The following is a 57,671-nucleotide window of genomic DNA, read 5'->3' on the forward strand; positions in this document are numbered from 1 at the left end:
GCCGGCGGCCGCCCCGGCGGCCACGGCCGCGAGCGCGCTCGCCGGGCGCGGGACGGGGAGCGCGGCCGCCAGGACCGACGCGCCGACCGCGGCAGCACCGGCGCCGGTGGTCGCGGCGGCGGCCGCTCCGGCGGCCGCAGCGGCCACCCACCCGCTCACCTGCCCGGCGATGAGCAGCCCGGTGACCGCCCCTCCCAGGCCGTCGACCACGCGGGGGCGCAGGTCGCGCCGCAGCATCTGGTGGGTGAAGGCGCCGAGCACGGCCACGGCGAGCACGGCGGGCAGCGCGCGCAGCGGCTCGCGGTCGTGGTCGAGGAGGGCGGTGGCGGTGGTCGCGACCACCGCCAGGACGCCGGTGGCGCCCACCACCGCGGCGCTGCCGCGGGGGCTGGGCAGCAGCAGCAGCCCGGGCCACCCCAGCGCCAGGGCGACGGCCACGAGCACGGCCGCCGCGGCGGCGGGCGCGGTGCCCGCCAGACCGGCCAGCGCCAGCAGGCCCGCCAGGCCCGCGGCGACGAGCGCCGAGCGGGCGGACGGGGTGGCTCGACGCGGTGGTGTCACCCCGGGATGGTCTCGCACAGGACCAGATGGGCCGGACCGTGGCGGTGGAGCGCTCCCGTCACCTATCGTTCACCTCGTCGTAGCGACGTCGCACCGGCGCGGCGTCCCGTCGCGCTGGTGGGACCCGTCCCGGACCCGGAGGACGCCGTGGCCCAGCTCCTGCTGCTGACGAACGCGCTCGCCCCATCCGCCGAGGTGCTGCCCGCCCTCGGCCTGCTGGCCCACTCGGTGCGGGTGCTCCCCGCCGAGCCCGCGGCGCTCGTGGACGCCCCACCGGCGGACGCCGTGCTGGTCGACGCCCGGCGCGAGCTCGTGGCGGCCCGGTCGCTCGCGCGGCTGCTGCGCACGACCGGCGTGAGCTGCCCGCTGTTCCTGGTGCTCACCGAGGGCGGTCTCGCCGCGGTCGCCGCCGACTGGGGCGCCGACGACGTGCTGCTCGACACCGCCGGGCCGGCGGAGGTCGAGGCGCGGCTGCGCCTGGCCGTGGGCCGCGCCGCGCTCGCCGAGGCCGGCGACGACGCGCCGGAGGAGATCCGCGCCGGCGACGTCGTCATCGACGAGTCCACCTACACCGCGAAGGTGCGGGGCCGGTCGCTGGACCTCACCTACAAGGAGTTCGAGCTCCTCAAGTACCTCGCGCAGCACCCTGGCCGGGTCTTCAGCCGCGCCCAGCTGCTGCAGGAGGTCTGGGGCTACGACTACTTCGGCGGCACCCGCACCGTGGACGTCCACGTGCGGCGCCTGCGCGCCAAGCTCGGGCCGGAGCACGAGCAGCTCATCGGCACCGTCCGCAACGTCGGCTACCGCTTCGTCCCGGCCAGCAGGGAGCGCCGCGAGCTCGACCTGCGCTCGGACGCTGCGGTGACGGACGACGAGGCGGTCGCCGAGCACTGACGGCCCCGCCGGCCGTCCGCCGGGGCGCAGGCCACCGGGCCGACCGCGCAGCAGCCCCCTAGCCTGCGGTGGTGCCCGACGCCGTCCGTGCCGCCGGGGTCCTGCCCCCGCGTGCGCTCCCCGCCCTGTCCGCTGCAGAGGTCGCCGCCGTCGAGGCGCTCGTGGCCCGGGCCGCGGCCGTCGACGGGGGACACCCGCTGTCCGAGGCGTCGCTGCTCGCGCTGCGCGAGCCGGGACCCGCGGCCCAGCACGTGCTCGTGGACCTCGCCGGCAGCGGCGGCAGCGCCGGCCAGGACGGTCCCCCCGTCGTCGTCGGCTACGCCCAGCTGCCGGCCGACGGCGGCGCGGAGCTGCTGGTGGACCCGCAGGTCCGCCGCCGCGGGGTGGGGACGGCGCTGGCGGAGCAGCTGGAGCACCTCGCCCGCGGCGCCGAGCTGGCCGTGTGGGCGCACGGCGGATCGCCGGCGGCCGCAGCCCTGGCCCGGAGCAGGGGCTACGGACCGGTGCGGGAGCTGCAGCACCGCAGGCGTCCGCTGGGCCCCGCGTCGCCGCTGCCGCCGCTGGAGCTGCCGGACGACGTGGCGCTGCGCGCCTTCGAGGTGGGCCGCGACGAGGAGGCCTGGCTCGACCTCAACGCGCGCGCCTTCGCCTCCCACCCCGAGCAGGGCCGCTGGACCGCTGCCGACCTGGCCGCGCGGCAGGCGGAGCCGTGGTTCGACCCGGCGGGCCTGCTGCTCGCCGTCGAGTCGCAGCACGGCCGGCTGCTGGCGTCGCACTGGACCAAGGTGGAGGGCCTTGCCGGGGAGGTCTACGTGGTGGCGGTCGACCCCGCCGCCCAGGGCCGGGGCCTGGGCCGGGCGGTGGTCCTCGCCGGGCTGCACCACCTCGACACCTCGGGCTGCACCTCGGTCGAGCTCTACGTGGAGGCGGACAACGCAGCGGCGGTGCGGCTGTACGAGCGCCTCGGCTTCGACCTCGACACGTCCGACGTGCTGTACCGGCAGGGCGCGCCGCTGCCGGAGGCGGACTGAGAGGATGGTGCGATGGCGAGCACGACGAGCGATCAGCCCGTGACCGGGCTCGCGCCCTCACCCGCGGCGGCGGCGGTGGGCGACGGCGCGGAGCCCCACCCGGCGGCCGGGGCGGCCGTCGACCTCGAGGAGGCGCTCACCGAGCACCTCGCCGCCGAGGACGACGAGGTCGAGGAGCGCACGGGCGCCGTCGAGGAGGTCGTCGAGTCCGACGAGCCGGAGCCGCTCCCCGCGGACCGCTTCGGCGACCGGGAGCTCAGCTGGCTGGCCTTCAACCAGCGCGTCCTCGAGCTCGCCGAGGACCCCTCCGTCCCCCTGCTCGAGCGCACCCGCTTCCTCGCGATCTTCGCCAGCAACCTCGACGAGTTCTTCATGGTGCGCGTGGCCGGCCTCAAGCGCCGCATCGCCACCGGCCTGGCCGTGACCGCGGCGAGCGGGCTGGAGCCGCGCGAGGTGCTCGCCGCGGTCAGCGAGCGCGCGCACGAGCTGGTGGAGCGCCACGCCCGCACCTTCACCGAGCAGGTGCGGCCGGCGCTGGCCGAGGAGGGCATCCGGATCGTCGGCTGGGACGAGCTGGAGCCGTCCGAGCAGGACCGGCTGCACGAGTTCTTCCGCGACTCGGTCTTCCCGGTGCTGACGCCGCTCGCCGTCGACCCGGCGCACCCCTTCCCCTACATCTCGGGCCTCTCGCTCAACCTCGCCGTGGTGGTGCGCAACCCGAACACGGAGAAGGAGCACTTCGCCCGGGTCAAGGTCCCGCCGCTCCTGCCGCGCCTGGTGCGGGTGGAGCAGGGCAAGGCCCTCTCGGCGGGGCGGACGGCGCGGTTCGTTCCGCTCGAGGTGGTCATCTCCCAGCACCTCGACCAGCTCTTCCCGGGCATGGACGTGGTGGCCCACCACACCTTCCGCGTCACCCGCAACGAGGACCTGGAGGTGGAGGAGGACGACGCCGAGAACCTCCTGCAGGCCCTCGAGAAGGAGCTCCTGCGCCGCCGCTTCGGCCCGCCGGTGCGCCTGGAGCTCACCGCCGAGACCGACGACCACGTGCGCGAGCTGCTCGTGCGCGAGCTGGGCGTGGAGGAGGCCGAGACCTACGTCCTGCCCGGCCCGCTGGACCTGCGCGGCTTGAACGCCGTCGCCGACCTCGAGCGCCACGAGCTGAGCTACCCGACGTTCGTGCCCAAGACGCACCGGCACCTCACGGACGGCCGCGAGTCGAGCCAGCCCCGGAGCATCTTCGCCGCGGTGCGCTCGCGCGACGTGCTGCTGCACCACCCGTACGACTCGTTCTCGACGTCGGTGCAGGCGTTCCTGGAGCAGGCCGCGGCCGACCCGAAGGTCCTGGCCATCAAGCAGACGCTGTACCGCACCTCGGGCGACTCGCCCATCGTCGACGCGCTGATCGACGCCGCCGACGCCGGCAAGCAGGTGCTCGCGCTGGTGGAGATCAAGGCGCGCTTCGACGAGCAGAACAACATCACGTGGGCCCGCAAGCTCGAGCAGGCCGGCGTGCACGTGGTCTACGGCATCGTGGGGCTCAAGACGCACTCCAAGCTGTGCCTCGTGGTGCGCCAGGAGGGCGACCGGCTCCGGCGCTACTGCCACGTCGGCACCGGCAACTACAACCCCAAGACGGCGCGCCTCTACGAGGACCTCGGCCTGCTGACGTGCGACGACGAGGTGGGCGAGGACCTCACCAAGCTCTTCAACCAGCTGTCGGGCTACGCGCCGCGCACGCGCTACTCGCGCCTGCTCGTGGCGCCGCGCTCGCTGCGCCGCGGCCTGGTGCAGCGGATCGAGCGGGAGGCCGAGCACCACCGGGCGGGCCGCCCGGCCCACATCCGCATCAAGGTCAACTCCATGGTGGACGAGGCCGTCATCGACGCCCTCTACCGCGCGTCGCAGGCCGGGGTGCCGGTCGACGTCGTCGTCCGCGGGATCTGCGCCCTGCGCCCGGGCGTGCCGGGGCTGTCCGAGACCATCCGCGTGCGGTCGGTCCTCGGGCGCTTCCTCGAGCACAGCCGGATCTTCGCCTTCGAGGCCGGCGGCGACGCCGAGGTGTACATCGGCAGCGCCGACATGATGCACCGCAACCTCGACCGGCGCGTGGAGGCGCTGGTGCGCATCCGCGACGTGGAGCACCAGCGCGCCCTGGTCGACCTCGTCGACCTCGCCGCCGACGCCGGGACGGCCAGCTGGCACCTCGGCCCGGAGGGCACCTGGGAGCGCGCAGCGGTCGACGACGCCGGCGAGCCCCTGCTCGACCTGCAGGAGTTCCTCATCGCCGCGCGCTCAAACCGCCGCGCCCGCCGGCGCTGAGGGCCGTCGTGGGCCCCCACGCCGCGGCGGCCGAGCCCGAGCCGCCCGAGCGACGCGAGAACACGCCGGCGTCGGTGCAGTCCGCGCACCCGCACACCCGGCCACCCGCCCGGTCCCCCCACGGCGCCCCCGGGGCGCAGGGGGCGCAGGAGCACCGCGACGGCCACGAGCAGGTGGCCGGGCAGCCCCTGCCCCTCGTGCGCGCCGCGGGGGCGCTGTGCTGGCACCGCGCCCCCGACGGCGGCCTGAGGCTGCTCGTCGTGCACCGGCCGCGCTACCGCGACTGGTCGTGGCCCAAGGGCAAGCTGGAGGGCGCGGAGCCGCCGCCGGCCGCCGCGGTCCGCGAGGTCGCCGAGGAGACGGGCCTGGACGTGCGCCTGGGACGGGCGCTGCCGAGCGCCCGGTACGCCCTCGGCGCCGACGCCACCAAGGAGGTCTCCTACTGGGCCGCCCACGTGGACGGCGCCAAGCACCCCCTGCCCCCGAGGCCCGCGGAGGTCGACCGGACGGAGTGGGTGACGCCCGAGGAGGCCGACGCCCGGCTGACCCGTCGCGGCGACCGCGTGCAGCTGAGGGCGCTGCTGGCCGCCGACCGCGCCGGGGCGCTCGACACGTGGCCGCTCGTGGTGGTCCGCCACGGCCACGCCCACCCCAAGACGGCGTGGGGACGCAGCGACGACGAGCGACCGCTCGCCGCGCCCGGTCGGCGCCAGGCCGAGCGGCTCCCCGAGCTGCTCACGGCGTGGCAGCCCAAGCGCGTGGTCTCCAGCCCCTGGCGTCGCTGCACCGACACCGTGGAGCCCTACCTCCAGGCCAGCGGCGCCAAGCTCAAGACGCGCGGCAGGCTCACCGAGGACGCCCACCGCCGCGACCCCGGCCGGGCGGCCAAGCTGGTCCGCAAGCTCCTGGGCAAGGGACGGCCCGTCATGCTGTGCACCCACCGACCGGTGCTGTCGACGGTGTTCGGCGAGCTGGCCGAGCACGCCGCCGACGACGTGAGCGCGCTCCTGCCCCAGCACGACCCCTACCTCGGTCCCGGAGAGGTGCTCGTCGCGCACGTCTCGAGGAGCTCCGGGCTGGTGGTCGCGGTGGAGCGGCACCTGGTCCCCGCCGGGTAGGCCGTCGGCGGGGCGCACCCACCCGGACGGCGGTGCAGGCCGTCCGGGAGGCGTCAGGGACCCACGCGGGGGCGTCAGGGCTCCGTCAGGACGGGAGCCTCCCCACCCCGCGCGGTGGCTGGATCGTCCCCGTGCCTGATCTCGCCTTCGTCGCGCTGACCGTGGTGGTCTTCGCCGTCCTGGCCCTGCTCGTCAGCGGCCTCGAGCGGCTGGGGGGCCAGCGGTGAGCGCCGTGAGCCTCGTCCTGCTGCTCCTCGTGCTCGCCCTGGCCGGCTACCTGCTGACCGCGCTCCTGGACCCGGAGCGCTTCTGATGCCGGTCCTGTCCGACGGCGCAGCCGGTGCGCTGACCATCGCCGTCCTCGTCGCCGCCCTCGCCGTGGTCCACGCCCCCCTGGGGGACCACATGGCCCGCGTCTTCACCTCCACCCGCCACCTGGCGGTCGAGCGCGTCCTGTACCGCGTGGCCGGCATCGACCCCGACGCCGAGCAGCGCTGGCCCGTGTACGCCCGCGCGGTCCTCGGGTTCTCCTTCGTCTCGGTGCTCTTCCTCTACGCCTTCCAGCGCCTGCAGGCCTGGCTGCCGCTGTCCCTCGGCTTCCCCGGGGTGGCCCCCGCCACCGCCTGGAACACCGCGATCAGCTTCGTCACCAACACGAACTGGCAGTCGTACTCCGGCGAGACGACGATGGGCCACCTCGTGCAGGCCGCGGGCCTCGCGGTGCAGAACTTCACCTCGGCCGCCGTGGGCATGGCGGTGGCCGTGGCGCTGGTGCGCGGGTTCACGCGGAACCGCACCGAGCGGATCGGCAGCTTCTGGGTCGACCTCGTCCGGACCTGCGTGCGGATCCTCCTGCCGCTGTCCGTCGTCGCCGCCGTCGTCATGCTCCTCGGCGGCGTGGTGCAGGACCTCTCGGGCCCGACGGCCATCACCACGATCGCCGGCGGCGCGCAGACGATCACCGGCGGGCCGGTCGCCTCGCAGGAGGCCATCAAGGAGCTGGGCACCAACGGCGGCGGCTTCTTCAACGCCAACTCCGCGCACCCCTTCGAGGGGCCGACGGCGTGGGTGAGCCTGTTCCAGGTCTTCCTCATGCTGGCCATCCCCTTCTCCCTGCCCCGCACCTTCGGCCGCCTCGTCGGGGACAAGCGGCACGGGCTGGCCGTCCTCGGGGTGATGGGCGCCCTGTGGCTGGCCTCGGTGGCGCTGACGGTGTGGGCCGAGGTCACCGGCGCCGGGGCGGCCCCGCAGGCGGCGGGCGCCGCGATGGAGGGCAAGGAGGTCCGCTTCGGGGAGGTGCTGTCCGGCCTCTTCGGAGCGTCCACCACCGCCACCTCGACGGGCGCCGTGAACAGCTTCCACGACTCCTTCACCGCCGCCGGCGGCGGCGTGACGGTCCTCAACATGATGCTCGGCGAGGTCTCCCCCGGCGGCACCGGCTCGGGCCTGTACGGCCTGCTGCTCCTGGCCGTCATCGCCGTCTTCCTCGCCGGCCTCATGGTGGGCCGCACCCCGGAGCTGCTCGGCAAGAAGATCGGCCGCGGCGAGGTCACGCTGGTCGCCCTGTACGTCCTCGCGACGCCGACCCTGCTGCTCGTCGGCGCGGCCCTCACCGCGGGGATCCCCTCCCTGCGCGACGCGTCCCTGCAGGACTCCGGCGCCCACGGCCTGTCCGAGGTGCTCTACGCCTACGCCTCGGCGTCCAACAACAACGGGTCGGCCTTCGCCGGGTTCGGCGCCGCCACCGACTACCAGAACACCGCCCTGGGCCTGTGCATGGTCTTCGGCCGGTTCGTGCCGGTGCTCCTCGTCATCGCCCTGGCGGGCCGGCTCGCTGCCCAGGCGCCGGTCCCCGTCACCGCGGGCACCCTGCCCACCCACACCCCCCTGTTCGCGAGCCTGGTCACCGTCGTCGTCATCGTCGTCGCCGGGCTGACCTACTTCCCCGCGCTCGCCCTCGCACCGATCGCTGAGGCCCTCTCATGAGCACCCCCGTCCTCGACCGCACCTCCGCCTCCCACGGCCAGCAGGACGACGACAGGGGCGCCCGCCCCGCCGCCGGCGCCTTCGACGCGCGGTCGCTGGTCTCCTCCCTGCCGGCGGCGCTGCGCAAGCTGGACCCGCGCCACCAGGTGAAGAGCCCGGTGATGTTCGTCGTGTGGATCGGCTCGGCGCTGACCACCGTGTACGCGGTCGTCGACCCGAGCCTGTTCACGTGGCTGGTGGCGCTGTGGCTGTGGGCCACGGTCGTCTTCGCCGGGCTCGCGGAGGCGGTGGCGGAGGGCCGCGGCAAGGCCCAGGCCGACACGCTGCGCCGCACCCGCACCGAGACGGCCGCCCGCAGGCTCCTCGACAGGTCCACCGGCCAGGAGGAGGCGGTGGCCGCGACGGACCTGCGCCGCGGCGACCTCGTCGTCGTCGAGGCGGGGGAGGTCATCCCCGGTGACGGCGACGTCGTCGAGGGCGTGGCCTCGGTGGACGAGTCAGCCATCACCGGCGAGTCCGCGCCGGTCATCCGCGAGGCCGGCGGAGACCGCTCGGCCGTCACCGGCGGCACCCGCGTGCTGTCCGACCGGGTGGTCGTGCGGATCACCGCCGAGCCCGGCAGCACCTTCATCGACCGGATGATCGCGCTGGTCGAGGGCTCGGCCCGGCAGAAGACCCCCAACGAGATCGCCCTCGACCTCCTGCTGAGCTCCCTGACGCTGGTCTTCCTGCTGGCGGTGGTGACGCTGCAGCCGCTGGCGGCCTACTCCGGCCAGGCCCAGAGCATCCCGGTGCTGGTGGCGCTGCTGGTCTGCCTCATCCCCACCACCATCGGGGCGCTGCTGTCCGCCATCGGCATCGCCGGCATGGACCGCCTCGTGCAGCGCAACGTGCTGGCGATGTCGGGCCGCGCGGTCGAGGCGGCCGGTGACGTCGGCGTCCTCCTGCTCGACAAGACCGGCACCATCACGTTCGGCAACCGGCGCGCCACCGCCCTGGTCCACCTGGACGGCGTGGAGCCGGGAGCCCTGGCCGAGGCCGCGCGCCTGTCGAGCCTGGCCGACGAGACCCCCGAGGGCCGCTCGGTGGTCGAGCTCGTCGACGCCTCAGGTGGGGCTGCGGGAGGAGCCGCAGAGGCGCACCCGGGCGCGGAGTACGTCGAGTTCACCGCCCAGACCCGCATGAGCGGCGTCGACCTGCCCGGCGCCGACGGGGTGAGGCTGCTGCGCAAGGGCGCCGCGAGCGCGGTCACCGCCTGGGTCCGCGAGGGGGGTGGTGAGGTCCCGGCCGAGCTGTCCGCGGTGGTCGACGGGATCTCGCAGTCCGGCGGCACGCCGCTCGTCGTCGCCGAGCGCGTCGGTGGCGCCCCGGCGCGCGTCCTGGGGGTGGTCCACCTCAAGGACGTCGTCAAGCCCGGCATGGCCGCCCGCTTCGCGCAGCTGCGCGAGATGGGCATCCGCACGGTGATGGTCACCGGTGACAACCGGCTCACGGCGCAGGCGATCGCGGCCGAGGCGGGTGTCGACGACGTCCTCGCCGAGGCCACCCCGGAGGACAAGCTGGCGCTCATCAAGCGCGAGCAGGCCGGCGGGCGGCTCGTGGCGATGACCGGTGACGGCACCAACGACGCCCCCGCGCTGGCGCAGGCCGACGTGGGCGTGGCGATGGGCTCCGGCACGTCGGCCGCCAAGGAGGCCGGCAACATGATCGACCTCGACTCCGACCCCACCAAGCTCATCGAGGTGGTGGCGATCGGCAAGCAGCTGCTCATCACCCGCGGCGCGCTGACCACGTTCTCCATCGCCAACGACGTCGCGAAGTACTTCGCGATCATCCCGGCGATGTTCGCGGGCATCTACCCCGCGCTCGACCGCCTCAACGTCATGCACCTGTCCAGCCCGCAGTCCGCGATCCTCTCCGCGGTCGTCTTCAACGCCCTCGTCATCGTGGCGCTCATCCCGCTGGCGCTGCGCGGCGTGCGCTACCGACCCTCCAGCGCGAGCGCGCTGCTGCGGCGCAACGTCCTGGTCTACGGGCTCGGCGGGGTGGTGGTGCCGTTCCTCGGCATCAAGGCCGTCGACCTGCTCGTCTCGATCCTCCCCGGCTTCTGAGGAGTCCCCCGTGTCCCGCGTGCAAGACCTCACCCGCCAGTCCGCCGCCGGCCTGCGCCTGCTGGTGGCCCTCACCCTCCTGCTGGGGGTGCTCTACCCCGCCGTGGTCCTCGGCGCGGCCCAGCTCGTCCCGGGCCGCGCGGGCGGCTCGATGATCACCCTCGACGGGCGTCCCGCCGGCTCGGCGCTCATCGGGCAGCAGTTCGGCTCCCCCGACGACCCCGCCTCCCAGCTCCCCTGGTTCCAGCCCCGCCCCTCCGCGGCCGGCGACGGCTACGACCCGCAGGCCTCCGGCGCGTCCAACCTGGGCCCGAACAGCCCCGAGCTGGTGGCGACCGTCGAGGAGCGGCGCGCCGCGGTGGCCGCCCGCGAGGGCGTGGACCCCGCCGCCGTCCCCGCCGACGCCGTGACCGCCTCCGCCTCGGGCCTGGACCCGGACGTCTCCCCCGCCTACGCGCAGCTCCAGGTGGCGCGCGTCGCCCGCGAGCGCGGGCTGCCCGTGGCGCAGGTCGAGCAGCTGGTCGCGCAGAGCACCCGCGGACGCGACCTCGGGTTCGTCGGGGAACCGACCGTCGACGTCGTGACCCTCAACGCAGCGCTCGCCCGTCTGGGCGGCGCGCAGGGGTGAGGCAGCCGGCGGGACGGGGGTCGCGGAGGAGGATGACGGCGTGAAGCGGGGGAGGTTGCGCGTCTACCTGGGCGCCGCGCCCGGCGTCGGCAAGACCGTGGCGATGCTCGGCGAGGGCCGCCGGCGCGCGGAGCGCGGGCAGGACGTGGTGGTCGCCGTCGTCGAGACCCACGGCCGCGCCCACACCGCCGCCGCGCTGGACGGCCTGGAGGTGGTGCCCCGCCAGCGGCTCGCGCACCCCGCCTCCCCCGGCACGGTGCTCGAGGAGATGGACGTCGACGCGGTGCTGGCGCGCTCCCCGAGCCACGCCCTGGTGGACGAGCTGGCGCACACCAACGCGCCGGGGTCGCGCAACGCCAAGCGGTGGCAGGACGTCGAGGAGCTGCTCGCCGCGGGCGTCGACGTCACCACCACCGTCAACGTGCAGCACCTCGAGTCGCTGAACGACGTCGTCGCGCAGATCACCGGGGTGCGCCAGCGCGAGACGGTCCCCGACGACGTGGTGCGCGCCGCGGACGCCATCGAGCTGGTGGACATGAGCCCGCAGGCGCTGCGGCGGCGGCTGGCGCACGGCAACGTCTACGCCGCCGAGCGGGTCGACGCGGCCCTGGCCAACTACTTCCGGGTGGGCAACCTCACCGCGCTGCGGGAGCTGGCGCTGCTGTGGACGGCGGACCGGGTGGACGCCGCGCTGGCCAGCTACCGCGCCGAGCAGGGCATCGCCGAGCCGTGGGGCGCCCGCGAGCGCGTGGTGGTGGCCCTCACGGGTGGTCCCGAGGGCGACGCCCTGGTGCGCCGCGCGGCGCGCATCACCCAGCGGGCCGCCGGCGGTGAGCTGCTGGCGCTGCACGTCTCGCGCTCGGACGGGCTGACGGGCGCCGCGCCGGACGCCCTGGCGCGCCAGCGGCTGCTGGCCGAGAGCCTGGGCGGCAGCTGGCACTCGGTGGTGGGCGAGGACGTCGCCACCGCCATCCTCGACTTCGCCCGCGGCGTCAACGCCACGCACGTGGTGGTGGGGGCGAGCCGCCGCAGCCGGCTGGCCGCGGCGCTGGCACCGGGCGTCGGCCAGCGGGTCATCGACGGCTCCGGGGACATCGACGTGCACGTGGTCACCCACGCCGCGGCGCGCCAGGGGCACCGGGCGCGCCGGGGCCCGGCGCTGCCGGTGCGGCGCCGGCTGGCCGGGTGGGGGCTGGCGCTGGTGGCGCCGCTGGCGCTGACGGCGCTGCTGCACCTGACCCGCGCGCGCCACGAGCTGCCCAGCGAGCTGCTGCTCTTCCTCGCCCTCGTGGTGGGGGTCGCGCTGGTGGGTGGCATGCGGCCCGCGGTGCTCGCGGCGGTGCTCTCGGGGCTGCTCGCCAACTGGTACTTCACCCCGCCCTACGGCACCCTCGCGATCTCCTCACCGGCCAACGCGGTGGCGCTGTTCGTGCTGGTCAGCGTCGGCGCGGCCGTGGCGGCGGTGGTCGACTCCGCAGCCCGGCGGGCGCGCGAGGCGGCCCGGGCGCGCGCCGAGGCCGACGTGCTGGCCACGCTCGCCGGCAGCGTGCTCCGCGGCGCCGAGGCCGTCCCGGCGCTGCTGGAGCGGCTGGTGGAGACCTTCGGCCTGGCGGGCGCCGCGCTGCTGGAGCGCACGCAGGACGCTCCGGGCACGGCCCACGACGTGTGGCGGGTGGTCGCCTCGCAGGGGTGCCCGCCGCCGTCGTCGCCGGAGGCCGCGGACGCGGCGCTGCCCGTGGACGAGCACCTCAGCATCGCCGTCACCAGCGACGGGGCCGGCCGGCCGCTGTCGGCCTCGGACCTGCGCGTGCTCACCGCGGTGGCGGCGCAGGCGGGCTCGCTGCTGGAGCGCGACCGGCTGCGCGAGACCGCCCGCGCCGCCCGGCGCGAGGAGGAGCGCACGGCGACCCGCACCGCGCTGCTCGCTGCGGTCTCCCACGACCTGCGCACGCCGCTGGCCAGTGTGAAGGCCTCCGCGTCCACGCTGCGGGCGCTCGGGGCCGAGCTGGACGACGACGACCGCGAGGTGCTGCTGGCCGACGTGGAGGCCTCCGCCGACCGGCTGCAGGCCCTCGTCGACAACCTCCTGGACATGAGCCGGCTCGACGCCGGAGCGGTGAGGGCGCGGCGGGAGGCGGTGGCCCTCGACGAGGTGGTCCCCCGCGCGCTGGCCGGGCTGACCCCGGAGCAGGCGCGCTCGGTGGTGCTCGACGTCCCCGAGGACCTCCCGCTGGTCGACGCCGACGCCGGGCTGCTGGAGCGGGCCCTGGGCAACGTGGTGGAGAACGCCCTGCGCCACGCCGTGCCGCACGCCCCCGACAGCCCGGTGGAGGTCACCGCCGGCGTGGTGGACGACGGCGGACGCCGCGTGGTGGTGCGCGTGGTGGACCGGGGCCCGGGCATCCCCGACGACCGCAAGGCCGCGGCCTTCTCGGCGTTCCAGCGCCTGGGCGACGCGCCCGCCGGCCAGGGCGTGGGCCTGGGGCTGGCGGTGGCGCGCGGGCTGGTGCAGGCCAGCGGCGGCACCGTGGAGGCCGACGACACCCCCGGCGGAGGGCTGACCGTGGTCTTCTCCCTGCCGGCGGCCGCCGGCCCTGCGCCGCCGGACCCCGGGCCGTCGGGCGGCCAGCCGTCGGAGAGGCTGCTCGCGTGACGCGCGTGCTGGTGGTGGAGGACGAGCCGGCCCTCGGGCGGGCGCTGGCGATCACCCTGCGCGCCAAGCGGTACGACGTCGACGTCGCGCACACCGGCGCGGCGGCGCTGGACGCGGCCGCCACGCGGCGGCCCGACGTCGTCGTCCTCGACCTCGGGCTCCCCGACCTCGACGGCCTGGACGTGCTGCGGGCGCTGCGCGGCTGGAGCGCGGTGCCGGTGGTGGTGCTGTCGGCGCGGCACGACAGCTCCGAGAAGGTCGAGGCGCTCGACGCCGGCGCTGACGACTACGTGACCAAGCCGTTCGCCGTGGACGAGCTGCTCGCCCGCCTGCGCGCCGCGGTGCGCCGCGGCGAGGCCGCCGGGCCGGTGCCCGACCCGGTGGTGCAGACGGCCCGCTTCACGGTGGACCTGCCGCGGCGCCGCGTGCTGCTGCGCCCTCCCCACCAGGACGACGGCGAGGTGGACGCGGAGCCGGGCGGCGAGCAGGTGCGGCTCACGCCGACGGAGTGGCAGCTGCTGGCGGAGCTGGCCCGCTCGGTGGGCCGCGTGGTGGGCCGGCGCGAGCTCCTGGTGGCGCTGCGGGGCCCGCACCTGGGCTCGGAGGCCGCGGAGACGCACTACCTGCGGGTGTACGTGGCCCAGCTGCGGCGCAAGCTGGAGGCCGATCCCTCGGCACCGCGGCACCTCATCACCGAGCCGGGGGTCGGCTACCGCCTGGTCCCCTGAGCCGCCGGGCGGGTGGTGGCCCAGCGGTGCGCGCGGCTCAGGGGTGCTCGGGGTGCTCGGGGTGCTCGGGGTCCTCGGGGTGCTGGGCGAGCGGCCAGCCGCCGGCGGCGAGGCGCGCGCAGACGCGGGCGACGTCCTCGGGCGCCGCCTGGTCGAGGGTGGCGCTGCCGATGAGCCGCTCGACGTCGGCGGTCGTGATGTCGTCCCCGTGACGGGCGGCCGCGGCGAGCTCGGCCGCGATGCGCCGCACCTCGGTGTCGGTGAGCCCGCGCCGCAGCAGGCCGAGCAGGGCCACGTAGTCGCCCTGGGGGACGCCGGCGGGGTAGCCGGCCCGGAGCCAGCCGAGCACCCGGGCGGTGACGCCGGCGCGAGGCGCCTGGCTCACTTGTCGACGAGGACCGGGTAGACGTGCTCGAAGCTCACGGCCTTGCCGAAGCCGGAGGCCACGATGAGCCCGATGCCCGCCAGCGCCACGAGGACCACGGCGGCGTAGACGAGCGCGCTCACCACCCGCCCCGTCGGGCTGGGGACGCCGTCACCGGCGGGGCCGCGGCCGAGGGCGGAGGCGCGGACGCCGAGCGCGAAGAGCGCGGGCAGTCCGGCGCCCAGGACCAGGGCGGCGAGGGCGACCTGCCCGAGGGCTGCGGCCTCGAGCTGCCAGACGTGCGACACGGGTGCTCCTGAGGGGCTCTCGACGGGACTCGGACGGGCTCGGACGGGCGGGTCAGGCCGAGACCTGGGCGCGGGACGGCTGCTCGGCGCGGCCGGCGTCGTCGTCGTCTGCGGACCAGTCGTCGTTGACGTTGCCGGCGTTGACGGGTGTCCGCAGCGAGCGGCGGTACATGGTGACCGAGGCCGCGAGGAGCAGCACCACCACGGCAGCCGCGCCGACCAGGCCACCGCCCAGCAGGACGGCCAGGCCGCAGAGGAGGCCGCCGACGAGCGCGGCCGCGGGGATGGTGATGACCCAGGCCACCACCATGCGGCCGGCCACGCGCCAGCGGACCGTCGCGCCGGGACGGCCCAGGCCGGACCCGAGCACCGAGCCCGTGGTGACGTGCGTGGTGGACAGCGGCAGGCCGAGGTGGCTCGAGACGAGGATGACCGCGGCCGAGGAGCTCTGCGCCGCCATGCCCTGGGCGGGCTCGATCTCCACCAGCCCCTTGCCGAGCGTGCGGATGATCCGCCAGCCGCCCAGGTAGGTGCCCAGCGCGATGGTGACGGCGCACGCCGCCTTGACCCAGAACGGGATGTTCTCGGTGTCGGTCCAGTGGCCGGTCGCGATGAGGCCGAGGGTGATGACGCCCATCGTCTTCTGCGCGTCGTTGGTCCCGTGCGCCAGGGAGACCAGGGACGCCGACCCGATCTGGCCCCAGCGGAAGCCCCGCTCGGTAGAGCGCTCGGCCAGCCCGCGGACGGCGCGCAGCACCAGCCAGGTGGCCAGGGCCGCGACGCCGACGGCGATGAGCGGTGAGACCAGGGCCGGGACGACCACCTTGGGGAGGAGCCCGTCGATCTTCTCGCCGTTCCCGGCCCAGTTGACCCCGCTCCAGCCCAGCCCGGCGATGGTCGCGCCGAGCAGGCCGCCGAACAGCGCGTGGCTGGAGCTGGAGGGCAGGCCCAGCAGCCAGGTGAGCAGGTTCCAGACGATGGCGCCCGCCAGGCCCGCCAGCACGATGACCAGCAGCGCCGTGCCGCCGTCCCCCGTCAGGGCGGCCACGGGCGAGCCGTCGCTGTTCTGGATCTTCACCACGGCGTTGGTCACCGTGAGCGCCACCTCCACCGACAGGAAGGCGCCCACGAGGTTGAGCACCCCGGCCAGCGCGACGGCGGTGTGGGGCTTCAGGGCGCCGGTGGCGATGGAGGTCGCCATGGCGTTCGCCGTGTCGTGGAAGCCGTTCGTGAAGTCGAACGAGAGGGCTACCACGACCAGCAGCACCAGGATGACGGTGGCGGTGGTCACGAGCGACCAGCGTCATGCACGTCCCGGCGAGTTACCAGACCGTTTCGCCCACGGCGTGGAGCGTTCACCCAGTGTTCACCGCGGCGGGCACGCGTCAGTGGTAAGGGATCACGCCAGGCGACGGGAGCGCACCCGCGCCGCCGCTCGCCGGAACGGGTGGCGTCGCCCCGCCGGGCGGCGCGGGCCACCCGCCGTTCACCCGCCGTTCGCCGCCGGTCCGGCGCACAGCGGTACCACCGGGGCGTGACCCAGGCGACCTCCAGCACCCCGGCAGACCAGGACGCCCCGAGGGGCGCCCGGCCCCCCGGCGGGGCGACCATCGAGGAGATGGACGACACCGACCTCGAGGAAGCGCCCCCGGGCCCCCTCGGCACGCACCTCGACGGCCTCCGGGTGGAGGTGGACGCCGAGGGCGAGCCGGTGCTGCTGCGCCCCGACGGCTCCGAGGTGGACACGTGGCGAGAGGGGTACCCCTACCCGAGCCGCATGACGAGGCGCGAGTACGAGACCTCCAAGCGGCTGCTGCAGATCGAGCTGCTGAAGATGCAGCGCTGGCTGGTCGACCGCGGCGAGAAGCTCGTGGTGCTCTTCGAGGGCCGCGACGCCGCCGGCAAGGGCGGCACCATCAAGCGCTTCACCGAGCACCTGAACCCGCGGGGCACGCACGTGGTGGCCCTCGAGAAGCCCACGGAGCGCGAGCGGACCCAGTGGTACTTCCAGCGCTACGTGGAGCGGCTCCCCGCGGGCGGGGAGATCGCCCTGTTCGACAGGTCCTGGTACAACCGCGCCGGCGTCGAGCGGGTGATGGGCTTCTGCACCCGGGAGGAGTACGAGCAGTTCTACCGCCAGGCCCCCGAGCTGGAGCGGATGCTCGTGCGCTCCGGCATCACCCTGGTCAAGTTCTGGTTCTCGGTCTCGCAGGCCGAGCAGCGCACGCGGTTCGCCATCCGCCAGATCGACCCGGTGCGCCAGTGGAAGCTGTCACCGATGGACCTGGCCTCCCTGGACCGGTGGGACGACTACACGGCCGCCAAGGAGGCGATGTTCCTGGCCACCGACACGGACGACGCGCCGTGGACCGTGGTGAAGAGCAACGACAAGAAGCGCGCACGGCTCGAGGCGATGCGCCACGTCCTGCGCCAGCTGGACTACGACGGCAAGGACGTCGAGCTGGTCGGTGAGGCCGACCCGCTCGTCCTGGGACCGGCGCGCGACCTCTTCGAGACCGGGGAGACGGCCCCGGAGGGTGCGCAACCCGTCACTCAGCGCTGATCGGGGGTCTCCGGAGGGAGCGCTGTTGCTCCCTCCGGGGCGGCGCGCCGGCGTGACCAGATCGTGACGGTGCCGCTGACCAGCGTGTTCGCCCGCCGTTCACCTGGGTCGGGCCGCCCCTTCACCTCGCGACCGTAACTTCCGAGCCGCCAGATCGCGCCAGCGTGCAGCCACGAGCCAGCAGCGGCGCATCCCCCGCCTTCGAGAGGTACCTCACGTGAAGCGCAGCACCCTCGGTCGCGCCGCTGTCCCCGCGGCCATCGTGCTCTCCCTCGGCCTGTCGTCGTGCGCCGCCAACGAGCCGCCGGCCGGCGGGGGCGGCGAGAGCTCCTCCAGCGGCTCGTCCTCCGCCGCGGCGCTGACCGGCACGCTGAACGGCGCGGGCTCCTCCGCCCAGCAGGCCGCCCAGCAGGCGTGGCAGGTGGGCATCCAGACGTCCGCCCCGGACCTGACGGTCAACTACGACCCGCAGGGCTCCGGCGCCGGCCGCACCCAGTTCCTCTCCGGTGCCGTGCAGTTCGCCGGGTCCGACGCCTACCTCAAGGCCGACGAGCTGACCGAGGCCCAGCAGCGCTGCAACGGCGGCACCGCGATCGACATCCCGAACTACGTCTCCCCGATCGCCATCGCCTACAACCTCGAGGGCGTCGAGGACCTGAAGCTCAGCCCGCAGGTCATCGCGCAGATCTTCGACGGCAAGATCACCACCTGGAACGACCCGGCGATCGCCGAGCTCAACGCGGGCGTGAGCCTGCCGGCCACCGCCATCAACCCGGTGCACCGCGCCGACGAGTCGGGCACCACCGCCAACTTCACCGACTACCTGTCCAAGGCGTCGGGCGGCGCGTGGAGCTACGAGCCCGGCCAGGAGTGGCCGGCCCAGGGCGGCGAGGCCGCGCAGGGCACCTCCGGCGTCGTGGCCGCCATCGGTGCCACCGCCGGCTCGATCGGCTACGCCGACGAGTCCCAGGCCAAGGACCTCGGGCACGTGCAGGTCCAGGTCGGCGACGCCTTCGTGGGCCCGACCGCCGAGGCCGCGGCCGCCGCGCTCGACGAGGCCACCCCCGCCTCCGGCCGTCCCCAGGGCGACATCGCCCTGGACGTGAACCGCACGCCCACCAACACCTCCGCCTACCCGGTGATCCTGGTCAGCTACCTGATCGGCTGCACCAGCTACGCGGACGCCGCTGACGCCGCCAACGTCAAGGGCTACTTCACCTACGTGACCAGCGAGGAGGGCCAGCAGGCCGCCGCGGACGCGGCGGGCTCCGCCCCGATCTCCGACTCGCTGCGCCAGCAGATCACCACCTCGCTCGAGCTCATCAAGTAAGTCCGAGCTGGCGNNCTGGCGCCGGCGCCGCACTCGCGCCAGGCTCGGGCCGCGCCGCCTCCCCACCCCGCGACGACGCCCCGCCCAGGAAGGCACCTCGTGACCGCCACCACCACCCCGCCGCGGGAAGCGGCTCCGCAGCAGCGGGTCAAGCAGCGCCCGGGTGACAGGGTCTTCAAGGGCCTGGCCACCGGCGCCGGCCTGACGATCCTCGTGATCCTCGCCGGCGTCGCCGCGTTCCTCGTCTACCAGGCGGCCCCGGCCCTGACGGCGTCCTCCCAGGACATCGCCGGCGGCCGCGGCTTCTGGCCGCTCGCCGGGGAGCTCGTCTTCGGCACGCTGCTCGCCTCGGCGCTGGCGCTCCTCATCGGTGCGCCGCTGGGGGTGGGCATCGCCCTGTTCATCACGCACTACGCCCCGCGGAAGCTGGCCGCGCCGCTCGCGTACCTGATCGACCTGCTCGCCGCGATCCCGAGCATCGTCTACGGCCTGTGGGGCGTCTTCGTCTTCGCGCCGGCGCTCGTGCCGGTCTACGCCTGGCTGGGCACCAACCTCGGCTGGTTCCCGCTCTTCGCCGGGCCCGTCTCCTCCGGCCGCACGATGCTCACGGCGGGTCTCGTGCTGGCGGTGATGATCCTCCCGGTGATCACCGCCCTGTCCCGCGAGGTGTTCCGCCAGACCCCGACCCTGCAGCAGGAGGCCGCGCTCGCGCTCGGCGCCACCCGCTGGGAGATGGTCAAGTACGCCGTCATCCCCTACGGCAAGTCGGGCGTGGTAGCCGCCTCGATGCTGGGCCTGGGCCGCGCCCTGGGCGAGACGATGGCCGTGGCCGCGGTGCTGTCGGTGGCCGGTGGCGTCACGTTCAACCTCATCAGCACGCAGAACCCGGGCACCATCGCCGCGAACATCGCGCTGAACTTCCCGGAGTCGAGCGGCCTGGCCGTCAACACCCTGGTGGCGACCGGACTGGTCCTCTTCGTCATCACCTTCCTCGTCAACTTCGCGGCCCGCGCTGTCGTGGCCCGCACGTCGAAGGGCTGACCCCGATGTCGCAGCTCACCTCCTCCGGCTCGAGCCTGGGCCTCGGTCACAGCCGCCACCTGCCCGCCTGGGCGCCGTGGGGGGCCCTGGCGCTCGCCGCGGCCTTCTCGGCCGCCGTGCTCGCCCTCGCCGGGTTCAACCTGGCCGGGTTCCTCGTGCTGACGGCGATCACCTTCATGATCGTCCTGGTCGTCGCGTCGCGCGCCGTCGAGGGCGGCCGCAAGGCCACCGACCGGTTCGTCACGAGCCTGGTCGTCGGCTCGTTCCTCCTGGCCCTGGTCCCGCTCATCTCGGTCACCTGGACCGTCATCTCCCGCGGCGCGGCGCGCTTCGACGTGGAGTTCTTCACCTACTCGATGCGCGGCGTGCTCGGCGAGGGCGGCGGTGCCGTCCACGCCATCTACGGCACGCTGATCGTCACCGCCATCACCACGCTGATCTCGGTGCCGATCGGCATCCTCACCGCCGTCTACCTGGTCGAGTACGGCCGCGGCCACGTGGCCCGGGCCATCACGTTCCTCGTGGACGTCATGACCGGCATCCCCTCGATCGTGGCCGGCCTGTTCGCCTTCGCCCTGTTCGTGCTCATCCTCGGCCCGGAGGCGCGCCTGGGGATCATGGGATCGGTCGCCCTGTGCGTGCTGATGATCCCCGTGGTCGTCAGGTCCACCGAGGAGATCCTCCGCCTGGTGCCGCACGAGCTGCGCGAGGCGTCCTACGCCCTGGGCGTGCCGAAGTGGCGCACCATCGTCAAGGTGGTGCTGCGCACCTCGGTGGCCGGCATCGCCACCGGCGTCACCCTGGCCATCGCCCGCGTCATCGGCGAGACCGCCCCGCTGCTGGTCACCGTCGGCGTGACCACGGCCGTGAACACCAACCCGTTCGAGGGGCGCATGTCCACGCTGCCCACGTTCTCGTGGTTCTCCTACGCCACCCCGACGATCCCGCCGGGTCCTTCCATCGACAGGGCCTGGACGGCCGCGCTCGTCCTGGTCATCCTGGTGATGGCCTTCAACCTCATCGCACGGGTCGTCTCGCGGGCCTTCTCGCCCAAGACCCGCTGACCCGACCGACCCGTACCGACCGCACCGGAAGGCGGCCATGAGCAAGCGCATCGACGTCTCTGACCTGAACATCTACTACGGCGACTTCCTCGCCGTCGAGGGCGTCTCGATGGCCATCGAGCCCCGCTCGGTGACGGCCTTCATCGGTCCGTCGGGCTGCGGCAAGTCGACGTTCCTGCGGTCCCTGAACCGCATGCACGAGGTCATCCCGGGCGCCCGCGTGGAGGGCAAGGTCGTCATGGACGGCCAGGACCTCTACGCCTCCGACGTCGACCCGGTGGACGTGCGCCGCACCATCGGCATGGTCTTCCAGCGGCCCAACCCGTTCCCGACCATGTCCATCGCGGAGAACGTGCTCGCCGGGGCCCGCCTCAACAGCAAGCGGATGCGCCGCTCCGAGGCGGACGACCTGGTGGAGTCCTCCCTCAAGGGCGCCAACCTCTGGAACGAGGTCAAGGACCGCCTCGACCGCCCCGGCGCCGGCCTGTCCGGCGGCCAGCAGCAGCGCCTGTGCATCGCCCGCGCCATCGCGGTGCGACCCGACGTGCTGCTCATGGACGAGCCCTGCTCCGCGCTCGACCCGATCTCCACGCTCGCCATCGAGGACCTCATCCAGGAGCTCAAGAGCGAGTACACGATCGTCATCGTGACCCACAACATGCAGCAGGCCTCGCGCGTCTCCGACGCCACGGCCTTCTTCAACATCGCGGGCACGGGCAAGCCGGGCAAGCTGATCGAGATGGCGGACACCGCCACGATGTTCTCCAACCCCAGCCAGAAGGCCACGGAGGACTACGTCTCCGGCCGCTTCGGGTGACCCGACGCTCCTCGCCCACGAGGAGCCCAGCGCACCGCACGGGGGCGCCGACCGGTCCGGTCGGCGCCCCCGCCGCGTCTGCGCCCCAGGCGCCGTCGGGCCCTCCGACCGCGACCAGGCCTCGGCTGCGGTCCCGGGGGGCGTCAGCCGAGCAGGGGGAGCAGCGCAGCCGCGCAGAGCGCTCCCGCCACCGCCGAGGCGGGGGCGGTGAGCACCCAGAACCAGGCGATGCGCCGCAGCACCCGCCGCCGCACCGCCGAGGGGCGGCGCACCGCCCCCGCGCCGGCGATGGCCGCCGTGACGGTCTGGGTGGTGGAGACGGGCACGCCGAACCCCGCGGCGGACAGCGCGAGGACCCCCGTGGTGGTGGCCTCGGCGGCGAAGCCGGCCGCGGGGTCGACCGCGGTGATCCGCTCACCGAGGGTCCTCACGATGCGCCAGCCCCCCGCCAGGGTGCCCAGCGCGAGCGCGCCCGACGCGGAGGCCATGACCCACCAGGGCACCTGGGACCCGTGGGGCAGGGCCCCGGCCGCCACGAGGGCCAGGAGCACCACGCCCATGGTCTTCTGGGCGTCCTGGAGGCCGTGCCCCACCGCGACGCCGCTGCTGGAGACCACCTGGGCGTAGCGGAAGAGCCGGTGGGCCCGTCCGGGCGCGGCGTGCCGCAGGAGCCACGCGACCGCCACGGCGACGAGACCGGCGACGACGAAGCCGAGCAGCGGCGAGACGAGCAGCGGCAGCGCCACCTGCAGCGCGGCACGGCCCCAGTCGACGCTGGCGCCGACCACCGCACCCGCACCGGCCAGGCCACCGACGAGGGCGTGGGTGGAGCTGCTGGGGACGCCCCGCCACCAGGTCAGCGCGTTCCAGGCGATGGCGCCCAGCAGGGCGGCCAGCACCAGCACCAGCCCGTCCGCGCCGTCGAGCGGGGTGAGGACGCCGTAGGCGACGGTCTCCGCGAGGCGGCTCCCCAGCAGCCCTCCGAGGCCGTTGAGCGCGGCGGCGATGACGAGGGCCGCGAGCGGGGTGAGCGCCCCGGTGACGACCGGGGTGGCGATGACGTCGCTGGCGTCGTGGGCGCCGTTCACCACGGCGAAGGCGAGCGCGGCGACCACGACGACGACGAGGAGCGTCCCGGTGGCGGGGTCCAACGGCTCAGGCCTCCTGGACGGCGATGGTCTCGACCGTGCGGGAGAGCAGCGCGAAGGCGACCGCCACGGCCTGCAGGCGGTCGGCGACCTCCTTGGCGGCGAGGACCTCCAGCAGGTCGGCCGCGCCGCGAGGACCACCGCGGTGCACCTGGGCGAGGACCTCCCGGTGGACGCGCCCCACCTCGCGCTCGAGGCGGCGGACCTCCACCCAGTAGTCGACGAGGTCGCGGACGGACCGCAGCCGCGCCAGCGCCGGGGCCGTCAGCTCGGCCTGGCGCTGCACGAGGGCCACCTGCTCGACGACGGCGGCCGGCAGCTCGCCGACGCGGGTCGCCACCACGGCGTGGGCCGCCGCGGCCTGGGCGCCCACGCAGTCGTCGAGGCCGTGGGCCAGGGCCACGAGGTCGCGGCGGTCGAAGGGGGTGATGAAGCTGGAGGTGACGCGACGGACCACGAGGCGGGCGGCGTCGTCGGCGAGCCTCTCCACGGCGGCGAGCCGGTCGGCGAGGTCCGAGCGGTCCGCCGCGCCCGCGCCGAGCATCCTCACGAGCACGTCCGATCCGGTGACGACGTGCTGGGCGAGTGCCGCGACGTCGTCGAAGAGGGCGCTGTCGCGCGGCAGCAGGCGCATGGGTGGTGCTCCAGGGACGGTCGGCTCCGGCCGTGCCGGGAGGAACAGGTTAGGACAGCGGCGCTCAGGCCCCGTGGGCCTGAGCGGCGGACCCCCGTCCGGAGGCGTCCTGGGGCGCCTCGCTCACCTGGTCGGACGCACCCCCGGCCGGCTCGTCACCGTCCTCGGGGTCGCCGGAGGCCGCCACGCCCAGGAGGCGGTCGATCTCGGCCTGGGGCAGCACGTCACCCGCCTCCGAGGCGGCGACGACGAGGTCCCCGTACAGCTCGATCTCCTCGGCGAGGGCGTCGTCGTCGAGGCGCCGGCTGCGCTCCATCCCTGCACGGTAGCGGGCGGCGGGGCGGACCATCAGCCGAAACCCCGGCGGTGAGGCCGCAGGTGGGGGGCACCAGCCGCCGTCCGGGCGGCGAGAGGGGGGGTCCCGCCGCCCGGACGACGGGTCCGAGGCCCTCGAGGGGGTCGCGGCCGGGCGCTGCGCGCTCGACGTCCCTCACCCGGGGGTCATGACGATCGTACGTGCCCGCGCTCCCGACCGTGACCGGACCAGCCCGGCCGGAGGAGCGGCGGCCTCCTGGCACGAGCGCCGGCACGACCTGCGGGCGGCTCGAGGCCCTGCTGGGATGGCCGGGTGCACCCGGTCGACGCGCTCCGCCGCACGGCGTTCCTGCTCGAGCGCGAGCAGGCGGCCACGCCGCGCGTCAAGGCCTTCCGCACCGCCGCCGCCGTCCTGGCGGGCCTTCCCGACGACGAGCTGGCGCAGCGCCTGGGCGCGGGCACGCTCACCGAGCTGCGCGGCGTGGGACCGAAGACGGCCGCGGTGGCCGTGCAGGCGGCGCAGGGCCTCCAGCCGGACTACCTCGGCGAGCTGGAGCGGCGCCGCGAGGAGTCCGGCCCCCTGGTGGACCTCGACGAGGACGGCGCGGCGCTGCTGGCAGCTCTGCGGGGCGACCTGCACGTCCACAGCGACTGGAGCGACGGCGGCTCACCGCCCCAGGAGGTGGCCGCGACCGCCGTGGAGCTGGGGCACGAGTACCTGGCCCTCACCGACCACTCGGGGGGGCTGCGGGTGGCGAACGGCCTGTCGCCGCGGCGGCTCGAGCGCCAGCTGGACCTGGTGGCCTCCCTGGCCGAGCAGCTGGCGCCGTTCCGGCTGCTGTCCGGCATCGAGGTGGACATCACCGAGGCGGGCGGGCTGGACTGCCCGGACGAGCTGCTGGAGCGCGTCGACGTCGTCGTCGCCTCGGTGCACAGCAGGCTCGGCGGGCGCAGCAGCAGCGAGGAGATGACCGCGCGGATGCTCGGCGCCCTGGAGCACCCGCGGGTGCGGGTGCTGGGGCACTGCACCGGGCGGCTGGTGTCACCGGGGGCCGACGAGCACCGGCCGGCGAAGCGGGCCGAGGCGCCCTTCGACGCCGCCGCGGTCTTCGCGCGCTGCGCGCAGCGGGGGGTGGCGGTGGAGGTGAACTCCCGTCCGGAGCGGCTGGACCCGCCGATGAGGCTGCTGCGCCAGGCGCTGGAGGCGGGCTGCCTGGTGAGCATCGACACGGACGCCCACGCCCCGGGGCAGCTCGACTGGCGGGCCTTCGGGGTCGCGCGCGCTGCGGGCGCCGGGGCCGGTCCCGAGCGGGTGGTCACCACCTGGCCGCTCCAGCGGCTCCTGGGGTGGCTCAGGGACGCAGGCTGAGCGCGCGCTGGCGCAGCGTGCGCGCTGACGCGGGCGCGGCCGCCGGCGCGGAGGGAGAGGGCACCGGCGTCCGCGCCGCGACCGGGGCCGGGGCCGGGGCCGGAGCGGCACGCAGGGCGGCCGGCGGGGCCGCGACCGGCGCGGGCGCGGCGGCCCAGGCGCCGAAGCGCGCCGCCCTGGCCCGCTCGTGCCACGAGCTGACCACGGCGTCGAGGTCGGCCTCGGGGGTCGGCCGCCCGAACCAGTAGCCCTGGCCGTGGTCGCAGCCCATCTCCACGAGCATGCGGGCCTGCTGCTCGGTCTCGATGCCCTCGGCGATCACGGTGAGGTGGTGGGCGTGGGCGAGGTCGATGACCGCCTGCACCACGGCCGTGGCGGAGGTGTCCAGCCCCAGCCGCGAGACGAAGGCGCGGTCGACCTTCATGAAGGCCAGCTCCAGCGCCGACATGTAGCTGAGCGCCGACCAGCCGGTGCCGAAGTCGTCGATGCCGACGCCGACGCCGAGGTCCGTGAGGCCGTCGAGGGTCCGGCGGGCGTGCTCCCCCTGGTCGAGCAGGGAGTGCTCGGTGATCTCCACGAGGAGCCGTGCGGGGTCGGAGCCGGACGTCTGCAGGGCACCCCGCACGAGCACGGCGAGGTCCGGGCGGGACAGGGTCCGCGAGGACATGTTGACGGCCACGGTCGGCAGGTCGTGGCGGGGCCCTGCGACGGCGACCGCGCCGGTCTCGGGCAGGGCGATGGCGGTGGGTGCGCCGGAGGCCGGGGGCCGCCAGCGCTGGGCGAGCCCGCTGGCGCGTCCGAGCACCCACTCGTCCATGCGCGTCACCAGGCCGGTCTCCTCGGCCACCTCGATGAAGACCAGCGGCGACAGCGGGCCCTGCTCGGGGTCGAGCACGCGGGCGAGCGCCTCCACGCCCACGACCTCGCCGCTGGCCAGGTCCACCACGGGCTGGTACAGCACCTGCATGCGGCCGGCGTCGAGGGCGGAGCGCAGCATCGCCTCGGTGCGCACGCGGCGGGCGGCGGCCTCCTCCAGCGCCGGGGAGTGGTGAGCGGCGCGGTCGCCCCCGTCGCGCTTGGCGCGGCGCAGCGCGAGCCCGGCGCGCCGGACCACGTCGTCCGCGCCCACCTCGTCACCGCCGGTGGTGACCAGGCCGATCGAGGCGGTCAGGGCCAGGGGGTCGGGGACGCCGGGGACGACGAGGGGGCGCCGCAGCGCCGCGCCGAGCTGCTCGGCCAGGGCGCCGGCGTCGGGCGGGGCGGCCAGCACCGCGGGCTCACCGGCGGCGCCCCCGGCCACGGGGGTGGCGCTCACGGCGACGGCGAAGACGTCGCCGTCCAGGCGCGCCACCACGGACCCGCGCGGCGCGGCGGTGCGCAGCCGGTCGGCGCAGGCGACGAGCACGCGGTCGCCGACCGTGCGCCCGAGCGCGTCGTCGAGCACGGAGAACCTGTCGACGTCCACCAGTGCGAGGACGGTGCCGCCGCGGCGGCGCTGGCGCTCCGCCTCGCGGGCGTCGCGCTCGAGGTGGGCCAGCAGCGCGGGCCGGGTGGCGAGGTCGGTGAGCGGGTCGCGCTGCCCCAGGGGCGCCGCGGCGGTGATGTCGACGGCGGACCCGTACAGGCGAGCGGCCTCACCGCGCGCGTCCAGCTCCACCTCGGTCCAGGCGTGCACGCGGCGGTGGACGCCGTCGGCGCCGACCAGGTCGAACTGCTCCTCGCCGCCGCGCCGCGCCTCGCGCACCACGAGCAGCCAGGCGCGCACGCGCGCGCGGTCCGCGGGGACCACCAGGGAGGTCCACCACTGCATGGAGGGCGTGGTGGTCGCGGGGTCGCTGCCGGCGATGCGGTGCATGCCCTCGGACCACGTGAGCTCGCCGGTGAGGAGGTCGAGCTGCCACACGGCGGCGCTGATGCTCCCGGCCGCCTCCCCGCGCCGCGCTGCGGGGAGCGCACCCGGCTCCGTCACGCGGTCGCGGCGGGCGGACGGCGGTGTCGCCGTCTGCGCGCTGGGTGACCACGGGGGCGGGGGCATGCCCAGAGGGTGTCACCGCGCGTGACCGATCCGACGTGAAACGGCCCAGACACGCCGGGGCGGCGGCGAACCCCTGAAGCGATCTCACTCAGCGTGACCAAGTGAGCACTCAGGGCTCAGTGGATCAGGCGCCGGCGTACCCCTGCGGGTTGGACGTCTGCCAGCGCCAGGTGTCGGCGCACATCTCGTCGAGTCCCCGCTGGGCGGTCCACCCGAGGTCGGCGCGGGCGCGCGCCGGGTCGGCGTAGGAGACCGCCACGTCGCCGGGACGCCGCGCAGCGACGCGCACCGGGACCTCGTGACCGCAGGCGCGCTCGAACGCGGCGACCACCTCGCGCACGGAGGAGCCGTGGCCGGTGCCGAGGTTCCACGCGCGGGCCCCCGCGCCGCGCCCGCCGCCCGAGAGCCCGGCCAGCGCGCGCAGCGCGGCGACGTGGCCCTCGGCGAGGTCCACCACGTGGATGTAGTCGCGCACCCCCGTGCCGTCAGGGGTGTCGAAGTCGTCCCCGAAGATCGTCAGGTGCTCCCGGCGGCCGACGGCCACCTGCGCGATGAAGGGCACGAGGTTGTTCGGCACCCCGCGCGGGTCCTCACCGATGCGGCCGGACGGGTGCGCACCCACCGGGTTGAAGTAGCGCAGCAGCGCCACCGACCAGCGGTCGTCGCTCGTGGCGACGTCGCGCAGGACCTGCTCGACCATGAACTTCGTCCAGCCGTAGGGGTTGGTGGCCCCCAGGGGGGAGTCCTCGGTGAGGGGCATCTCCGTCGCGGCGCCGTAGACGGTGGCCGAGGAGCTGAAGACGAGGGTGCGGCAGTCGACGGCGTCCATCGCCTTGACGAGGTTGAGGCTGCCGCCGACGTTGGCGCGGTAGTAGCGCTCGGGCTGGGCCACCGACTCCCCCACGGCCTTCAGCGCGGCGAAGTGCACCACGGCCTCCGGCCGGACCCGCTGCAGCGCCGACAGCACGGCCGCCTCGTCGGTGACGTCCACCTCGAGCAGCTCCACCTCGCGCCCGGCGATCTCGCCGACCCGGCGGACCGCCTCCGCGCTGGCGTTGGACAGGTCGTCGAGCACGACCACGTCGTGCCCCTCCTCCAGCAGCGCCACCGCGGTGTGGCTGCCGATGTACCCCGCTCCGCCGGTCACCAGGATGCGCACGGTTCGCGACGCTACACGGACGGTGCGAGGCTCGAAGGATGGCTGCCTCGGCGAACCACCTTCCGGACGCGGTGCTCTTCGACGTCGACGGCACCCTGGTCGACTCCAACTACCAGCACGTCGTGGCGTGGGCTCGGGCCCTGGCGGGGGTCGGCGTGGTGGTGCCCGCGCCCCGGCTGCACCGGGCCGTGGGGATGGGCGGGGACCAGCTCGTGGCCGCGGTGGCCGGCGACGACGTCGAGCGCGAGCACGGCGACGCCGTGCGCGCGGCGTGGAAGCGCGAGTACCTGGCGCTGCTGGACCGGGTCCCGCCGCTGCCCGGCGCCGCCGACCTGCTGCGGGCCTGCCACGAGCGGGGCCTGAAGGTGGTGCTCGCCAGCTCCAGCCCCGGCGACCTGCTGGAGCGCCACAGCGCCATCATCGGTGCGGACGTCGTGGACGAGGTGGTCGACGCCGTCACGACGGCCGACGACGTCGAGGCCTCCAAGCCCGCCGGGGACCTGTTCGCCGTGGCGGCGCAGAAGGTGGGGGCGCAGCGACCCGTGGCGGTGGGCGACTCCCCGTGGGACGCGCGCTCGGCGCACGCCGCGGGGGCGGGCGTGGTGCTCGTGCGCTCGGGCGGGTTCTGCGACGAGCTGCTGCGCGCCGAGGCCCCGGACGCGCCCCTCTACGACGACGCCGCGGACCTCCTGGCCCAGCTGGACGGCTCCCCCCTCGGCCGCTGAGGTCGGCCGCCGAGGTCAGGGGGCTGGGTCAGGGGGCCGGGTCAGCTGCTGACGCGGAACCAGACCACCTTGCCCGTGGCCTGGCGGGGGACCCGGCCGCCGAACACCGCGGCGAGCGGGCCGGGCAGCGCGGGAGCCGCCGGTGGGGCGCTCGCCGTCGTCGTCGAGGTGGCGGCACCGGTGGCAGCGGGCTCGGGCTCGCGCAGCCCGCCGTCGCGCACCCCCCACTCCACCGACAGCTTGTCGACGAGCTCCAGGCCCCGGCCGCTCTCCTCGAGCAGGTCGGCGTCGCGCAGCACCGGGTGGTCGGGGCTGCCGTCGGCGACCTCCACGAGCACGCTGCCGTCGGCCTCGAGCTCCACGTCCATGGTCACCAGCGAGCCGGCGTGGACGACGGCGTTGGTCACCAGCTCCGAGGCGAGCAGCTCCACGCGGTCCCGGGCCTCGGGCGTGCACAGCACGCCGAGCTCCTTGCGCACGAACGCCCGCGCCAGCAGCGGGGCCCTGGTGTCCTTGGGAAGCCTCACGCGCACGGCAGCACCCTGCCACCGAGGTCGACCTCCCCGTGGGAACTCAGCCACACCAGTGCCTCGCGCAGCACCTGGGGGCTGGTCCACCGGGGCGCGTACCCGAGCAGGCGCCGGCCCTTCTCGACCGACGCGCTGTGGTTGCGCACGAGGTGCTCCCAGGAGGCGCCCGCGTGCTCGGCGCCCTCCTCCTCCCCCAGCCGGGAGGTGCAGCCGGCGCGGAACTCCTCCCAGCCGACGGCGCGCAGCCTGGCCTCCTGCCCGAACCACGACGCCACCTCCTGCGCGAGCCCGCGGACGGTCCAGCCGCGGTCGGAGACGGCGAAGAAGCTCTCCCCCACCGCCGCGGACCGGTGCTCGACGGCCCGCTGGAAGACCTGCGCGACGTCGTCGGCGTGCACGTGGTGCATGAGCTGGTGACCGCCCTCGGGCACCGCCAGCTCCTCACCCGCGGCGAGCGCCTCCCACACGCGGGGGTCGGTGTTGCCGAGGGGGTTGATGACCCGCCAGCCGGGTCCGCTGATGTGGCCGGGGTGGACGACGGTGGTGGGCACGCCGCCGCGGCGGGACTCCGCGAGCAGGAGGTCCTCGCAGGCGACCTTCTGCACGCCGTAGTCGCCGAAGGGCTCGCGCGGGTCCTCCTCGCGCAGCGGAGCGGCCGCGGCCCGCCCGTGCGTCCAGATGGTGCCCGCGTGCAGGAGGTGCCCCACGCGTCCGCGCAGCGCCTCCACCAGCTGCTGCGCCTGCTCGGGCCGGAAGCAGACCATGTCGACGACGACGTCGGCGCCCAGGTCGGCGATGCGTCCGCCGAAGGTGCCGGCGGCCTCCTCGGCGTCCCTGTCGACGGTGACGCGCTGCACCCGTGTCCACGCCTCGTGCGGGCGGTAGGGCTCGCGGGTGCCCCGGGAGAGGGCCACCACCTCGTGCCCCGCGCTGACGAGGCGGGGCACGAGGTAGGTGCCGACGTGGCCGGTGGCTCCGATGACGACGACGCGCACGGGACTCCTGTCGCTGGGTCGAACCGGTCAGTAGACGGTGTAGCCGCCGTCGGCCACCAGCACGGTGCCGGTGATGAAGGTGGCGGCGTCGCTGGCGAGGAAGACCACGCTGGGCGCGATCTCCTCCGGGGAGGCGGCGCGCTGCTGCGGTGCGTCCTCGATCCACTGCCGGCGGAACCGGGGCTCGTCGACAGGGGCCATCGCGGTGCGGACGTACCCCGGGGCGAGGGCGTTGACACGGATGCCGTGCGGCGCCCACTCCGCGGCCAGCGACTTCGTGAGCTGGTGCACCGCCGCCTTGGACGCGTTGTACGCGGCCTGCTCCTGCGGGCGGTTGACGATGATCGCCGAGATCGAGCCGATGTTGACGATCGAGCCGCCCCCGGCCTCGCGCATGTGGCGGCCCACCGCGAGGGAGGTCTTCCACAGCGCCCGCACGTTGAGGTCGAACACCGCCGACCACTCCTCGTCGGGCACCTCCCAGCTGGACCGGTGGAAGCACGTGCCGGCGTTGTTGACCAGCACGTCGATGCGCCCGCCGAGGCCCTCGAGGGCCTCGGCGGTGGCGCGCTCGACGTCGGCGTCGACGGTGAGGTCGGCGTCCACGCGGACCAGCTCGACACCCTGCTGGGCGGCCTCGTCGACGAAGGCCTGCGACCGGGCCCCGTCGCGGGCGATGATCGCGACCTTCGCCCCGGCGGCGGCCAGGCCGAGCGCGAACGCCCGGCCGAGGCCCTGGTTGCCACCGGTGACGACGGCGGTGCGCCCGTCCAGCCGGAACGGGTCCTGGCGCGTCGACGCCACCGACGCGTCGGCGGTCGTGCCGCCGGCCTCGCTCGCGGCGGTCACCGCCAGGGCTCCACGACGGACTTCAGGCTCTCCGGGTCCTTGTCGGAGTCGAGCGCGTCGGCGGCGTGGTCGAGGTCGTAGCGGCCGGTGACGAGGGAGTCGACGTCGACCTGGCCCGACGCCACCAGGTGCGCGGCCAGCGGCCAGGTGTCGGTGTACCGGAAGATGCCGGTGAGGAGGATCTCGTTGTCCTGGATGTAGCTCACCGGCAGCGTCAGCTCCGGGTTGCCCAGGCCGACGAGCACGGCGGTGCCGCCTCCGCGCACGGAGCGGATGCCGGAGGTGATGGCCGGCGGGGCGCCGGAGGCGTCGATGAAGGAGTCGACCTGGAGGGCCGTCACGTCGGTCTCGCGGGGGTCGACGGCGCTCGTGGCGCCGAAGCCCAGCGCGCGCTCGCGGCGGGGGGCGACGAGGTCGGTGATGATGACCTCGCGGGCGCCGAAGGCGCGGGCGACCTGGGCGGTGATGATGCCGATCGGGCCGGCGCCGGCGATGAGCACCCGCTGGCCGGGCACCACGCGGGCCTTGCGCATCGCGGCGATGCCCACGCTGAGCGGCTCGAGCAGGGCGGCGGCGTCGTCGGAGAGGCCGTCGGCCACCGGGAAGGCGAACTCCGCCGGGGCGGTGACGTACTCGGCGAAGGAGCCGTCCACCGGGGGCGTGGCGTAGAAGCGCATGTGCGGGCACAGGTTGTAGCGGCCGGCCAGGCACTGCGAGCAGTGGTGGCAGGGGCGCTGCGGGTCCACGGCCACGCGCTCGCCCACGCGGGACGCGTCCACGCCGGAGCCGACGGCCACCACGGTGCCGCCCATCTCGTGCCCCAGGACCATCGGGGACTCGACGACGAACTCGCCGGCGCGCATGTGCCGGTAGTAGTGGACGTCGGAGCCGCAGACCCCGACGGAGCCGACCCGGATGAGCACCTCACCGGGGCCGGCCTCGGGGACGGGGCGCTCCTGCACCTCCACCGTGTTCTCGGCCAGCAGCACGCTGGCCCGCATCGTCTCCGGGAGGCGGTCAGGCACCCCGGGGGCCGCCTGGGCCCTGTTCTGCTCCGTCGCAGCGCTCATGCGGGCCATCATGCCCCGCCGGCGCTGAGAACGTTCTCAGCCGGGGGGCCTGTCCCCCTCGGTCCCGCACTCGCGCACCCCAGTGCGCCTTCGCGACCCTCTGATCACGCACTGGGCCACCCCAGTGCGGGATGGGGAGCCGTCGATGTTGCACTCGGGTGCACGAGTGCGGGAGGGGCGGCCCCAGCCGGGGTCACATGCGCTGGAGCCCGTGGCCGGTGATGACGGCGGTGCCCTCCAGGTCGGAGGCCTCCAGGTCGACCGTGGCGAGGAAGCCCCAGTCGTGGTCGCCCGCGGGGTCGTCGACCACCTGGCGCACCTGCCACAGCCGGGCCTCGCGGTCGTGCTGCACCTGCAGCAGCGCGGGGGCCCTCGACGCCGCGGAGACCCCGACGTCGTCGTGCTCGGCGTAGTAGTCGGCCACCACCGCCTGCCAGGCGTCGAGGTCGAGCTCGGGGTCCAGCTGGGCCAGGTCCCACGCGCGGCGGCGCGCCAGCAGGTCCACCCGCTGCCACATGGCGTTGCGGACCTGCACGGTGAAGGCGCGCACGTTGGCCGTGATGCCCCGCAGGGCCGGGGGCGGCGGCGGCGCCCCGCCCTCGACGAGCGCCTCGGGGTGGGTGAGCGCCTCCCACTCGTCCAGCAGGCTGGAGTCGGTCTGGCGGACCACCTCGCCGAGCCACTCGATGACGTCGTCGAGGCCCTCGACGCGCCGGTCCTCCGGGACGGTCTGGCGCAGCGCCCGGTAGGCGTCGGACAGGTACCGCAGCACCGCCCCCTCGGAGCGGGACAGGTTGTAGCGGCGGACCAGGTCCCCGAAGGTCATCGCCTGCTCGAGCATCTCGCGCACCACGGACTTGGGCGAGAGCGCGTCCTCCGGGAGCCACGGCGACGTCAGGCGGTACTGCTCGAAGGCCGCCTCGAGCAGCTCCTCCAGCGGCTTGGGCCAGGTGACCTCCTCGAGCAGCTCCATGCGCTCCTCGTACTCGATCCCCTCGGCCTTCATCGCCGCCACCGCCTCGCCGCGGGCCGCGAACTGCTGGGCCAGCAGGATCGGGCGCGGGTCGTCGAGGGTCGCCTCCACCACGCTCACGACGTCGAGGGCGGGGGTGGGCGAGGTGGGGTCGAGCACGTCGAGCGCTGCCACCGCGAAGGTGGACAGCGGCTGGTTGAGCGCGAAGTCGGCCTGCAGGTCCACCGTGAGGCGCAGCGTGCGGCCGTCCTCGTCGGGCTCGGGCAGCCGCTCGACCACGCCGGCGGCCAGCAGCTCGCGCACGATGGCGACGGCCCGCTTCACGAGGCGCACCTGGGTGCCGCGGTCGGAGTGGTTGTCGCGCAGCAGCCGCCGGAACGCCGGCACGGTCGGCGCGGGCCGGGCGATGGTGTTGAGCACCATCGCGTGCGTCACGCGCATCTGGCTGGTCAGCGGCTCGGGCGGCGCCCCGACGATGCGCTCGAACGTCGCCTGGTTCCAGCTCACCTCGCCCTCCGGCGGCTTCTTCTTGACCACCTTGCGGCGCTTCTTGGGGTCGTCCCCGGCCTTGGCGAGGGCGCGCTCGTTCTCGATGAGGTGCTCGGGGGCCTGCACCACGCATGTGCCGGAGGTGTCGAAGCCCGCGCGCCCGGCCCGCCCGGCGATCTGGTGGAACTCGCGGGCGGAGAGCAGGCGGGTGCGGCGGCCGTCGAACTTGGTCAGGGACGTCACGAGCACCGAGCGGATCGGCACGTTGATCCCCACGCCGAGGGTGTCGGTGCCGCAGATGACAGGCAGCAGCCCCTCCTGCGCGAGCGTCTCCACGAGGCGCCGGTACTTGGGCAGCATCCCGGCGTGGTGCACCCCCACGCCGTGGCGCACCAGCTTGGACAGCACCTGCCCGAACCCCGCCGTGAACCGGAAGCCGCCGAGCGCCTCGCCGATCCGCTCGCGCGCGCCCTTGTCGGCCACGGTCACGGAGAGCAAGGCCTGCGCCCGCTCCAGGGCCGCCGCCTGGGTGGGGTGGACCACGTAGACCGGGGCCTCGCGGGCCTCCAGCAGCTCCTCCAGCGTCTCGTGCACCGGCGTCATGGCCCACCGGTGGTGCAGCGGCACCGGGCGCTCCGCGCCGGCCACGAGGACCGCCTCGCGGCCGGTGCGCCGGCGCAGGTCCTCGGTGAAGCGCGTGGTGTCGCCGAGGGTCGCGGACATGAGGAGGAACTGCGCGCGGGTGAGCTCCAGCAGGGGCACCTGCCAGGCCCAGCCGCGGTCGCGGTCGGCGTAGTAGTGGAACTCGTCCATCACCACCAGGCCGACGTCCAGGTCGGCGCCCTCCCGCAGTGCGCGGTTGGCCAGGACCTCGGCCGTGCAGCAGACCACCGGGGCGGCGGCGTTGACGGCGCCGTCACCGGTGACCATGCCCACGTTCTGGGCTCCCAGCACCTCCACCAGCGCGAAGAACTTCTCGCTGACCAGCGCTTTGATCGGCGCGGTGTAGACGGAGCGCCGCCCCGAGGCCATCGCCGCGGCGTGCGCGCCCAGCGCCACGAGCGACTTCCCGGACCCGGTCGGGGTGGCCAGCACCACGTGCGAGCCGCTCACCACCTCGATCAGCGCCTCCTCCTGCGCCGGGTAGAGGCTCAGACCGCGGTCGGTGGCCCACCCCTCGAAGGCCTCGAAGACGGCGTCCGGGTCAGCGGCCCCCTCGCCCGTCGGGAGGCGGGAGGGCAGGTCCGGGCGCCGGTCCACCTCGAGGTCCGGGAGCGCGGTGGTAGCTGGCACGCCCTCGAGCGTCCCACGCCGCGGCGCCCCGCCCCGCCGCCAGACGCCGCAGGGCGGGACGGTGGCGGGGGACGGCCGAGAGGGTGTCCGTGATGATCTCCGCGGTGCCAGGAACGGTGGCGGTCACCTAGGGTGACACTGCTGGTCGGGCGCTGGTGTCCTCACCCGGTCCCGGTCGAGGTGCGAGGAGGATGGTCAGGTGGGGGTCGAGGCGTCGTGCAGCGGCGGGACGGGGTGGCGCACCGGCACCCGCTACCCGCCCGTGACGGCGTCCGTGCGCGAGGCCCGCCGGTTCGTGGAGACCGAGCTCGCCGCCCTCGGCCGGCCCGACCTGTCCGACGACGCCGGCCTGGTGCTCTCCGAGCTGGCGGCCAACGCCGTGCTGCACGCCCGCACCCCGTTCGAAGTGGTCGTCTCCAGCGCGGACCACCGGTGCGTCCGCGTGGACGTCCTCGACGGCAGCTCCTCCCTCCCGGTCCTCGCGACGGCGCTGCAGACCTCCACGACCGGGCGGGGCATGGTGCTCGTGGCCGCGCTGGCCTCGCGCTGGGGCAGCGAGCGCCTCGAGGACGGCAAGACCGTCTGGTTCGAGGTCGGCGGCGACGACGAGCACGCCGACCCCGACGACCCGAGCGCGGAGGACCTGCTCGCCATGTGGGCCGACCTCGACGCCGTGGTCACCGTCGTCGTCCCCGACCTGCCGGTGGCGGCCCTGCTGGCGGCGAAGGAGCACCTGGACGACCTCGTCCGCGAGCTGCAGATCGTCATGCACGACCCCGTCTTCGTGGCGCGCGCCGAGCACGAGGCGCCGGAGGAGGTGGTGCTGGCGCGCCGCCTCGACGCAGCCGTGCAGGCCTTCGAGCCGGCTCGGGTGCAGGTGCGCACCCAGGTGGTGCGCGCGGCGCGGGAGGGCCGCGAGCGGGTGACCCTGGAGCTGGTGCTCAACCCGGGCGCCGGCGCTGACGCCCGCCGCTTCCTGGAGGCCGTGGAGGACGCTCACCGGCTCTCGCTCACGGGCGTGCTGCTGACCCGCGGCGACGAGCTGGGCCGGCACGCCGCCGTCCGGCGGCTGTACCTCGAGGAGGTCGTGCGCCAGCTGGGCTGAGCGCACGACCCCCGTCGTCCCGGCCGGCGCCGTCAGGCGAGGACGGGCACCGCCGCGAGCGCCGTCCTCAGGTCCTCCTCGGACAGGCCGGAGTCGGTCATGGTGCCCTTGAGGTAGGACTCGTAGGCGGCCAGGTCGAGCAGGCCGTGGCCGCACAGCGCGGTGACGATGACCTTCTCCTCCCCCGTCTCCTTGCAGGCCAGGGCCTCCTGGATGGCGACGGCGAGGGCGTGCGTCGGCTCGGGCGCCGGCACGATCCCCTCGGTCCGGGCGAACCTCACCGCGGCGTCGAAGCAGGCGGTCTGGTCCACGCTGGTGGCGGTCATGAGGCCCAGCTCGTAGACGTGGCTGATGAGCGGCGCCATGCCGTGGTAGCGCAGGCCGCCCGCGTGGATGGGGTCGGGCACGAAGTCGTGGCCGAGGGTGTGCATCTTCATGAGCGGGGTGAGCCCGGCGGTGTCGCCGAAGTCGTACCGGTACTCCCCGCGGGTCAGCGACGGGGCGGAGGCGGGCTCCACGGCGCGGATCTCCGGGCTCATGCGGCCGGCCATCTTCTCCCGCAGGAACGGGAAGCACAGGCCGCCGAAGTTGGACCCGCCGCCGGTGCAGCCGACCACCAGGTCGACGTCGGTCTCCCCGGCCTTGGCCAGCTGGAGCAGCGCCTCCTCGCCGATGACGGTCTGGTGCAGCAGCACGTGGTTGAGCACCGAGCCGAGGGCGTACTTGGTGTCCTCGCGCTGCGCGGCCACCTCCACCGCCTCGGAGATCGCGATGCCGAGGGAGCCGGTGTGGTCCTCGGGGAACGCGCGGCCGGCCTCGGTCAGGCGCGACGGCGAGCGGTGCACCGTGCCGCCGAAGGTCTCGATGAGGGTGCGGCGGTAGGGCTTGGCGTCGTAGGAGCCGCCGACCTGCCACACCTCGCACTCGAGGCCGAACAGCGAGCAGGCGAACGCCAGCGCGGTGCCCCACTGGCCGGCGCCGGTCTCCGTGGTCAGCTTCTTGACGCCGGCCTTGGCGTTGTAGAAGACCTGGGGGACGGCGGTGTTCGGCTTGTGCGAGCCGGCCGGGCTGACGCCCTCGTACTTGTAGTAGATGCGGGCCGGGGTGCCGAGCGCCTTCTCCAGGGAGTGCGCGCGGTACAGCGGCGAGGGGCGCCAGAGGCGGTAGACCTCCTGCACCTCCTCGGGGATGTCGACGTAGCGGTCGGTGCTGACCTCCTGCGCGATGAGGTCCATCGGGAAGAGGCCGGCCAGGTCGTCCGGGCCGATCGGCTGGTGGGTCCCCGGGTGCAGCGGCGGCGGGGGCGGGGCCGGCAGGTCGGGGACGATGTTGTACCAGCGGGTCGGCATCTCCGACTCGTCGAGGAGGTACTTGTGCTGCTTCACCGGTGAAGGCGCCATGCGCGGTGAGCGTAGTGAGCGCCTGGGCTGTGATGGTCTCCGGACCTGCTGGCAGGATCAGGGGCCGTGTCCAAGGTCCTGACCTCCCTGCCCGTCGGCGAGCGCGTCGGCATCGCCTTCTCCGGGGGTCTCGACACCTCCGTGGCGGTCGCCTGGATGCGCCACAAGGGCGCCGTGCCCTGCACCTACACCGCGAACATCGGCCAGTACGACGAGCCCGACATCGACGCCGTGCCCGGCCGTGCCGGCCAGTACGGCGCCGAGCTGGCGCGCCTGGTCGACTGCCGCGAGGCGCTCGTGGAGGAGGGCCTGGCGGCCCTGACGTGCGGCGCGTTCCACATCCGCTCCGCCGGTCGGGCGTACTTCAACACCACGCCGCTGGGCCGCGCGGTGACCGGCACCAAGCTCGTGCGGGCGATGCTCGACGACGACGTCCAGATCTGGGGCGACGGGTCCACCTACAAGGGGAACGACATCGAGCGGTTCTACCGCTACGGCCTCATGGCCAACCCGGCGCTGCGGATCTACAAGCCGTGGCTCGACGCGCAGTTCGTCTCCGAGCTGGGCGGCCGCAAGGAGATGTCCGAGTGGCTCGTCGCCCACGACCTGCCCTACCGCGACTCCACGGAGAAGGCCTACTCCACCGACGCGAACATCTGGGGCGCCACCCACGAGGCGAAGTCCCTGGAGCAGCTCGACACCGGCATCGAGATCGTGCAGCCGATCATGGGCGTGCGGTTCTGGGACCCGGCCGTCGAGATCGAGGCCGAGGACGTCGTCATCGGGTTCGAGCAGGGCCGCCCGGTCTCCATCAACGGGCAGACGTTCTCCTCCCCGGTGGAGCTGGTGCTCGAGGCGAACGCCGTCGGCGGGCGCCACGGGCTGGGCATGTCCGACCAGATCGAGAACCGCATCATCGAGGCCAAGAGCCGCGGCATCTACGAGGCTCCCGGCATGGCCCTGCTCTTCGCGGCCTACGAGCGCCTGGTCAACGCGGTGCACAACGAGGACACCATCGCCACGTACCACTCCGAGGGCCGCCGCCTGGGCCGGCTGCTCTACGAGGGCCGCTGGCTCGACCCGCAGGCGCTCATGCTGCGCGAGTCGCTGCAGCGCTGGGTGGGGACGGCGGTGACCGGCGAGGTGGCGCTGCGGCTGCGCCGCGGCGAGGACTACTCGCTGCTCGACACCACGGGCCCGAACCTCAGCTACCACCCGGACAAGCTGTCGATGGAGCGCACGCAGGACGCCGCGTTCGGACCGGTGGACCGCATCGGCCAGCTGACGATGCGCAACCTCGACATCGCCGACTCCCGCTCCAAGCTGGAGCAGTACGCGGCGCTCGGGCTGGTGGGCCCGGACGCCCCGGGCGTGGGCCTGGTCGGCGGCCTGGAGGCAGCGGCGCTGCAGCCGGGCGGCGCGGAGGAGATCGCGTCCAGCGGCCAGCCCTCCCCCGACGACCGCCCGCTGGACCGTGCGGCCATGGAGTCCGGCACCGACTGACCCCCACCCCCACTCCGTGATCATGGGCGTCCGCCACCTCCCGGGTGGCGGACGCCCATGATCACGATGGGGTGGTGGCGGCGGCGAAGCGGGCCGACCAGACAGCCAGGTGGGAGCGCAGGGCAGCCGGCTCCACCTCGCTGACGTCGCAGGCCGCACGGGCCAGGGCGAAGACCGCCCAGTCGAGGTCCTCGGTGCTCATGACGAGCCGGCACCGGCCGAGGTGCTCGAGCTCCTCCACGTGCGCCCACCCGCCGAGGCGCGCTCGGGCCAGGTCTGCGCGGACGTGCAGCACGGCGCTCACCTCGTGCAGCGCGGGCGCCGTCCGGATGCTGCTCTCGACGACGGCGAGGGCGTCCGGCCCGGGCAGCTCGCGCGGGCGGAACCGGCCGCCCTCAGGACGTGCGGCGGCGACCCTGTCGACGCGCAGCGTGCGCCAGGCGCCGCGGCCGAGGTCCCACGCGAGCAGGTACCAGCGCCGGCCCAGCCGCACCAGGGCGTGCGGCTCCGCGCGCCGCTGGGAGCGGGCGCCGTCGGCGGCGGTGTAGTCCAGGACCAGCCGCTCGGCGTCACGGCACGCCTGCGCGAGCACCAGCAGCACCGCCGGGTCCGGGCCACCGGCGCCGCCCCACGGACCTCCGACCGCCACCGATCGCAGGGCGTCGACCCGGCGCCGCAGCCGCGGCGGCATCACCTGGACCACCTTGGCGAGGGCGCGCAGCGCGGGCTGGGCGCTCGCGTCGTCGTCGCCGGTGCCCGTCGCGGCGCCCTGCAGGGCCAGCGCCAGCGCGACCGCCTCCTCGTCGTCGAGGGCCAGGGGCGGCAGGGAGGCGCCGGCCGCCAGCCGGTACCCGCCGTCGGGGCCGGAGGTCGCGTCGACGGGGTAGCCGAGGTCGCGGAGCCGCTCGACGTCGCGGCGCAGCGTGCGGGCCGAGACGCCCAGGCGCCTCGCGAGCTCACCGCCCGGCCAGTGGGACCGCGCCTGCATCAGCGACAGCAGGCGCAGCGTGCGCGAGGACGTGTTGGCCACGGTCTCGATGATGCTCTCCATCGCGGTCAGGAAGTGGCCGCGACCCCTCCTAGCGTGGTCTCCACCAGGGCGGGGACACCGCCCGACCACTGGAGGAGGCAGTCGTGTTCGCTCCCGGCACCCACACCGAGGCCGAGGTCTTCGCCGGCTTCATCGCGATGCAGCTCGAGGGCGTGCGCGCCGCCGCGTTCGGCCTCACCGACGAGCAGGCCCGGCAGCGGCCGTGCCGCAGCGAGCTGTCGGTGGGCGGCGTGGTCAAGCACGTGACCTGGGTGATGGGGCAGCGCGGCCGGGAGCGCGTCATGGACCAGGCCGGGCACGCGGCCTTCGCGGACAGCTTCGTGCTCCGCGAGGACGAGACGCTCGCCGGGGCGCTCGCCGCGTTCGACGAGGCCCGCGAGACCTACCTCGCCGACGTGCGCGCCACCGACCCGGGCGCCGCGATGACGGAGCCCGCCGCCCCGTGGGACGGCAGGGACGAGCCGACCCCGTCGGTGCAGCGCTACGCGCTGGCGCACGCGGTCGAGGAGTTCGCCCGGCACGCCGGGCACGCCGACGTGCTGCGCGAGCAGCTGGACGGCGCGACGGCCGGCCCGCTGCTCATGGCGGTGGAGGGCGACCCGGGCAACGACTTCGTCCGCCCGTGGAGCCCCGCCCCCGCCTGACCCGCCCTTCGTGATCATGGGCGATCGGCCGCTCGGGGTGGCCGGTCGCCCATGATCACGGCCGGGTGGGTGGGTCAGTCGCCGGCGTCGCGGGCGCCGGCCCACAGGTCGACGCCGGACTCCACGGCGTGCTCGTCGATGGCGGCCAGCTCGTCGTCGCTGAACTCCACCTTCGCCGCGGCGGCCACGTTGTCCTCGACCTGCTGCACGCTGGAGGCGCCGAACAGCGCCGTGGTGATGCGCCGGTCGCGCAGGACCCACGAGAGCGCCATCTGCGCCAGCGTCTGGCCGCGCCCGTCGGCGATCTCGTTGAGGGCCCGCACCCGCGCGAGGTTCTCGTCGCTGAGCATGTCCATGCCGAGCGAGGAGCCGCGCGAGGCCCGTGAGCCCTCCGGCACGCCCTGGAGGTACTTGTCGGTGAGCAGACCCTGCGCGAGCACGGTGAAGGGGATGCAGCCGACGCCCTCGCGCTCCAGCACGTCGAGCAGCTCGGGCTCGACCCAGCGGTTGAGCATCGAGTACGAGGGCTGGTGGATGAGCAGCGGCGTGCCCAGCTCGCGCAGGATCCGCGCCGCCTGGGCGGTGCGCTCCGGGCCGTAGCTGGAGATGCCCACGTAGAGGGCCTTGCCGGCGCGGACGGCGTCCGCGAGCGCCGTCATGGTCTCCTCCAGCGGCGTCTCCGGGTCGGGCCGGTGGTGGTAGTAGATGTCGACGTAGTCCAGGCCCATGCGCTCCAGGGAGGCGTCGAGGCTGGCGCGCAGGTACTTGCGGGAGCCGTGGTCCCCGTAGGGACCGGGCCACATGTCCCAGCCGGCCTTGGTGGAGATGACCAGCTCGTCGCGGTACGGGCGCAGGTCGGACCTCATGAGCTCGCCGAAGTTCTTCTCGGCGGAGCCGTAGGGAGGTCCGTAGTTGTTGGCGAGGTCCATGTGCGTGACGCCGAGGTCGAAGGCGCGGCGCACGATGGCGCGCTGGCCCTCCAGCGACCTGTCGTCACCGAAGTTGTGCCAGAACCCCAGGCTGACCAGCGGCAGGTCGAGCCCGCTGCGTCCGCAGCGGCGGTAGGTCATCGTCTCGTAACGGTCATCAGCGGCGATGTACGTCATGCCTTGCATCGTTGCAGAGGCCCCCGGGGCCCCCGCCGCCAGCAGCCGGGCGCCCGGGTGCGGGCGGCCCGAGACCGTGGCGCGGCCGCGGAGCAGCGCGCCGACGAGCTGCAGGCGGGTCGCAAGCCGGGTGCAAGCGGGGGCGGACAACCTCGGGTCATCGCCCGGAGGCACCCGCCCACCGGGACCAGCACCCACCACCCGGAGGACCCGCCATGTCCCGCACCGCCCGCTGCACCGCCGCCCGCCGCTCGGTCGCCGCCGCTGCCGCCGCCCTGGGCGCGGCCGCGCTGCTGAGCGCCTGCTCGTTCAGCTACGAGGCCGGCACGCCCGACTACTCCGGCGCCGACCTCGCCACCGACGTCACCACCACCCTGGCGGCGCAGTACCCCGAGTCGACCTTCGACGGGATCACCTGCGACGACACGCCGGACGTCGACGAGGGCCAGACCACCGCCTGCCACGGCGTGGTCGACGGTGCCGACATGGACTTCACCATCAACTGGAAGGACTCGGAGGGGAACTTCGCCATCGACGCCGTCGAGGCCTGATCCGCTCCTGACCCGGACGGCGCTGAGCGTCCGTCCGGGCCGGCCAGCAGCCCGGTGGCCGCAGGGGGTCAGCGGGCTGCTGCGCGCTCCAGCGCGTCGACGCCGGTCAGCTGCGCGGACAGCGCCCACAGGTCAGCGGCGAGACCGAGGTCGCTGGCGAGGGCGGTGCGGCCCACGAGGCGCGGGGCACCGCGCACCTCACCCGGACCCGACGGCCCGAGGAAGGAGCCGCCCGGCAGGTCTGCCGTGGCGGCCGCCAGCGTGGGCTGCGCACCGGCGGCGGCGCTCTGCGCGACCACGCGGTTGCCGATGCCGGTGAGCCGGTCGGCGAGGGCGTTGCCGCTGCGCCCCTGGAGGTTCGTCGCGGCCCAGCCCGGGTGCGCGGCGAGCACCCGCTGCCGCGACCCGCTGGCGTGCAGCCGCCGCTGCAGCTCGAGGGCGAACAGCAGGTTGGCCAGCTTGCTCTGCGCGTAGGCGCCCGAGGCGCTGTAGGAGCGGTGCTCCCAGTTGAGGTCGCCCAGGTCGACCTTCCCGGCCTTGTGGACCAGGGAGCTGAGGACGACGACGCGCCCGTCCTCGTGCAGGTGCGGCAGCAGCCGGCAGACCAGCGCGTGGTGCCCGAGGTGGTTGGTGCCGACCTGGCTCTCGAAGCCGTCCGCGGTCCGCGCGAACGGCACCATCATGATCCCCGCGTTGGCGACGACGACGTCGATGCGCCGGGCGTCGTCGTCCTGCTGCGCCCAGCTGTCGGCGAAGGCGCGCACGCTCGCGAGGTCGGACAGGTCCAGGCGGCGCACCTCGGTGGTGCCGGCCAGGCCGGCGGCCACGCGCTGGCCCTTGGCGGTGTCCCGCACGGCCAGCACCACTCGCGCGCCCCGCGCGGCGAGCTCCTTGGCGCTCTCGCGGCCCAGGCCGCTCGTGGCGCCGGTGACGAGCACCGTGCGGCCGGTCTGGTCGGGGATCTGCGCGGTGGTCCAGGGCGTCGCCACCACCTCACGCTAACCTCCGCCGTGGCCTCGCCCCAGACGTACACCGTGGAGCGCTCGACGGTGGTCGCAGCAGCTCCCGACCGCATCCGCGCCGAGGTCGACGACCTGCACCGCTGGCGCGCGTGGTCGCCCTTCGAAGGGCTCGACCCGGCGCTGCAGCGCACGTACGGCGGGCCGGCCTCCGGTCCCGGTGCCACCTACGCGTGGTCGGGCAACCGCAAGGCCGGGCGCGGCACGATGGAGGTGCTGGAGTCGACTCCGGGCGCCGTGCGCGTCTCCGTCGTCTTCGAGAAGCCCTTCCCCTCGACGAGCACGTCGACGTTCTCGCTCGTGCCCGAGCCCGCAGCCGACGGGGCGCCCCGGACGCGCGTGACCTGGTCCATGACCGGCCCGCGGCCGCTGCTGCTGCGCGTGCTCGGGTCGGTGATCAGCATGGACAAGGTCCTCGGGAAGGACTTCGAGCGCGGGTTGCAGCAGCTGCGCGCCGTGGCCGAGGCACCACCCGCCTGACAGCCGCCTGGGCGACTCCCCCGCGGTGCGGGCGTGGGAGCATCGGGGCGCCAGGGCCTCTAGCTCAACTGGCAGAGCAGCGGACTTTTAATCCGCGGGTTGTGGGTTCGAGCCCCACGGGGCCCACCGTCTGACCAGCACTTTCGCGCCCCTTGGGCCGCCACGAGCGGCTAGAAGGGGGCGATGTGGTCACGGAGTGGTCACGATCTTGGTCACGGCGACGCGGGACCAGCGCCGCGGCGCGCTCGGCGGCGTCGCGGCCGACACCCGGCAGCAGGTGGCTGTACGTGTCGGACGTGAGGGTGATCGAGGAGTGTCCGAGCCGCTTGGAGACCACGGCGATCGGCACGCCCGCGGCGAGCATCAGCGAGGCCTGGCCGTGGCGGAGGTCGTGCAGGCGGACCCGGCGGAGGCCGGCTGCCGCGGTCAGCTCCGCGAAGCGCGTCGTGACGTGGTTGGGCAGCACCGGCGTGCCGTCCTCCCGGGCGAAGACGAGCCCGTGGTCGTTGTAGGCGTCGGCCCACAGCGCCTTCTCGGCGTCCTGGCGCAGGCGGTGCTCGAGCAACACGCCGAGCGTGGCGGAGTCGAGGTCGACCAGGCGGTGGTCGCCGCTGGTGGTCTTGGGTGGGCCGAAGGCGATGCCGCGGTGCCCGTGAGCGCAGGACGGACAGGGGTGCTGGCGTCCGTCTTCGACCTGCAGCACCTGCTGGCGGACCGTGATGACGCCGCGTGGGGTGTCGAGGTCGGCCCACCGCAGCCCGAGCGCCTCACCGCGGCGCAGGCCCGTAGAGGCCATCACCTCGAACAGCACGCCAAGACGGTCGTGCGTGGCGTGGTCCAGGAAGGCCCCGAGCTCAGCCGGGTCCCACGGCACGACGCGGGGCCGGGTGACCTTGGGCAGCTCGAGGTCGGTCGCAGCGTTGAACGCGACCAGCCGCCTGCGCTTGGCGCTGGCCAGGGCTGAGCGCAGGGTGGCGCGCACGCGCTGCACGGTGGCCGGCCCGGCCGGCGGGCGTCCGGAGCCGGTCGGACGCATCACCAGGGCCAAGGCCTCCTCGACGTGGACGTGCCGCAGCTCACCGAGCCGGAGGTGCCCGATGGTGGGGATGAGGTGGGTCCTGATGTGCTGCCGGTAGGAGCGCAGGGTGGTGGGCCGCAAGCCGCTGGCTTCCTTCACCTCCAGCCAGCGCAGCAGGTAGGCCTCGACCGTCAGACCGGTGTCGTGGGTGGCGGTCCCTCCGGCCACCCCGTCGACGAGAGCGGCGAGCGCGGCCTCGGCCTCTCGGCGCGTCGCGAAGCCGCCGCGCTTGACCTGGCGCCGCAGTTGCCAGCGACCGCCCGAACCCATTCCGGGGCCGAGGTCTGCGACGAAGCACCAGGAGCCGTGGTTGACGCGGCACGACTTCTTCCGGCCCCGAGCATCTGATTCTTGAGGACAGGCACAGCGCTTGAAAACAGAACCCTTCACACCGCCCCCTCTGCGCTCCACGCATGGACGCCCACGCCCCTGACCAGCGATGACCCACCTTGACGAAGTCCCCGCTGATTTGCAAGGTGTTCTCGTGACATCTTCGAGTGGGATATCCCAAGCGCCCTTACCCGCCGAGTTCCTTTTCGTATTACCTCGTCTTTCACCGTTGCTTCTCGTCTCACCCAGTCCGGCTTCGTCTCATCCCGTCCGGCTGGTCCGCCCGTGAGCCGCCACGTGGCTCGCCTGCCGCGACCGCGCGATGCAGGCCGTCGTGGGCTGTTCACGGGCTCCACGCAGCCCCGCGGCCGCCCTGAGCGCTTCGCGATGGTTCCCGAGGAACTGCTCGAAGCCGACCTGTCGGCCACCGCCGTCCGGCTGTACGGACTCCTGCTGCGGTGCCCAGTGGTCGACGGCGCTCATGTGCAGTCCCGGATGCGCCTCGCTGAGCGGCTCCACCGCTCGCTCGACACGGTCGACCGCGCGGTCAGTGCTCTGGTCGACGCGGGGTGGATACAGGTGGCTCACCGGTTCTCGGACGGACAGCAGATCGCCAACGCCTACGTCGTCCTGCCGACGCCCGCAGACGGCCAGGCACAGGTTGTCTCACCGCAGCGCTTGACCGGCGCCGCGGTCTTGGCCTCTGTGGACGACGGGCCGCTCGTGACCGGAGGCATCGTGCCTGTGGGCGGGTGCGCGGCCGCTCAAGACAGCAGCGCGCCGCCGGGGGGTGGCCGCACATCTGCGGCCCGGGGGGCCGCACTGCTGCGGCACGGAAGAGAGTCCTTGACCGAAAGAACCTCCTCCCCCTCCCCTCCTCGTCGTCCGCACCCCGGTCCCGGCGACCCCTCGGGCAGAGCGCAACCGCCTCAGCGGCCGGCGCAGCCGGGGCGAGCGGCGGTCCTTGGAGGCGACGGCCTGATGCAGCACCTCGTGCGCGAGCAGGCTCGGAATGAGCTGGCAGCCCGCGGGCTGCCACTGACGCGCGCGGCGATCACTCGTCGAGCCTGCGAGCTGCTCGGCGCCCGCCTGTCACGCCCGTGAGGTGCGCCAGTCATGGCCTCCGAGCGCTTCTCAGCGAACCGGAAAGGCGGGAGCAAGATATGCATCTGGTACCCAGATGCGCCGCCGCGCGATGCGACATCGGCTCTGCGCGATGTCTTGGACCGAGCGCGGTCTAGGCCTACGGCGATGTCGACGGTCGTCTCGAACGGAGAACGCGACGGCAACATCGGTGACGGACGACGTTGCCTGGCAGGTCGACCAAGGTTCCTATGAGCGCACGTTGACCGGACCGAAAGAGCGGGCGGGCCGAATGAGACTTGCGCACTCCCTGCGACGGACCGCCTGGCACAGGCCAGGGCGAGCTCGGTAAGCGGTCGATGAATGAGCCAGCCTGCCCGAATGCCTGGGTGGACTCCACGGGCAGGTCGTTGCCAAGGTCATGGGGTGGCGACCTCTGGCTGGACATCGGTGCGGTGCGTCTTTCGCTTCCTCGACGAAGGAGGAACGGCGACCTACGAGGAGCGCATCACGGTCTGGCAGACCGACGACGTCGACCGAGCCATCACCTGGGCCGAACGAGAAGCCCTTGAGTACGCCACACCGCCCGGCACTTGGGAAGCCGAGCGTCCTGAGTACCTCGGCCTGGCCCAGGCTTTCCAGCTCATCGATCCGGCGCGGCACGGCGGAGAGATCTTCAGCCTGGTGCGTGACAGCGACCTTGAGCCCACCGCGTACCTGAACCACTTCTTCGACACGGGTCGGGAACGGCAGCAGCGCAGCAGCGACAGCTGATGGAAGGCCACATCGAAGACGACGGCGTCCGATGAGCGGTGCTCTGCTGGCACTTCGGTGTCCTAGCTGATGACTGCGGCGGAGCCGCCGATCCAAATCTTCTCTGATGCGCATTCCGCTGGTAGCAGTGCGTTGGCGTACCGACCGTCACTCTCGCCGCCGCCGAGGCTCATCTCGTCACCGATGCGGTAGTCGACGCTGCCGCCCCGCTCGGCCGGAACAGTGAGTACCTGCGTGTCTGCGTTCCACGTCGTGCCGAAGGGCCACAGCACCAGCTGCATGCCGTACTCGCCGTGGTCCAGAACCAGGCAGCCCTCCAGGGTCCGGGCCAGCGTCCCGTGGTTGAGAGCCTGCATCGCCCCCATGGGGTCCGACGAGGGCACCAAGAGCAGTGACCCGTCGTCACCGCGCACTATGCGGATCCCGCCCTGGTTGACGAAGCCCACAGCAGCCAGAACGGCGGTGACCGGATCGGCCGCCACCACCGCGTGCACGGTCGCCGCGGTCAGGTTGGCCTGGTTGGACCAGCGGGCGTACGGGTCCACCCAGGTGAGGTCGGTCCGCTCTGGTCCCCAGCGCTGCACCGCTGCTAGTGCGTCATCCCATCGGACGGTCGTGACACCGCCCGCCTGGTCATCGGGGCTGTCCACGGGCTCGATGGCCTGCGCGGGCTCGGCGAGGTCCACCACCGTCCACGAGACGCCGCGGTCGGTCGCGTCGACCAGGCCGACATCGTCGAGCTCGACGCCGTCGGGCAGGTAGAAGCGGTACAGGAGCTCTGCGACCTGCGGGTCTGCCCCGCCGGCCGGCTCGCCGACCACGGCCGCGGTCGCGCACTGCTGCCGCAGTCCGCGGGTGTCTAGGCCGTCGAGCACTGCGGGCACGGTCTGCAGCCGCGCGTGGTCGTCGCAGTCGACGGGCGTCGTCCACGAACTGAAGGGCACCGACCACGAGGTGGGAGGAGCGTGCGGCACACGGTTCTGGAGAGCTCGGAGACGGGTGACCTCGTCCTGTGGCAGTGCGGGCACCCCGTCACGCAGCGGCACGGCGGCCGCACCGCTCCCACCGTCGGAGGCCACCGTCCCGTGGCGCTCGACCGACGGGGAACGGCCACCGCTGAGGACAAGGGCGACGACGACAGCCGCGGCCGCTGCGGCGGCCACGGCGGCGAGGGCCCAGGCCGCTCGCCGACGACCGGACCGGTCGATCTCCTCCGGGCCGTCGGCGTTGGGGGCGAAAGCTGTGACGTCGATCCGCGACGGCGGCGGGTCCAGCGCCTGCAGGCGGGCTGTGACCAGGGCGGCGATCGCTGCGTCGTCGTCCTGGTCCTGCGCGGTGGCGGTGGCGTCGTGGACGAAGTCCAGGTCGATGGGGCCCGGGTCTGGTCGGTTCATCGCGGGGCTCCTCGATCGACGGGCTCGGTCAGCAGCGGTCGCAGGGCCCGCCGGGCGGCGTGTGCCTGGCTCTTCACGGTGCCCTCGCTGCAGCGCAGCACTCGGGCGGTCTCGCTCACGGAGAGGTTTTCGAAGTAGCGCAGGACGACGACGGCGCGCTGCCCGGAGGTGAGCCCGGCCAGCACGGCGAAGAAGTCGGCTTCACTGCTGGCGGCGGGGTCGCCGTCGGGCTCACCGCGCCGGGGGGCCGACTCGTGCACGGCCACGTCCTCGGTGGTGATCTCATGGCGGCGCCACGCCCGACGGTCCTCATCGACCAGCAGCCGGACAAGCGTGGCGCGGGTGTACCCGTAGGCTTCGCCGGGACGCACCCGGCGCCAAGCCGCGCACACGCGCTCCAAGGCGCCCTGTACGGCGTCGTCAGCGTGGTGCCAGTCTCGGCAGTAGGCATAGGCAACGCGTCGCAGGCGGGGGATGGCGAAGACCGCAAACTCATCGAACGACTCCACATCTGGCGGGGCCATCCCTCACCTCCTCTGCCAGTACATACGTGAACGGCGGCGCATCGGTTGGGATGCTGGGAGCAGCGTTAGACAGCTCGCAATGCCCCTCGTCTCGCGCCACAGCGCGTGCGGGTAAAGATCATCAGCGAGACGCTGACCGTTCGGGGATCGCTGTCCGGTGACAACGCCTCGCTTCGCCGAGAGGCTTCTTCCGGCGGACCCCCTATGCCAGGCGGCAGAACCGTCTTCGTCGAGGCTGCGTGATGAGGAGTGAGCCGTTGGCAACGACAATCAGCCCCTGGCGCCTAGGTGCCAGCCTCCGAGCAGATGCGCCGCGTAGGCCTCCTTGCCGGCCGTTGGGGAGCCCTGCTCGCCGGCCCGCTCTGAGCGGATGACGACAGTCCAGCGCTTGAAGTTCGGTTCGTACAAAGGGTCGTCGAGGTCCTTGCCGAGCGCGCGCATGTCCGTCGCGTAGCGGCGAGCTGTGGCCTCGTCGGTGAAGGCGACCAAGTTCTCCACGGGCAGGTCTTGACCCTTGGGGAACGGCTCGGGACGGTCGAGGCGGTGCAAGTGCTGGATGAGGTCGCCCATGACCTGCCACACCTGCTCCAGCGGCGTACCGAGGGGTACGGCACCGATACCGACGAGGCGGCGGCGCAGGTCCAGCTGCGCTTCGAGGGGGATGTTGCCTGTGCTGGCTTCTCCGAGCATCACGATCAATGCCACCAGCGCGGTCCTGAGTTCATCCTGACTGAGTGGGGCCTCTGTCGTCACGGACGGAGACTGGCACGTGAAGGAGGCGACGCCCACTCTCACCGCCGACTGTTCCATGTGCACGATGGACCTCGGCCGTCCTCATCCGCCAAGTGCGGCGTGGTCGCATGACCAGAACCGCTCGCTCACGATCCTCATCCGGTCAGCGGGACGCTGACGATCGCTGACCGGGCAGCGTCTCTGACGATCAACGCACAGTTCAGCCTTGGCGGAAGGGCCCCTCCCACGCATCGTCGCCGTTCACCGAAGGCGCCGCCGGCGGGCTGAGGGGCAGCACCGCCTTCCTTCCGCCCTCGGTCGCGGCCGCGCAAAGGCGCTCGCCAACGGCAGCTGGCACCCCGGGGAGCTTCACCTGCCCGCCGTCACGCAGCACTACTACGGGATGACCGGTGAAGCGGCTCGCGGCCCGCACTTCGGTGATCTCGTCCCAAGCGATGACGCGACGCCCACCGGTCAAGCCAGTCATCACCCGCACCCCGCTCGTGTCCAAGCGTGTCTGCGGCTCCCACCAGCGCCTCGCGAGCCTGACCATCACGTTCACCGCGGCGATGACGACCACGTACAGGGCCACCTTGAGCGCGCCCTCGAAACCATCGCGCTGAAAACCGATCACGCACCAGCCCGCCAGGAGTACGACCGCCACGGCGGTGATCCACCATGTGATGCGTCGCTCTCGAGCAGTCTCGCCGTGTCGCACGCGGTAGGTGCCGTAGTCGCCCTCCACCTTGGCGGTGTCCACTGCAGCAGCATGGCCGTGCTGGTCCGCTCCGGCCACGCGCTGATGCTGCATCCGATGCGTCGGCTGTCGCGGCACGTGTCGCCGATTGCGCGTCACTGCGGGACCGCTGACCGCCCGCTTCGATGCAGGTCGCCTCGCGCTGGCGGTTGGCGCCGCCGTCCGTCGCAGAAGGGATCCCCTGTGCGACGGCTCCCAGCCCCAAGTGGTCGGCGGGCTCGGAGAGCACCGCGGCGTCCGGTGAGCGGTCCCTTGCGCGACGGACCGCCAGCTCCGGCCGTCGGCGCCTCGGAGAGGCCTTACGGCGTCCGGAGCGCGGTGGCAACTGCAAGTGCACTGTCCTCCGTAGCTATGGCCATCGCTGTGGTCGTGCGATCGCGGTGACGGGCCCGACGGGGCTCAGCGGCCCTACGATCAGCCTCGTCGAAGTTGCAGCACCCGCTCCGTGCACCGACATCTTGGCTCTTCAGGCACAACGACTTCACCTATCTGACGCCGCAATGAGAAGCGCCACCATCTAAGCCGGTTCTTCATCATCGCTATGACGCTCAACTACGCACTGATCGAGGAGGCGAGCGAGGTGGCTGTAGGCGGCGAGACGTTCCATCCCGTTCTGCTCGGAGTACTCATCTCGACTGTGGGTCGCGACGTTCCGCACCGCTAGGTTGAGCCCCTTCGCGAGGCCAACGAGCCCCTCGCGCATCGCTTTCACAGTGTTGTCGTTGTCGGGTCCCGGCCAGCGCAGTCGCGGCTTCCCTGACTGAGGGGGTTCGGTCGCTAGGGTTTGCCCCCAAAAGTCGGTGTCCTGGACGCCGGCGCGCCCTAGACGTTCCTTCCAGTGGAGGTTGAGCGCTTCACCAGCTTCTCGGACGGCGACGCGGTACCTATGGATGGTCCAGTAGGGAGCCGCGGCAGTCCAGATGACTGGATGGAACGCCGATGGAGCGAAGGCCGGGAGATCACCTTGGTCGTGCATCGCGGTGTCCAGCTCTAGAGACTCGAGCCTCCCCCGAATCGAAGCGCAGGCTGCGCGCACCTCCCCTGGCGTCAAGAACGCTTTCGGTTGAGTGATGTTGCGCCAGTTGAAGATTGGGTCAACCGGTTGCGGAAGCCCCTGCACCATCAGGTAGGAGCCCGTCACCGCCACAGCCTTGGCGGCGATCCCGGCTGCTTCAGAAACAGCCAGCTCGCGGAGCCGAACCTCAGTCGGGTCGGCTCCGTCCTTGGTGAAGGTGCTGGGTACTAGCCCCGGCAGGAAAGTCGCATCCGTCTCGGACTGCGTCTCCATCCACCATTCGAAGGCCTTCTCGAATCGCTCCACGCCCGCGCGGAGAGAAGCGAGGTAGTCGCTCGTGTACTGGGCCGCCATGAAGTCGATGCTCCCAGCAGATGCGGTCCGGAGCAGGGTCGTCACCGCGACAGACCCCGTGGGCCATGGAACGCCACCCCGCGCGCCTCCGAGTCGTACCGCTATGGCCGGTGAAGATGTCCCCATGAGCGGTGATCACGGTGAGCAAGAGGCTGCAACGGCAACCTTGCGACTGCACCGACCGGCCACTGGCCGAGCCGGGCTCCGCAAGCTCACCGTGATGATCGACGGCGAACCGGCAGGAACTCTTGCTGAGGGTGCGACAGAAACCTTCACGGTGACTCCCGGCAGCCACCGCCTCTGGGTGCACCTGGACTGGTCTGGGACTGCGCACCACGAGGTGCTCGTGAGTGCCGGCCAGACCGCCGACCTGCAGGTCGTCTTCGCCGGCAGCACCATGAACCCACTGCGAGACACCCCACACAGCCTGCTCGTCCTGCAGCCCGCGCCGGGGAACACGGCGACCCTGCGCGAGGTGGAGCCTCCCGCCTCAGCACAGCGACGGGCACGACTCACGGTTACGTCCCGCTGGGCCTGGACGATCGCCATAGCGGTGCTGGCCGGCGTCATCGCCTATGCCAGCGGGCTTCGTCTCGGCTGAGCATCAATGAAGCGCTGAATGCTCGCGCCGCCCGGGTAACGGGGTCAGCGTGACGAAGCTATTTGACTGCTCGACCGTCACCAGCGCGGCATGAGCGACTCAGCCTGCACCCGAACTTACCTTGTTAAGACCGACGTAGACACCGGCTCTGCGTCCCTCGAAGCATTCGGGTCGCGCCGCACGCCATTCGAGCTCGACCTCTGACCCAGGGCGTACGCCGTACCCACCGCCGTAGACCTTGTCTCCGACGCGCAGCTCCACGCCGTCAGTTGTGATCACACCTAGCCCGTCATTGGTGAGGGTCGTGCCACCCACTAGGAAGAACACAGTGGTGGTGCCGATGCCGTCATCAAAACCCCAGCACCCGCCGGCCACTGTGGTCAGGGTTCCGCCGTAGCCGACATCGCCGATCAGCTCAGGTGGGTCACCGTCGATTCCGACGGTGGTGCCGTCGACCAGCTGCAGCGGCGCCAGAATCCCCGGCGTTTGCGACACGCCCGGCTCCGCAACCGAGGTTGCAGATTCCTGCGCTTCTTGGCCATCGGCTCTGGGTTCGGTGCAGCCACCGATAGCGACGACGGCCGCTAGCACGAGCAGGTTCCGCTTCTGCATGGGCGAACTCCCTAGGGTCCCGTGACCATTAGCGCTGCCAGGACGCGTCGGCGGCTGCCGTTGTTGCGCTCTGTCCCGAGGGCAGCCAAGAACCCGGTCCTCGAACACTGTGCCGACAGCCCAACGGCGTCCGATGAGGGATCCTCTTCCGGTCAGCAGCACGCCCGCAGTGACCGACCTGACTCACCGGGACGCGCCAGCCGCAAGTGCGTTCCAGTGCGCCCCCCGGCGCACACCGCCCTGAAGGCCCACGAGTCGCTCACACCTCGTCGGCCAGCTCCGCGACCGCTGCCGCGGTCGCGGACGCGACCAAGCCGGAAACAGACGCGGCGTCAGCGCCCGCTCCGGGACGGTCGGTGAAGACCGTGATTACCCACGGCGCGTTCCGCGGCTGGCCCGGCGGCCACACGAGCGCGACGTCGTTGCGGCCACCAGACGTCGCAGGAGTGCCCGACTTGTCAGCCACGACCCATCCGGCCGGCACAGCGGCGCGCACCAGGTCCTGACCGGTCGTGCTCGCCTCCATCCACGACACGAGCTCGTCCCGGTCGGAGGGGCTCAGTCGCCCGTCGACGAGGTAGGCGCGCAAAGAAGCGGTCATCGCTCGTGGGGTCGTGGTGTCGCGTGTGTCCCCCGAGAACACTTCGTTGAGCTCGGGCTCGTAGCGAGCGGGGTCGGTGGTGGCGTCCCCCGCCCCCCGCAGAACCGCCTCCAGGCCTGCGGGCCCACCCAGGTGCTCGAGCATGATGTTCTGGGCGGTGTTGTCGCTCACAGTCACGGCAGCTTCGGCTGCTTCGCGCAAGGAGATCGCTGCGCCTGCGCGGCTCTCCGTGACGGGTGAGTGCGGCACGACGTCGTCGGGCTCGACGGGGGTGGGGGCGTCCAGCTCGGAGTCGTCGGTGGCCTCGAGCACGGCGGCGGCCGTGAGCACCTTGCCGGTGGAGGCGAAGGCGAAGCGCTCCTCGGCTCGATGGGCCACGAACCGGCCCGTGGCCGTGTCGACGGCGAAGAGGCCGATGCGGGAGTCGCTGCTCTCCTCGAGGGCGGTGAGCTGTCCGGCTGCTCGGCCACCGGCCAGCGGGCTCGCTGCCCGGACTGTCTCGTCCACCCGGTCGGGGACGGGCGTTCCGGCAGCGCCGTGCTCCCCGCAGCCAGCGGTGGACAGCATCGCTGTCAGCGTCACCGTCAGAACGGTGAGGAAAGACCCGCGTAGCGCCACGGCGACAAGTTCACCTCAATCCCGCCTGCAGGCCCACACCGCTCAACGACCGGCCGGAGCTCGGGCGGGTTGAAGGCGCGTCGTCTGGGCCATCAGCACGGCGTCGCACTCGATTGCGAGATCAAGGCCGGGAGCGGCCACCACCCGGCGCCGGCGTCTCAGGCACCGAAGGCCCTCAGCGCGCGGGGCTGCCAACGGCGCCATGTGCGCAGCCGCTCGGCGTAGAGCGCCTCGACGTCTTGCAGAGACCTGCCGAAGAACACCCGGTGCGGCGGATCGTCGGAGTCCACCAACTCCAGCAACGCCGGTTGCGTCGCGCTCGCGTCACCCGCGTCGAAGGCACTGGCCTGCTCGCGGACGGCGTTGTAGGCGGAGACGGGGGCGCTGCTCCGGGCACCGCGGCTGAGCCAGTCCGTCGCGTACGGGCCCGGCTCCACGCAGGTGACGCGGACGCCCGGGCTCACCACGGCGAGCTCCTGCCACAGCGACTCGGTCAATCCCTCCAGCGCCCACTTGGAGGCGTGGTAAGCGCCGATCCCTGGGTAGGCCCGCACACCGCCCTCGCTGGTCACCTGCAGCAGGTGCCCGGAGTTTTGAGCGCGCAGCACCGGCAGGACGGCCTGGGTCACCCAGACCGCGCCGAAGAAGTTGGTCTCCAGCTGAGCCCGCAGCTCCGCCTCGCCCAGCTCCTCGACCATCCCGAAGTGCCCGTACCCGGCGTTGTTCACGACCACGTCCAGGCGCCCGAAGCGCTCGACCGCGTGTCGGACGGCGTCCACGACGCCGGCCCGGTCCGTGACGTCGAGCCGGAGGGCTAGCACCGATGTGCCAAAGCGGTCGACCAGGTCGCTCAGCGCCTCCGGACGCCGGGCGGTGGCGACGACCTGGTCGCCCCGCTCTAGCGCGGCCTCGGCCCACAGGCGACCGAAGCCCGTCGACGTGCCCGTGACGAACCACGTCTTCACGGCAGCTCGCCGCCCTCTGCGCGTCGGGGGGCGTCGCCGACGCGGACCTGGAGGAGGTCGCCGAGCCCGATCCGGTGGTAGAAGTCCGCTCGAACCTGGTCACCGAGGGCGTTGACCCGCTCTGCGCCGTCGTCGGCCGGGTCGACGTGCACCCGGAGGGGACAGGTGCCCTTCGCGGCCCCGACCACGGCCGCCACCTGGCGGGCGACCTCGGACGGGTCGGCGTCCGGCGGCGAGATCTCGCCGAGGCGGGCCCCGACCTGGTCCACGAGGCCGGCGTACTCCGCCTCGTAGGCAGCCGCCACGTCGTCGTCGTGGGCGGAGCCGGCGTTGGCGAAGTGGTTGGTGCCGGTGGTGAAGGAGCCCGGCACCACGATGACCGTGTCGACGCCGAAGCGGGCCAGCTCTGCGGCGTAGGAGACCGCCAGGGAGTCCTCGGCGGCCTTGGCGGCGAAGTACGGCGCCAGGTACGGCGGCGTGCCGCCGCGCGTGCTGGTCGACCCGATCCAGACCACCAGGCCGTCGCGCTGGGCGCGCAGGTGCGGCAGCACCGCCCGGTTGAGGCGCTGGGTGGAGACCGCGTTGACGTCGAAGACCTCGTGGAGCTGCTCGGGGGTGAAGGCCTCGGTGGGGCCCAGCACCATGTGTCCGGCGTTGTGGACGACGACGTCGACCCTGCCCGCCTCGCGCAGCACGCGCTCCACGGCGCTATCGACGCTGTCCTGGTCGCTGACGTCGAGCTCGAGGGCGTGCAGCCGCAGGTCGTGCTCGTGGGCGTGCGCCTCCAGCTCAGCCACGGCTGCGGCGTTGCGCCCGGTGGTGGCGCGCATCCCGGCGAAGACGGTGTGTCCGGCTGCGGCGACTTCGCGGACGATCATCGCGCCGAAGCCGCTGGAGGCGCCCGAGACGAGGACGACCCGGCCCGACGAGCCGCCGGGCACGACGTTCACGCGGCACCGCCGTTGGCGAACAGGACCTGACCGTTGACCCAGCGGCCGCGGGGACCGGCCAGGAAGGACACCGCACCGGCGATGTCGTCGGGCTGCCCGAGCCGTCCCATCGGGTTGGCCGCCGCCATCCTCGCGACCGTCTCCTCGTCCTTGCCCTCCAGGAACAACCTTGTCGCGGTGGGTCCGGGTGCCACCGCGTTGACGGTGACGTCCCGGCCCGCGACCTCCTTGGCCAGCACGGGGGTCATCGCCTCCACGGCGCCCTTCGTCGCGACGTAGGCGCTGTAGGTGGGAAGCGACAGGCGCGTCACGCTGGTGGAGAAGTTCACCAGCGCTCCGCCCGGGCGCAGGCGGCGCAGCGCCTCCGCCGAGACCACCAGGGCTCCGCGGACGTTGGTGCGGATCATGGCGTCGACGTCGTGGAGGTCTGCGTTGGCCAGAGGGGCCAGGCGCATGATGCCCGCGGTGTTGACCACCACGTCCACTCCTCCGAAGGCGTCTTCGGCCGCGTCGAAGAGGGCTCGGACCTCTTCGGGGTCGGCGACGTCGGCGCGGACGGTGGTGGCTGTCCCGCCAGTCGCCTCCACGGCGTCGGCCACCTCCTGCGCCCGGGCCGGGTTGCCCGAGAAGTGCACGACCACCGCCTGCCCGTCCGCGGCGAGCCGCTCGGCGACCGCGCGCCCGATGCCGCCGGACCCACCGGTGATCACCGCGACTCTGCGCGGGCCCTGCGCCCTGCTGTCCTGGCTCATGGCTCCTCCTGGGTTGGTGGTCGGCTCCGCTGCGGGCGGGGCAGGGCCGATGCTGCTGGGCGGGTCCGCGCTGGTCATCCCGCGGAGTGCTGCGGAACGTCCCCGTGGAGTGCGCGCCCGCGTCAGCGGAGGTGAGCGGCGCGGTAGCGGCTGGGTGGAGCGCCGTGCTGGCGGGCGAAGGCCTCGGCGAAGTGGCTGGTGCCGGAGTACCCGCAGGCGACCGCGATGTCCAACACCGTCGCGTCGGTGGTGCGTAGCAGGCGGGCGGCGCGGTCCAGCCGCATCTGGACCAGGTATCGGTGCGGCGTCGTGCCGGTCGCGGCGCTGAAGGCCCGCAGGAAGTGCGCCCGGGAACTGCCCACGAGGGCGGCGCACTCCTGCAGCCCCACGGGCTCGGCGAGGTGGGCCTGCAGGTGGTCGACGACCCGGGCCACCTGCGCGGCGTCCAGCGGCTGCGTGCGCCGGCGTCGGCTCGGGTGGTCGCCGGCTCGCGGACCCGCGGGGGCGCTCGACGGCACCGCGGCGAGCAGCTGCGCTGCGAGCGCCTCGGCGAGGGCCTCGGCTGCCAGCCG

General features: G+C 73.8%; 53 protein-coding genes, 1 tRNA gene and 1 pseudogene (1 of these 55 running past the window's edge). 25 read left to right on the plus strand and 30 right to left on the minus strand.

The features are described from left to right. Positions 1-561 (minus strand): hypothetical protein (locus FHN55_RS19890; protein ID WP_139714151.1); only part of this gene is annotated, 561 nt, incomplete at its 3' end. Positions 562-708: 147 nt separating this feature from the next. On the opposite strand from FHN55_RS19890, the gene FHN55_RS19895 reads away from it, so the two are divergent. The 10 genes from FHN55_RS19895 to FHN55_RS19940 all read left to right on the plus strand — a co-directional run bounded on the left by FHN55_RS19895 (position 709) and on the right by FHN55_RS19940 (position 14,029). Then, complete coding sequence (locus FHN55_RS19895) at positions 709-1,455, plus strand: response regulator transcription factor (protein WP_139714200.1); 747 nt, start codon at positions 709-711, stop codon at positions 1,453-1,455. A 71-nt stretch (positions 1,456-1,526) separates the two neighbouring features. After that, positions 1,527-2,486 (plus strand): mycothiol synthase, encoded by a 960-nt coding sequence (gene mshD / locus FHN55_RS19900; protein ID WP_257571150.1) that lies wholly within the window; start codon positions 1,527-1,529, stop codon positions 2,484-2,486. Positions 2,487-2,498: 12 nt separating this feature from the next. Then, on the plus strand, positions 2,499-4,805 hold the full coding sequence (locus tag FHN55_RS19905; protein ID WP_139714152.1) for an RNA degradosome polyphosphate kinase: 2,307 nt from the start codon (positions 2,499-2,501) through the stop codon (positions 4,803-4,805). An 8-nt stretch (positions 4,806-4,813) separates the two neighbouring features. Further along, positions 4,814-5,923: an NUDIX hydrolase gene (locus FHN55_RS24195; protein ID WP_218974854.1), complete on the plus strand. Its 1,110-nt coding sequence runs from the start codon at positions 4,814-4,816 to the stop codon at positions 5,921-5,923. A 223-nt stretch (positions 5,924-6,146) separates the two neighbouring features. Beyond that, entirely contained in the window at positions 6,147-6,236 is a 90-nt protein-coding gene (gene kdpF, locus FHN55_RS19915; RefSeq protein ID WP_139714153.1) for a K(+)-transporting ATPase subunit F, read from the plus strand. Further along, positions 6,236-7,909 (plus strand): potassium-transporting ATPase subunit KdpA, encoded by a 1,674-nt coding sequence (gene kdpA / locus FHN55_RS19920; RefSeq protein WP_139714154.1) that lies wholly within the window; start codon positions 6,236-6,238, stop codon positions 7,907-7,909. The genes kdpF and kdpA overlap by 1 nt, the downstream gene beginning before the upstream one ends. Next, the gene (gene kdpB, locus FHN55_RS19925) at positions 7,906-10,020 is read left to right on the plus strand and encodes a potassium-transporting ATPase subunit KdpB (RefSeq protein ID WP_139714155.1); all 2,115 of its coding nucleotides are present in this window, start codon (positions 7,906-7,908) and stop codon (positions 10,018-10,020) included. Before kdpA ends, kdpB begins: the two co-directional genes overlap by 4 nt. Positions 10,021-10,030: 10 nt before the next feature. After that, complete coding sequence (gene kdpC, locus FHN55_RS19930; protein WP_139714156.1) at positions 10,031-10,648, plus strand: potassium-transporting ATPase subunit KdpC; 618 nt, start codon at positions 10,031-10,033, stop codon at positions 10,646-10,648. 40 nt (positions 10,649-10,688) lie between these two features. Continuing rightward, a complete protein-coding gene (locus FHN55_RS19935) occupies positions 10,689-13,301 on the plus strand; it encodes a DUF4118 domain-containing protein (protein WP_139714157.1) in 2,613 nt (870 codons plus the stop codon). Continuing rightward, complete coding sequence (locus tag FHN55_RS19940) at positions 13,298-14,029, plus strand: response regulator (protein WP_139714158.1); 732 nt, start codon at positions 13,298-13,300, stop codon at positions 14,027-14,029. The genes FHN55_RS19935 and FHN55_RS19940 overlap by 4 nt, the downstream gene beginning before the upstream one ends. A gap of 37 nt (positions 14,030-14,066) precedes the next feature. Here the strand turns inward: FHN55_RS19940 and FHN55_RS19945 are convergent, their stop codons facing one another. From FHN55_RS19945 to FHN55_RS19955, 3 genes are read right to left on the minus strand one after another with little or no spacing between them, the layout of a single operon-like run. Continuing rightward, positions 14,067-14,414, minus strand: a complete 348-nt coding sequence (locus FHN55_RS19945) for a DUF3349 domain-containing protein (RefSeq protein ID WP_139714159.1) — start codon at positions 14,412-14,414, stop codon at positions 14,067-14,069. Next, positions 14,411-14,701, minus strand: a complete 291-nt coding sequence (locus FHN55_RS19950) for a hypothetical protein (RefSeq protein WP_139714160.1) — start codon at positions 14,699-14,701, stop codon at positions 14,411-14,413. Before FHN55_RS19950 ends, FHN55_RS19945 begins: the two co-directional genes overlap by 4 nt. Positions 14,702-14,753: 52 nt before the next feature. Beyond that, positions 14,754-15,992, minus strand: a complete 1,239-nt coding sequence (locus FHN55_RS19955; protein ID WP_139714161.1) for an inorganic phosphate transporter — start codon at positions 15,990-15,992, stop codon at positions 14,754-14,756. A 327-nt stretch (positions 15,993-16,319) separates the two neighbouring features. Between FHN55_RS19955 and ppk2 the strand changes: the two genes are divergently transcribed. The 5 genes from ppk2 to pstB all read left to right on the plus strand — a co-directional run bounded on the left by ppk2 (position 16,320) and on the right by pstB (position 21,516). After that, a complete protein-coding gene (gene ppk2, locus FHN55_RS19960) occupies positions 16,320-17,264 on the plus strand; it encodes a polyphosphate kinase 2 (RefSeq protein WP_139714203.1) in 945 nt (314 codons plus the stop codon). A 217-nt stretch (positions 17,265-17,481) separates the two neighbouring features. Continuing rightward, complete coding sequence (gene pstS, locus FHN55_RS19965; protein WP_139714162.1) at positions 17,482-18,594, plus strand: phosphate ABC transporter substrate-binding protein PstS; 1,113 nt, start codon at positions 17,482-17,484, stop codon at positions 18,592-18,594. A gap of 99 nt (positions 18,595-18,693) precedes the next feature. Next, positions 18,694-19,635 (plus strand): phosphate ABC transporter permease subunit PstC, encoded by a 942-nt coding sequence (gene pstC, locus FHN55_RS19970; protein WP_139714163.1) that lies wholly within the window; start codon positions 18,694-18,696, stop codon positions 19,633-19,635. 5 nt (positions 19,636-19,640) lie between these two features. Beyond that, positions 19,641-20,699 carry a phosphate ABC transporter permease PstA gene (gene pstA, locus FHN55_RS19975; RefSeq protein WP_139714164.1) on the plus strand — a complete coding sequence of 353 codons (1,059 nt, stop codon included), beginning with the start codon at positions 19,641-19,643 and terminating at the stop codon, positions 20,697-20,699. A 37-nt stretch (positions 20,700-20,736) separates the two neighbouring features. Then, the gene (gene pstB / locus FHN55_RS19980) at positions 20,737-21,516 is read left to right on the plus strand and encodes a phosphate ABC transporter ATP-binding protein PstB (protein ID WP_139714165.1); all 780 of its coding nucleotides are present in this window, start codon (positions 20,737-20,739) and stop codon (positions 21,514-21,516) included. A gap of 143 nt (positions 21,517-21,659) precedes the next feature. On the opposite strand, the gene FHN55_RS19985 is transcribed toward pstB, so the two are convergent. The 3 genes from FHN55_RS19985 to FHN55_RS19995 form a co-directional block, all read right to left on the minus strand. After that, complete coding sequence (locus FHN55_RS19985) at positions 21,660-22,667, minus strand: inorganic phosphate transporter (protein WP_139714166.1); 1,008 nt, start codon at positions 22,665-22,667, stop codon at positions 21,660-21,662. A gap of 4 nt (positions 22,668-22,671) precedes the next feature. After that, positions 22,672-23,298: a DUF47 domain-containing protein gene (locus FHN55_RS19990; RefSeq protein ID WP_139714167.1), complete on the minus strand. Its 627-nt coding sequence runs from the start codon at positions 23,296-23,298 to the stop codon at positions 22,672-22,674. Positions 23,299-23,362: 64 nt separating this feature from the next. Then, a complete protein-coding gene (locus FHN55_RS19995) occupies positions 23,363-23,614 on the minus strand; it encodes a hypothetical protein (RefSeq protein WP_139714168.1) in 252 nt (83 codons plus the stop codon). Positions 23,615-23,926: 312 nt separating this feature from the next. On the opposite strand from FHN55_RS19995, the gene FHN55_RS20000 reads away from it, so the two are divergent. Further along, positions 23,927-24,982, plus strand: a complete 1,056-nt coding sequence (locus tag FHN55_RS20000; protein ID WP_139714169.1) for a PHP domain-containing protein — start codon at positions 23,927-23,929, stop codon at positions 24,980-24,982. Here FHN55_RS20000 and FHN55_RS20005 read toward each other — a convergent pair. Together FHN55_RS20005 and galE are read right to left on the minus strand one after the other, a co-directional pair. After that, the gene (locus FHN55_RS20005; protein ID WP_139714170.1) at positions 24,966-27,017 is read right to left on the minus strand and encodes a bifunctional diguanylate cyclase/phosphodiesterase; all 2,052 of its coding nucleotides are present in this window, start codon (positions 27,015-27,017) and stop codon (positions 24,966-24,968) included. The two genes, FHN55_RS20000 and FHN55_RS20005, sit on opposite strands and share 17 nt — an antisense overlap. A gap of 124 nt (positions 27,018-27,141) precedes the next feature. Then, positions 27,142-28,176 carry a UDP-glucose 4-epimerase GalE gene (galE, locus tag FHN55_RS20010; protein WP_139714171.1) on the minus strand — a complete coding sequence of 345 codons (1,035 nt, stop codon included), beginning with the start codon at positions 28,174-28,176 and terminating at the stop codon, positions 27,142-27,144. 38 nt (positions 28,177-28,214) lie between these two features. Here galE and FHN55_RS20015 point away from each other — a divergent pair, with 38 nt between their 5' ends. Then, a complete protein-coding gene (locus tag FHN55_RS20015) occupies positions 28,215-28,901 on the plus strand; it encodes an HAD family hydrolase (RefSeq protein WP_139714172.1) in 687 nt (228 codons plus the stop codon). Between the two features lie 41 nt (positions 28,902-28,942). Here FHN55_RS20015 and FHN55_RS20020 read toward each other — a convergent pair whose 3' ends face one another. The 5 genes from FHN55_RS20020 to FHN55_RS20040 all read right to left on the minus strand — a co-directional run bounded on the left by FHN55_RS20020 (position 28,943) and on the right by FHN55_RS20040 (position 35,049). Next, positions 28,943-29,428 carry an ATP-binding protein gene (locus tag FHN55_RS20020; protein ID WP_257571152.1) on the minus strand — a complete coding sequence of 162 codons (486 nt, stop codon included), beginning with the start codon at positions 29,426-29,428 and terminating at the stop codon, positions 28,943-28,945. Continuing rightward, positions 29,425-30,426, minus strand: a complete 1,002-nt coding sequence (locus FHN55_RS20025; RefSeq protein WP_139714174.1) for an NAD(P)-dependent oxidoreductase — start codon at positions 30,424-30,426, stop codon at positions 29,425-29,427. Before FHN55_RS20025 ends, FHN55_RS20020 begins: the two co-directional genes overlap by 4 nt. 27 nt (positions 30,427-30,453) lie before the next feature. Continuing rightward, positions 30,454-31,275, minus strand: a complete 822-nt coding sequence (locus FHN55_RS20030) for an SDR family NAD(P)-dependent oxidoreductase (RefSeq protein ID WP_218974855.1) — start codon at positions 31,273-31,275, stop codon at positions 30,454-30,456. Beyond that, positions 31,272-32,345, minus strand: coding sequence for an NAD(P)-dependent alcohol dehydrogenase (locus FHN55_RS20035; RefSeq protein WP_139714175.1), 1,074 nt, complete (start codon positions 32,343-32,345; stop codon positions 31,272-31,274). The genes FHN55_RS20030 and FHN55_RS20035 overlap by 4 nt, the downstream gene beginning before the upstream one ends. 193 nt (positions 32,346-32,538) lie before the next feature. Then, entirely contained in the window at positions 32,539-35,049 is a 2,511-nt protein-coding gene (locus FHN55_RS20040) for an RNA helicase (protein WP_139714205.1), read from the minus strand. A gap of 250 nt (positions 35,050-35,299) precedes the next feature. Here FHN55_RS20040 and FHN55_RS20045 point away from each other — a divergent pair, with 250 nt between their 5' ends. Then, complete coding sequence (locus FHN55_RS20045) at positions 35,300-36,205, plus strand: ATP-binding protein (RefSeq protein WP_139714176.1); 906 nt, start codon at positions 35,300-35,302, stop codon at positions 36,203-36,205. Between the two features lie 32 nt (positions 36,206-36,237). Here the strand turns inward: FHN55_RS20045 and FHN55_RS20050 are convergent, their stop codons facing one another. Then, complete coding sequence (locus tag FHN55_RS20050) at positions 36,238-37,605, minus strand: TrpB-like pyridoxal phosphate-dependent enzyme (RefSeq protein ID WP_139714177.1); 1,368 nt, start codon at positions 37,603-37,605, stop codon at positions 36,238-36,240. Between the two features lie 66 nt (positions 37,606-37,671). On the opposite strand from FHN55_RS20050, the gene argG reads away from it, so the two are divergent. Beyond that, on the plus strand, positions 37,672-39,108 hold the full coding sequence (gene argG / locus FHN55_RS20055) for an argininosuccinate synthase (protein ID WP_139714178.1): 1,437 nt from the start codon (positions 37,672-37,674) through the stop codon (positions 39,106-39,108). A 61-nt stretch (positions 39,109-39,169) separates the two neighbouring features. On the opposite strand, the gene FHN55_RS20060 is transcribed toward argG, so the two are convergent. Then, on the minus strand, positions 39,170-40,138 hold the full coding sequence (locus tag FHN55_RS20060) for a YafY family protein (RefSeq protein ID WP_139714206.1): 969 nt from the start codon (positions 40,136-40,138) through the stop codon (positions 39,170-39,172). 104 nt (positions 40,139-40,242) lie between these two features. Here FHN55_RS20060 and FHN55_RS20065 point away from each other — a divergent pair, with 104 nt between their 5' ends. Continuing rightward, positions 40,243-40,803: a DUF664 domain-containing protein gene (locus tag FHN55_RS20065; RefSeq protein ID WP_218974856.1), complete on the plus strand. Its 561-nt coding sequence runs from the start codon at positions 40,243-40,245 to the stop codon at positions 40,801-40,803. Between the two features lie 74 nt (positions 40,804-40,877). On the opposite strand, the gene mgrA is transcribed toward FHN55_RS20065, so the two are convergent. Then, a complete protein-coding gene (gene mgrA, locus FHN55_RS20070) occupies positions 40,878-41,909 on the minus strand; it encodes an L-glyceraldehyde 3-phosphate reductase (RefSeq protein WP_139714179.1) in 1,032 nt (343 codons plus the stop codon). Between the two features lie 215 nt (positions 41,910-42,124). Here mgrA and FHN55_RS20075 point away from each other — a divergent pair, with 215 nt between their 5' ends. Then, positions 42,125-42,460: a DUF4333 domain-containing protein gene (locus tag FHN55_RS20075; RefSeq protein WP_139714180.1), complete on the plus strand. Its 336-nt coding sequence runs from the start codon at positions 42,125-42,127 to the stop codon at positions 42,458-42,460. Between the two features lie 68 nt (positions 42,461-42,528). Here FHN55_RS20075 and FHN55_RS20080 read toward each other — a convergent pair whose 3' ends face one another. Next, a complete protein-coding gene (locus FHN55_RS20080) occupies positions 42,529-43,449 on the minus strand; it encodes an oxidoreductase (protein ID WP_306821828.1) in 921 nt (306 codons plus the stop codon). A gap of 21 nt (positions 43,450-43,470) precedes the next feature. On the opposite strand from FHN55_RS20080, the gene FHN55_RS20085 reads away from it, so the two are divergent. Together FHN55_RS20085 and FHN55_RS20090 are read left to right on the plus strand one after the other, a co-directional pair. Continuing rightward, entirely contained in the window at positions 43,471-43,959 is a 489-nt protein-coding gene (locus FHN55_RS20085; protein WP_139714182.1) for an SRPBCC family protein, read from the plus strand. Between the two features lie 53 nt (positions 43,960-44,012). Further along, positions 44,013-44,085, plus strand: a tRNA-Lys gene (locus tag FHN55_RS20090). A gap of 208 nt (positions 44,086-44,293) precedes the next feature. On the opposite strand, the pseudogene FHN55_RS24340 reads toward FHN55_RS20090, so the two are convergent. Further along, a pseudogene (locus FHN55_RS24340) lies at positions 44,294-45,307 on the minus strand (tyrosine-type recombinase/integrase); the annotation flags it as partial. Between the two features lie 1,569 nt (positions 45,308-46,876). Between FHN55_RS24340 and FHN55_RS20100 the strand changes: the two are divergent. After that, positions 46,877-47,224, plus strand: coding sequence for a hypothetical protein (locus FHN55_RS20100; protein ID WP_139714183.1), 348 nt, complete (start codon positions 46,877-46,879; stop codon positions 47,222-47,224). A 62-nt stretch (positions 47,225-47,286) separates the two neighbouring features. On the opposite strand, the gene FHN55_RS20105 is transcribed toward FHN55_RS20100, so the two are convergent. From FHN55_RS20105 to FHN55_RS20125, 5 genes are all read right to left on the minus strand, one after another. Further along, positions 47,287-48,387, minus strand: a complete 1,101-nt coding sequence (locus FHN55_RS20105) for a hypothetical protein (RefSeq protein ID WP_139714184.1) — start codon at positions 48,385-48,387, stop codon at positions 47,287-47,289. 227 nt (positions 48,388-48,614) lie between these two features. Then, positions 48,615-49,142, minus strand: a complete 528-nt coding sequence (locus tag FHN55_RS20110) for a sigma-70 family RNA polymerase sigma factor (RefSeq protein ID WP_139714185.1) — start codon at positions 49,140-49,142, stop codon at positions 48,615-48,617. Positions 49,143-49,412: 270 nt separating this feature from the next. Next, positions 49,413-49,895: a hypothetical protein gene (locus tag FHN55_RS20115; RefSeq protein WP_139714186.1), complete on the minus strand. Its 483-nt coding sequence runs from the start codon at positions 49,893-49,895 to the stop codon at positions 49,413-49,415. Positions 49,896-50,094: 199 nt separating this feature from the next. After that, entirely contained in the window at positions 50,095-50,634 is a 540-nt protein-coding gene (locus tag FHN55_RS20120; protein WP_139714187.1) for a PH domain-containing protein, read from the minus strand. A gap of 514 nt (positions 50,635-51,148) precedes the next feature. Continuing rightward, on the minus strand, positions 51,149-52,045 hold the full coding sequence (locus FHN55_RS20125) for a TIGR02391 family protein (protein ID WP_257571155.1): 897 nt from the start codon (positions 52,043-52,045) through the stop codon (positions 51,149-51,151). Between the two features lie 79 nt (positions 52,046-52,124). On the opposite strand from FHN55_RS20125, the gene FHN55_RS20130 reads away from it, so the two are divergent. Continuing rightward, positions 52,125-52,601, plus strand: a complete 477-nt coding sequence (locus FHN55_RS20130) for a hypothetical protein (RefSeq protein WP_139714188.1) — start codon at positions 52,125-52,127, stop codon at positions 52,599-52,601. Between the two features lie 99 nt (positions 52,602-52,700). Here FHN55_RS20130 and FHN55_RS20135 read toward each other — a convergent pair whose 3' ends face one another. The 6 genes from FHN55_RS20135 to FHN55_RS20160 form a co-directional block, all read right to left on the minus strand. Further along, positions 52,701-53,213, minus strand: coding sequence for a hypothetical protein (locus FHN55_RS20135; protein ID WP_139714189.1), 513 nt, complete (start codon positions 53,211-53,213; stop codon positions 52,701-52,703). Between the two features lie 259 nt (positions 53,214-53,472). Further along, on the minus strand, positions 53,473-54,396 hold the full coding sequence (gene bla / locus FHN55_RS20140) for a class A beta-lactamase (RefSeq protein ID WP_139714190.1): 924 nt from the start codon (positions 54,394-54,396) through the stop codon (positions 53,473-53,475). 194 nt (positions 54,397-54,590) lie between these two features. Next, on the minus strand, positions 54,591-55,397 hold the full coding sequence (locus FHN55_RS20145; RefSeq protein ID WP_139714191.1) for an SDR family NAD(P)-dependent oxidoreductase: 807 nt from the start codon (positions 55,395-55,397) through the stop codon (positions 54,591-54,593). Then, complete coding sequence (locus tag FHN55_RS20150; RefSeq protein ID WP_139714209.1) at positions 55,394-56,275, minus strand: SDR family NAD(P)-dependent oxidoreductase; 882 nt, start codon at positions 56,273-56,275, stop codon at positions 55,394-55,396. The genes FHN55_RS20145 and FHN55_RS20150 overlap by 4 nt, the downstream gene beginning before the upstream one ends. A 68-nt stretch (positions 56,276-56,343) precedes the next feature. Further along, positions 56,344-57,099 (minus strand): SDR family oxidoreductase, encoded by a 756-nt coding sequence (locus tag FHN55_RS20155; RefSeq protein WP_139714192.1) that lies wholly within the window; start codon positions 57,097-57,099, stop codon positions 56,344-56,346. 122 nt (positions 57,100-57,221) lie between these two features. After that, a protein-coding gene (locus tag FHN55_RS20160; protein ID WP_139714193.1) for a helix-turn-helix domain-containing protein crosses the window boundary here: on the minus strand, positions 57,222-57,671 show its 3' portion. Its footprint extends 342 nt past the window's final position; the window shows 450 of its 792 coding nt (coding positions 343-792); the start codon falls outside the window, past its right edge — the gene reads right to left on this strand; its stop codon occupies positions 57,222-57,224.

This window comes from Streptomyces sp. NP160, from assembly GCF_006335115.1.
Taxonomy (GTDB): domain Bacteria; phylum Actinomycetota; class Actinomycetes; order Actinomycetales; family Quadrisphaeraceae; genus Quadrisphaera.

Bases quoted from the DNA above. Each gene is read 5' to 3' on its own strand.
- FHN55_RS19905 (WP_139714152.1), top strand. From the start codon at position 2,499: ATGGCGAGCACGACGAGCGATCAGCCCGTGACCGGGCTCGCGCCCTCA.
- kdpA (WP_139714154.1), top strand. From the start codon at position 6,236: ATGCCGGTCCTGTCCGACGGCGCAGCCGGTGCGCTGACCATCGCCGTC.
- kdpB (WP_139714155.1), top strand. From the start codon at position 7,906: ATGAGCACCCCCGTCCTCGACCGCACCTCCGCCTCCCACGGCCAGCAG.
- ppk2 (WP_139714203.1), top strand. From the start codon at position 16,320: ATGGACGACACCGACCTCGAGGAAGCGCCCCCGGGCCCCCTCGGCACG.
- pstA (WP_139714164.1), top strand. From the start codon at position 19,641: ATGTCGCAGCTCACCTCCTCCGGCTCGAGCCTGGGCCTCGGTCACAGC.
- pstB (WP_139714165.1), top strand. From the start codon at position 20,737: ATGAGCAAGCGCATCGACGTCTCTGACCTGAACATCTACTACGGCGAC.
- FHN55_RS19990 (WP_139714167.1), bottom strand. From the start codon at position 23,298: ATGCGCCTGCTGCCGCGCGACAGCGCCCTCTTCGACGACGTCGCGGCA.
- FHN55_RS19995 (WP_139714168.1), bottom strand. From the start codon at position 23,614: ATGGAGCGCAGCCGGCGCCTCGACGACGACGCCCTCGCCGAGGAGATC.
- FHN55_RS20005 (WP_139714170.1), bottom strand. From the start codon at position 27,017: ATGCCCCCGCCCCCGTGGTCACCCAGCGCGCAGACGGCGACACCGCCG.
- FHN55_RS20015 (WP_139714172.1), top strand. From the start codon at position 28,215: ATGGCTGCCTCGGCGAACCACCTTCCGGACGCGGTGCTCTTCGACGTC.
- FHN55_RS20035 (WP_139714175.1), bottom strand. From the start codon at position 32,345: ATGAGCGCTGCGACGGAGCAGAACAGGGCCCAGGCGGCCCCCGGGGTG.
- FHN55_RS20050 (WP_139714177.1), bottom strand. From the start codon at position 37,605: ATGGCGCCTTCACCGGTGAAGCAGCACAAGTACCTCCTCGACGAGTCG.
- mgrA (WP_139714179.1), bottom strand. From the start codon at position 41,909: ATGACGTACATCGCCGCTGATGACCGTTACGAGACGATGACCTACCGC.
- FHN55_RS20075 (WP_139714180.1), top strand. From the start codon at position 42,125: ATGTCCCGCACCGCCCGCTGCACCGCCGCCCGCCGCTCGGTCGCCGCC.
- FHN55_RS20110 (WP_139714185.1), bottom strand. From the start codon at position 49,142: ATGGCCCCGCCAGATGTGGAGTCGTTCGATGAGTTTGCGGTCTTCGCC.
- FHN55_RS20130 (WP_139714188.1), top strand. From the start codon at position 52,125: ATGAGCGGTGATCACGGTGAGCAAGAGGCTGCAACGGCAACCTTGCGA.
- FHN55_RS20135 (WP_139714189.1), bottom strand. From the start codon at position 53,213: ATGCAGAAGCGGAACCTGCTCGTGCTAGCGGCCGTCGTCGCTATCGGT.
- FHN55_RS20150 (WP_139714209.1), bottom strand. From the start codon at position 56,275: ATGATCGTCCGCGAAGTCGCCGCAGCCGGACACACCGTCTTCGCCGGG.
- FHN55_RS20155 (WP_139714192.1), bottom strand. From the start codon at position 57,099: ATGAGCCAGGACAGCAGGGCGCAGGGCCCGCGCAGAGTCGCGGTGATC.